51 protein-coding genes, 1 tRNA gene and 1 pseudogene are annotated in these 45,429 nt (G+C 69.8%); 23 read left to right on the forward strand and 30 right to left on the reverse strand.

Going from position 1 to position 45,429, the window contains the following annotated elements; translation table 11 throughout:
- Positions 1-88: 88 nt before the first annotated feature.
- A complete protein-coding gene (locus RB628_RS07350) occupies positions 89-397 on the reverse strand; it encodes an alpha/beta fold hydrolase (RefSeq protein WP_318319480.1) in 309 nt (102 codons plus the stop codon).
- A gap of 55 nt (positions 398-452) precedes the next feature.
- Here RB628_RS07350 and RB628_RS07355 point away from each other — a divergent pair, with 55 nt between their 5' ends.
- Together RB628_RS07355 and RB628_RS07360 are read left to right on the forward strand one after the other, a co-directional pair.
- The gene (locus RB628_RS07355) at positions 453-872 is read left to right on the forward strand and encodes a hypothetical protein (RefSeq protein ID WP_318319481.1); all 420 of its coding nucleotides are present in this window, start codon (positions 453-455) and stop codon (positions 870-872) included.
- A 40-nt stretch (positions 873-912) separates the two neighbouring features.
- A complete protein-coding gene (locus RB628_RS07360; RefSeq protein WP_318319482.1) occupies positions 913-1,224 on the forward strand; it encodes a hypothetical protein in 312 nt (103 codons plus the stop codon).
- Here RB628_RS07360 and RB628_RS07365 read toward each other — a convergent pair.
- Positions 1,221-1,457, reverse strand: a pseudogene (locus tag RB628_RS07365) (helix-turn-helix domain-containing protein); the annotation flags it as partial. The gene RB628_RS07360 and the pseudogene RB628_RS07365 sit on opposite strands and share 4 nt — an antisense overlap.
- 2 nt (positions 1,458-1,459) lie before the next feature.
- Between RB628_RS07365 and RB628_RS07370 the strand changes: the two are divergent.
- Positions 1,460-1,630: a hypothetical protein gene (locus RB628_RS07370; RefSeq protein ID WP_412180606.1), complete on the forward strand. Its 171-nt coding sequence runs from the start codon at positions 1,460-1,462 to the stop codon at positions 1,628-1,630.
- 63 nt (positions 1,631-1,693) lie between these two features.
- Here the strand turns inward: RB628_RS07370 and RB628_RS07375 are convergent, their stop codons facing one another.
- Together RB628_RS07375 and RB628_RS07380 are read right to left on the reverse strand one after the other, a co-directional pair.
- On the reverse strand, positions 1,694-2,200 hold the full coding sequence (locus RB628_RS07375) for a hypothetical protein (RefSeq protein WP_318319483.1): 507 nt from the start codon (positions 2,198-2,200) through the stop codon (positions 1,694-1,696).
- Positions 2,201-2,262: 62 nt separating this feature from the next.
- Complete coding sequence (locus RB628_RS07380) at positions 2,263-3,660, reverse strand: DUF445 domain-containing protein (protein ID WP_318319484.1); 1,398 nt, start codon at positions 3,658-3,660, stop codon at positions 2,263-2,265.
- Between the two features lie 194 nt (positions 3,661-3,854).
- Here RB628_RS07380 and RB628_RS07385 point away from each other — a divergent pair, with 194 nt between their 5' ends.
- The gene (locus tag RB628_RS07385; protein ID WP_318319485.1) at positions 3,855-5,201 is read left to right on the forward strand and encodes an SGNH/GDSL hydrolase family protein; all 1,347 of its coding nucleotides are present in this window, start codon (positions 3,855-3,857) and stop codon (positions 5,199-5,201) included.
- Between the two features lie 246 nt (positions 5,202-5,447).
- Here RB628_RS07385 and RB628_RS07390 read toward each other — a convergent pair whose 3' ends face one another.
- The 4 genes from RB628_RS07390 to RB628_RS07405 are packed head-to-tail and all read right to left on the reverse strand — an operon-like array spanning position 5,448 to position 9,001.
- Positions 5,448-6,212: a DUF1707 domain-containing protein gene (locus RB628_RS07390; protein WP_318319486.1), complete on the reverse strand. Its 765-nt coding sequence runs from the start codon at positions 6,210-6,212 to the stop codon at positions 5,448-5,450.
- A gap of 51 nt (positions 6,213-6,263) precedes the next feature.
- Positions 6,264-7,271, reverse strand: coding sequence for an ATP-binding cassette domain-containing protein (locus tag RB628_RS07395; protein WP_318319571.1), 1,008 nt, complete (start codon positions 7,269-7,271; stop codon positions 6,264-6,266).
- Between the two features lie 28 nt (positions 7,272-7,299).
- Complete coding sequence (locus RB628_RS07400) at positions 7,300-8,208, reverse strand: ABC transporter permease (RefSeq protein WP_318319487.1); 909 nt, start codon at positions 8,206-8,208, stop codon at positions 7,300-7,302.
- Entirely contained in the window at positions 8,201-9,001 is an 801-nt protein-coding gene (locus RB628_RS07405) for an ABC transporter permease (RefSeq protein WP_318319488.1), read from the reverse strand. Before RB628_RS07405 ends, RB628_RS07400 begins: the two co-directional genes overlap by 8 nt.
- Before the next feature lie 225 nt (positions 9,002-9,226).
- Here RB628_RS07405 and RB628_RS07410 point away from each other — a divergent pair, with 225 nt between their 5' ends.
- A complete protein-coding gene (locus RB628_RS07410) occupies positions 9,227-11,674 on the forward strand; it encodes a transglycosylase domain-containing protein (protein ID WP_318319489.1) in 2,448 nt (815 codons plus the stop codon).
- Between the two features lie 70 nt (positions 11,675-11,744).
- On the opposite strand, the gene RB628_RS07415 is transcribed toward RB628_RS07410, so the two are convergent.
- On the reverse strand, positions 11,745-12,047 hold the full coding sequence (locus RB628_RS07415; RefSeq protein WP_412180611.1) for a GroES family chaperonin: 303 nt from the start codon (positions 12,045-12,047) through the stop codon (positions 11,745-11,747).
- 75 nt (positions 12,048-12,122) lie between these two features.
- Positions 12,123-12,455, reverse strand: a complete 333-nt coding sequence (locus RB628_RS07420; protein ID WP_318319491.1) for a DUF3618 domain-containing protein — start codon at positions 12,453-12,455, stop codon at positions 12,123-12,125.
- Between the two features lie 150 nt (positions 12,456-12,605).
- Here RB628_RS07420 and bcp point away from each other — a divergent pair, with 150 nt between their 5' ends.
- The 3 genes from bcp to RB628_RS07435 all read left to right on the forward strand — a co-directional run bounded on the left by bcp (position 12,606) and on the right by RB628_RS07435 (position 13,504).
- Complete coding sequence (gene bcp, locus RB628_RS07425; RefSeq protein ID WP_318319492.1) at positions 12,606-13,073, forward strand: thioredoxin-dependent thiol peroxidase; 468 nt, start codon at positions 12,606-12,608, stop codon at positions 13,071-13,073.
- 160 nt (positions 13,074-13,233) lie between these two features.
- Entirely contained in the window at positions 13,234-13,365 is a 132-nt protein-coding gene (locus RB628_RS07430) for an HNH endonuclease (protein ID WP_412180607.1), read from the forward strand.
- A 53-nt stretch (positions 13,366-13,418) separates the two neighbouring features.
- A tRNA-Leu gene (locus RB628_RS07435) sits at positions 13,419-13,504 on the forward strand.
- 50 nt (positions 13,505-13,554) lie between these two features.
- Here the strand turns inward: RB628_RS07435 and rdgB are convergent.
- From rdgB to RB628_RS07455, 4 genes are all read right to left on the reverse strand, one after another.
- Complete coding sequence (rdgB, locus tag RB628_RS07440) at positions 13,555-14,157, reverse strand: RdgB/HAM1 family non-canonical purine NTP pyrophosphatase (protein ID WP_318319493.1); 603 nt, start codon at positions 14,155-14,157, stop codon at positions 13,555-13,557.
- 88 nt (positions 14,158-14,245) lie between these two features.
- Positions 14,246-14,674, reverse strand: coding sequence for a hypothetical protein (locus RB628_RS07445; protein WP_318319494.1), 429 nt, complete (start codon positions 14,672-14,674; stop codon positions 14,246-14,248).
- A 161-nt stretch (positions 14,675-14,835) separates the two neighbouring features.
- Positions 14,836-15,573 (reverse strand): ribonuclease PH, encoded by a 738-nt coding sequence (gene rph / locus RB628_RS07450; protein ID WP_318319495.1) that lies wholly within the window; start codon positions 15,571-15,573, stop codon positions 14,836-14,838.
- 112 nt (positions 15,574-15,685) lie between these two features.
- Positions 15,686-15,919, reverse strand: coding sequence for a PTS glucose/sucrose transporter subunit IIB (locus RB628_RS07455; RefSeq protein ID WP_318319496.1), 234 nt, complete (start codon positions 15,917-15,919; stop codon positions 15,686-15,688).
- A gap of 197 nt (positions 15,920-16,116) precedes the next feature.
- Between RB628_RS07455 and RB628_RS07460 the strand changes: the two genes are divergently transcribed.
- Complete coding sequence (locus RB628_RS07460) at positions 16,117-17,415, forward strand: PTS transporter subunit EIIC (protein WP_318319497.1); 1,299 nt, start codon at positions 16,117-16,119, stop codon at positions 17,413-17,415.
- Between the two features lie 116 nt (positions 17,416-17,531).
- Entirely contained in the window at positions 17,532-18,779 is a 1,248-nt protein-coding gene (locus RB628_RS07465) for a PTS transporter subunit EIIC (protein ID WP_318319498.1), read from the forward strand.
- A gap of 81 nt (positions 18,780-18,860) precedes the next feature.
- Here RB628_RS07465 and RB628_RS07470 read toward each other — a convergent pair whose 3' ends face one another.
- Positions 18,861-19,613, reverse strand: a complete 753-nt coding sequence (locus RB628_RS07470; protein WP_318319499.1) for an MBL fold metallo-hydrolase — start codon at positions 19,611-19,613, stop codon at positions 18,861-18,863.
- A 205-nt stretch (positions 19,614-19,818) separates the two neighbouring features.
- Between RB628_RS07470 and RB628_RS07475 the strand changes: the two genes are divergently transcribed.
- Positions 19,819-20,286 (forward strand): type II toxin-antitoxin system PemK/MazF family toxin, encoded by a 468-nt coding sequence (locus RB628_RS07475; RefSeq protein ID WP_318319500.1) that lies wholly within the window; start codon positions 19,819-19,821, stop codon positions 20,284-20,286.
- Positions 20,287-20,385: 99 nt separating this feature from the next.
- Here RB628_RS07475 and RB628_RS07480 read toward each other — a convergent pair whose 3' ends face one another.
- The 7 genes from RB628_RS07480 to clpS all read right to left on the reverse strand — a co-directional run bounded on the left by RB628_RS07480 (position 20,386) and on the right by clpS (position 25,467).
- Positions 20,386-21,336 carry a cysteine synthase gene (locus tag RB628_RS07480; protein WP_318319501.1) on the reverse strand — a complete coding sequence of 317 codons (951 nt, stop codon included), beginning with the start codon at positions 21,334-21,336 and terminating at the stop codon, positions 20,386-20,388.
- 16 nt (positions 21,337-21,352) lie between these two features.
- Positions 21,353-21,631: a MoaD/ThiS family protein gene (locus tag RB628_RS07485; RefSeq protein WP_318319502.1), complete on the reverse strand. Its 279-nt coding sequence runs from the start codon at positions 21,629-21,631 to the stop codon at positions 21,353-21,355.
- A 155-nt stretch (positions 21,632-21,786) separates the two neighbouring features.
- Complete coding sequence (locus RB628_RS07490) at positions 21,787-21,885, reverse strand: putative leader peptide (protein WP_318319503.1); 99 nt, start codon at positions 21,883-21,885, stop codon at positions 21,787-21,789.
- A gap of 100 nt (positions 21,886-21,985) precedes the next feature.
- Entirely contained in the window at positions 21,986-22,408 is a 423-nt protein-coding gene (locus tag RB628_RS07495; RefSeq protein WP_318319504.1) for a M67 family metallopeptidase, read from the reverse strand.
- Between the two features lie 88 nt (positions 22,409-22,496).
- Positions 22,497-24,038 carry an alanine/glycine:cation symporter family protein gene (locus RB628_RS07500; RefSeq protein WP_318319505.1) on the reverse strand — a complete coding sequence of 514 codons (1,542 nt, stop codon included), beginning with the start codon at positions 24,036-24,038 and terminating at the stop codon, positions 22,497-22,499.
- 252 nt (positions 24,039-24,290) lie between these two features.
- Positions 24,291-24,896 (reverse strand): DUF2017 domain-containing protein, encoded by a 606-nt coding sequence (locus tag RB628_RS07505; protein ID WP_318319506.1) that lies wholly within the window; start codon positions 24,894-24,896, stop codon positions 24,291-24,293.
- A gap of 253 nt (positions 24,897-25,149) precedes the next feature.
- Positions 25,150-25,467 (reverse strand): ATP-dependent Clp protease adapter ClpS, encoded by a 318-nt coding sequence (clpS, locus tag RB628_RS07510; RefSeq protein WP_318319507.1) that lies wholly within the window; start codon positions 25,465-25,467, stop codon positions 25,150-25,152.
- A gap of 181 nt (positions 25,468-25,648) precedes the next feature.
- Between clpS and RB628_RS07515 the strand changes: the two genes are divergently transcribed.
- A complete protein-coding gene (locus RB628_RS07515) occupies positions 25,649-26,989 on the forward strand; it encodes a nicotinate phosphoribosyltransferase (protein ID WP_318319508.1) in 1,341 nt (446 codons plus the stop codon).
- A 131-nt stretch (positions 26,990-27,120) separates the two neighbouring features.
- A complete protein-coding gene (locus RB628_RS07520; RefSeq protein WP_318319509.1) occupies positions 27,121-27,705 on the forward strand; it encodes a nicotinamidase in 585 nt (194 codons plus the stop codon).
- A gap of 22 nt (positions 27,706-27,727) precedes the next feature.
- On the opposite strand, the gene RB628_RS07525 is transcribed toward RB628_RS07520, so the two are convergent.
- From RB628_RS07525 to RB628_RS07535, 3 genes are all read right to left on the reverse strand, one after another.
- Positions 27,728-28,207: a pyridoxamine 5'-phosphate oxidase family protein gene (locus tag RB628_RS07525; RefSeq protein WP_318319510.1), complete on the reverse strand. Its 480-nt coding sequence runs from the start codon at positions 28,205-28,207 to the stop codon at positions 27,728-27,730.
- Between the two features lie 79 nt (positions 28,208-28,286).
- Positions 28,287-28,640: a hypothetical protein gene (locus tag RB628_RS07530; RefSeq protein WP_318319511.1), complete on the reverse strand. Its 354-nt coding sequence runs from the start codon at positions 28,638-28,640 to the stop codon at positions 28,287-28,289.
- 122 nt (positions 28,641-28,762) lie between these two features.
- Positions 28,763-31,120: an immune inhibitor A domain-containing protein gene (locus tag RB628_RS07535; RefSeq protein WP_318319512.1), complete on the reverse strand. Its 2,358-nt coding sequence runs from the start codon at positions 31,118-31,120 to the stop codon at positions 28,763-28,765.
- Positions 31,121-31,476: 356 nt separating this feature from the next.
- On the opposite strand from RB628_RS07535, the gene RB628_RS07540 reads away from it, so the two are divergent.
- Positions 31,477-31,755 carry a hypothetical protein gene (locus RB628_RS07540; protein WP_318319513.1) on the forward strand — a complete coding sequence of 93 codons (279 nt, stop codon included), beginning with the start codon at positions 31,477-31,479 and terminating at the stop codon, positions 31,753-31,755.
- Between the two features lie 87 nt (positions 31,756-31,842).
- Here the strand turns inward: RB628_RS07540 and RB628_RS07545 are convergent, their stop codons facing one another.
- Positions 31,843-32,496 (reverse strand): RDD family protein, encoded by a 654-nt coding sequence (locus tag RB628_RS07545; RefSeq protein ID WP_318319514.1) that lies wholly within the window; start codon positions 32,494-32,496, stop codon positions 31,843-31,845.
- 144 nt (positions 32,497-32,640) lie between these two features.
- On the reverse strand, positions 32,641-34,113 hold the full coding sequence (locus RB628_RS07550) for an RDD family protein (RefSeq protein WP_318319515.1): 1,473 nt from the start codon (positions 34,111-34,113) through the stop codon (positions 32,641-32,643).
- Between the two features lie 324 nt (positions 34,114-34,437).
- Here RB628_RS07550 and RB628_RS07555 point away from each other — a divergent pair, with 324 nt between their 5' ends.
- Positions 34,438-34,926 (forward strand): SsgA family sporulation/cell division regulator, encoded by a 489-nt coding sequence (locus tag RB628_RS07555; protein ID WP_318319573.1) that lies wholly within the window; start codon positions 34,438-34,440, stop codon positions 34,924-34,926.
- A gap of 35 nt (positions 34,927-34,961) precedes the next feature.
- Here RB628_RS07555 and RB628_RS07560 read toward each other — a convergent pair whose 3' ends face one another.
- On the reverse strand, positions 34,962-36,368 hold the full coding sequence (locus tag RB628_RS07560; protein WP_318319516.1) for an FAD-binding oxidoreductase: 1,407 nt from the start codon (positions 36,366-36,368) through the stop codon (positions 34,962-34,964).
- A 92-nt stretch (positions 36,369-36,460) separates the two neighbouring features.
- On the opposite strand from RB628_RS07560, the gene RB628_RS07565 reads away from it, so the two are divergent.
- Positions 36,461-37,837, forward strand: coding sequence for a tetratricopeptide repeat protein (locus RB628_RS07565; RefSeq protein ID WP_318319517.1), 1,377 nt, complete (start codon positions 36,461-36,463; stop codon positions 37,835-37,837).
- Between the two features lie 38 nt (positions 37,838-37,875).
- On the opposite strand, the gene hppD is transcribed toward RB628_RS07565, so the two are convergent.
- Complete coding sequence (gene hppD / locus RB628_RS07570; protein ID WP_318319518.1) at positions 37,876-39,021, reverse strand: 4-hydroxyphenylpyruvate dioxygenase; 1,146 nt, start codon at positions 39,019-39,021, stop codon at positions 37,876-37,878.
- A gap of 136 nt (positions 39,022-39,157) precedes the next feature.
- On the opposite strand from hppD, the gene RB628_RS07575 reads away from it, so the two are divergent.
- The 7 genes from RB628_RS07575 to RB628_RS07605 all read left to right on the forward strand — a co-directional run bounded on the left by RB628_RS07575 (position 39,158) and on the right by RB628_RS07605 (position 44,318).
- On the forward strand, positions 39,158-39,634 hold the full coding sequence (locus RB628_RS07575) for an Lrp/AsnC family transcriptional regulator (RefSeq protein ID WP_318319519.1): 477 nt from the start codon (positions 39,158-39,160) through the stop codon (positions 39,632-39,634).
- 27 nt (positions 39,635-39,661) lie between these two features.
- On the forward strand, positions 39,662-40,309 hold the full coding sequence (locus tag RB628_RS07580; RefSeq protein WP_318319520.1) for an ABC transporter permease: 648 nt from the start codon (positions 39,662-39,664) through the stop codon (positions 40,307-40,309).
- The gene (locus tag RB628_RS07585; RefSeq protein WP_412180608.1) at positions 40,302-41,624 is read left to right on the forward strand and encodes an ABC transporter ATP-binding protein; all 1,323 of its coding nucleotides are present in this window, start codon (positions 40,302-40,304) and stop codon (positions 41,622-41,624) included. Before RB628_RS07580 ends, RB628_RS07585 begins: the two co-directional genes overlap by 8 nt.
- Positions 41,621-42,469, forward strand: coding sequence for an ABC transporter permease (locus tag RB628_RS07590; RefSeq protein ID WP_318319521.1), 849 nt, complete (start codon positions 41,621-41,623; stop codon positions 42,467-42,469). The genes RB628_RS07585 and RB628_RS07590 overlap by 4 nt, the downstream gene beginning before the upstream one ends.
- Positions 42,466-43,437, forward strand: coding sequence for a glycine betaine ABC transporter substrate-binding protein (locus tag RB628_RS07595; RefSeq protein WP_318319522.1), 972 nt, complete (start codon positions 42,466-42,468; stop codon positions 43,435-43,437). The genes RB628_RS07590 and RB628_RS07595 overlap by 4 nt, the downstream gene beginning before the upstream one ends.
- 91 nt (positions 43,438-43,528) lie before the next feature.
- Positions 43,529-44,116: a helix-turn-helix domain-containing protein gene (locus RB628_RS07600; protein ID WP_318319523.1), complete on the forward strand. Its 588-nt coding sequence runs from the start codon at positions 43,529-43,531 to the stop codon at positions 44,114-44,116.
- Positions 44,117-44,129: 13 nt separating this feature from the next.
- Positions 44,130-44,318, forward strand: coding sequence for a hypothetical protein (locus tag RB628_RS07605; RefSeq protein ID WP_318319524.1), 189 nt, complete (start codon positions 44,130-44,132; stop codon positions 44,316-44,318).
- A 201-nt stretch (positions 44,319-44,519) separates the two neighbouring features.
- Here RB628_RS07605 and RB628_RS07610 read toward each other — a convergent pair whose 3' ends face one another.
- Positions 44,520-45,311: a S16 family serine protease gene (locus tag RB628_RS07610; protein ID WP_318319525.1), complete on the reverse strand. Its 792-nt coding sequence runs from the start codon at positions 45,309-45,311 to the stop codon at positions 44,520-44,522.
- Positions 45,312-45,429: the final 118 nt, after the last annotated feature.

Consider the following 45,429-nt stretch of genomic DNA (forward strand, 5'->3'; position numbering starts at 1 on the left):
CACCAGCACCAGCACCAGCACCAGCACCAGCACCAGCACCAGCACCAGCACCAGCGACCGAACACCAGGTCCGGATGCGCCGACACGGTCAGCAGGGCGGCCAGCCGATCAGCGACTGGCCCACCAACGTGACCTGATTCAGGCCCAGTTCGCGGATCAACGCCACCACGTCCCGTACGTTTGCCGCCCGCATCATGTCCCGCGGGCCGCGCGTGCTCCCGCCGTGTCCCCGGGCGCCGTACGTGATCACTCGGTGGCCGTCCGGCAGCAACAGGGCCGGCAGGTCGGCCCATTCGGCCCGGTGACGCGCGGGGCCGTGCAGGAGGAGAAGCGGCGGGCCCCCACACGGCGTGGACGGGTTGTGGTACCCGTACGCCAAGGTTGTACCGTCAACCATCCTCAGCTTGGGCATAGTCGAGCAGCATAGTCAGAACGAACGGACGGGACCGGCCTTGTCTTCCCTGAACCCGGACCGCGGTGCCCTGCTCCGCGCACTCGCGATCCTCTCCGGTGCCCTCGCGGTCGCGCTGTACTGCTGGGGGCTGCTGCAGGTCCTCGGTGCCGCGCTGGAGGCGGAGGACGGCGGTACGGACTCGGCGCCGGTCCGGCCCTGTCGTACGGCGGGGCCGCAGGAGCGGGGCGGGGCCGAGGTCGTCGACTACAGCGTCGGCTACGTTCCGCTCCGGTTCGTGTGCGAGACGCGGGGCGGCGGGAGTTACGCCACCGACAGCGTGCCTGGGTACGTCAATCCGGGCGCGTTCGGGTTCGCGCTGGCCGGGGGGCTGCTCGCCGTCGGCGCAGGGTACGAGGCCGAACTGCGCGCCCGCCGGGCAGCCACCCCGCCCGGCGAGCAGACCGGGACCACGAGCTAGCCTCGCCCCGTACGACACGACTCAGCGGAGGCAGGCCACCATGGCGGAGACGACGAAGGTTCCCACGGCGCTCGTGGCCGCCGGCGGGCTCGTCGGCGGGTACGCCGTCGCCCGTTGGAGCAGGAACCGGCAGCTCGGCGGGACCGTGCTGGCCGTCGCGGGGACCGTCGCCGCCCAGCGGTGGCATGAGCAGGCGGGCAGTACGGCCGCCGGGGCGCTGACCGTCGCGTACGTCGCCGCCTTCGCCGGGTCGCACCCGCTCGCCAGGAAGGTGGGCGCCTGGCCGGCCGTGTTCGGGGTCGCCGGGGCCGTCGCCCTCGCCTCCTGGGCCGTCGCCGACCGGCACGCCTAACCTCCCGCGGGGACTGCCTGAAACGCCCTCCGATACGCGTACGGACTCGTCCCGACCACCCGCTTGAAACGGTCCCGGAACGCCGTCGGCGACCCGAACCCCGTCTGGGCGGCGATCAGTTCGACCGGGTACGTCGTCGTCTCCAGCAGGTACTGCGCCCGCCGCACCCGCGCCCGGTGCAGCCACCGCAGGGGCGTGGTGCCGGTCTGTTCGCGGAAGCGGCGGTTGTCGTGCTGTGCTGCCCCGCCAGGAGACGCTCCAGGAGACGGTCATCGGCCGTGCGGCGAGCGGTGCGGACCGGGCGGCGACCGTTCGACTCGCCATGTTCACCGGGATCTTCAACCTGCTGTGGGCCACGGTGACGGTACTGATGATCGTTCGTCCCGGCTCCACCACGGGAGCCTAGGTCCGGTGCGTCACCCACGGGGACGTCGTGGCTTGCCTCGCCCAGGCGGCGGAGCCGCACATGTCACAGCCCGCGCCCCTGAAGACACCCCGCCGACACCAGACCCTCCGTCGACTCCTCCTCCACCCGGAACGCCCGCCCCACCCCCGCCGCGACCAGCGCCCCCGCCGCGATCACCAGTGTGAAGAAGGCCCAGGTCAGGGGCCAGGCGTTGGCGAAGCCGTCCGGCGGGCCGGGGTGCGTGCGCAGGGAGACGTACATGAGCGCCGCCGGGGGGACCGCCACCAGGAGCAGCGGCCAGCCCCGGCTGTCGCGGTGGCCGAAGTAGGCGGCCAGGAGCAGCAGTACAACGCCCAGGGCGACGGCCCCGACGCCCGTCACCGGGGTCGTCTCGTCCGTCGAGCCCGCGCTCTCGACGCGGTTGCGCAGGTCCCAGGGGACGCAGACGACGTACGACGCCGAAGCGACGGCGACGCCGAGTGCGCGGGTCAGCCAGCGCTCGGCCCAAGGACGCTCCCGCAGCGGCCCGAGCAGCTTCCCGGTGGTGCCGTTCCCAGTCATCTCGGTCATACGTACGAGGGTCACCCGTCCGGGGACGGTCCGACAGAGTACGCGTACTCAGGTACGGGTACCTACGCCCCCAGCGCCCGCGACACCACGTAGATCAGCAGCCCCGCCAGCGAACCGACCACCGTGCCGTTGATCCGGATGAACTGCAGGTCACGGCCGATGTGCGCCTCGATCTTCCGCGTCGTGTGCTCGGCGTCCCAGCCCGCGACCGTGTCCGTGATCAGGGAGGTGATCTCGCCCTGGTAGGTCGTCACGACATACACCGCCGCGCCCTCGACCCAGCCGTCCACCTTGTTCTGCAGTCCGGTGTCGACCGCCATCCGGGACCCCAGCGACAGCAACGACGCCCGTACGCGCAGCCGCAGCTCGCTGCGTTCGTCCTCGGCGGCCGAAACGATCATCGAGCGTACGGCCGTCCAGGCGGACGCGATCAGGTCCTGGACCTCGCCGCGCCCCAGGACCTCGGTCTTCAGCCGCTCGACACGCGCGCGCGTGTCCGTGTCGGACTGGAGGTCGGAGGCGAAGTCGGTGAGGAAGCGGTCCAGGGCCCCGCGCGCCGGGTGGGCGGGGGCGTCGCGCATCTCGGTGACGAAGCGCAGCAGCTCCTTGTAGACGCGCTCGCCGACCTTCTTGTCGACGAACTTGGGCGTCCAGCCTGGCGCCCCGCCCTGCACGGCGCCCATGACCTCCTCCTCGTGCAGGACGAGCCAGTCGTGCGCGCGTACGCAGATCAGGTCGACAGCCCTCTTGTGGCCGCCGTCGGTGACGACCTTCTCCAGCATCTTGCCGATGCCGGGCGCGATCTCCTGGGCGTCGGCCCGCCGGGTGATGGCCTCGCCGACGACCGCCTGGACGTCGGCGTCACGCAGGACGGTGAGCGCCCCGCGCAGGGCCGCCGACAGCTCCGCCGTGACCCGGTCCGCATGCTCCGGCTCCGCGAGCCAGGTACCGAGGCGGCTGCCGATGCCCACGGCCCGCAGGCGCTGCCGTACGACGTCCTGGGAGAGGAAGTTCTCGCCGACGAACTCCCCCAGGGATACGCCTAGTTGATCCTTCTTGGTGGGGATGATCGCGGTGTGCGGGATGGGCAGGCCCATGGGATGGCGGAAGAGGGCGGTGACCGCGAACCAGTCGGCGAGCGCGCCGACCATGCCGGCCTCGGCCGCCGCGGCGACATACCCCGTCCAGGCACCGGCGCCCTGCTCACCGGCCCACTTGGCGAGGACGTACACGACGGCGACGAAGAGCAGCAGCCCGGTCGCGGTGAGCTTCATCCGGCGCACCCCGCGCTGACGCTCCTCGTCGGCGGGGCTGAAGGAGGTCATGGCGCGGCCGGGAACCGTCCCGGCGGGGGCGACAGGGGCGGCGCGGGACTGCTGCTGCCCATCGGCCCCGTCAGTCCCGCCGGCCCCGCCGGTCCCGTCGGCGCGGTCCTTTGATCCCGTTCTCGTCCGTTCCATTCGCTCCACCGTTCAGTGATCCCTCACACATTGTCCCTTCCTGACCGACTCCTGGAACGGAACAAGAGTTCCCCGCGTATATCCGGAGGGAGCCGATCCCGTGGATTCGGCCGGCTCTCACAGGCCCATCCCGCATCATGGGCTCAGCCCATCGGAACCCCACGTTCCCCGCCGTACGAGGAGTCACGCATCCCATGACCAGGCGCCACGGTTATGGCCTGCTCGCCGCGATGGTCACGCTCGTCGTGGCCGTGTCCGCCGCCATATACGTCGGGGCGACCCTCGACGACGGCAGCCGGCGCGCCAAGTCCGTCAGCCGGGCCCACGGCGACTCTGGCAACGCCGTCGCCCCCGCGTCCACCGGCGCCTGGGTCGGCACCTGGTCCGCGTCCCCGGTCGACGGCGAACCGGGCACCGAGGCGAAGGGCCTCGCCGGGCGCTCCCTGCGCAACGTCGTGCACACGGCGGCCGGCGGTACGAGTGCCCGCGTCACGCTGTCCAACCTCTACGGCAAGCAGCCCCTGGTCATCGCCCACGCCTCGATCGCCGTCGCCGCCGCCGAGAACAGCGCCGCCGCCGACGCCGCGACGATGCGCCGGCTCACCTTCGGCGGCAGCCCGTCGGTGACGATCCCGGCGGGGCGGCAGATCGTCACGGACGCGGTACGGGTCGCGGTCCCGCGTGACAGCGATGTCCTGGTGACGACGTACTCTGCGGTCCCGTCCGGCCCGGTCACCTACCATCCGCGTGCCCGGCAGATCTCGTACGCCGCCCTGGGCGACCGCACCGAGGACCCCCACGCCACGGCGTACACCGAACAGACCGAGGCATGGCGGTACGTCACCGCCCTGGACGTCCTCAGTAACCAGTCCGACGGGACGGTCGTCGTCCTCGGCGACTCGCTCACCGCCGGCAGCACGTCGAGCGTGGGCACCAACAGCCGGTGGCCCGACGTGCTCGCCGACCGCCTCCACGAGGCGGCGGAGGCCGGCGCGGACGTGCCCCGCTACAGCGTCGTCAACCAGGGAATAGGCGGCAACCGCGTCCTGCGGCACGGCGGCGTCGGCCTGCCGGCGCCCAACGCGAGCGGTCTGACGCGGTTCGGACGGGACGTCCTGGGCCGTACGAACGTCAAGGTCGTCGTGGTCGACCTGGGCGTCAACGACATCCTGCGCGCCCGCGACCCCAAGGCGCTGAGGGCGTCCTCGATCGTCGCCGGGCTGCGTGAGCTGGTGGACGAGGCGCATGGGCGGGGGCTGAAGGTGGTGGGGGCGACGCTGATGCCGTTCGGGGGGTTCCACGGGTACTCGGCGGCGACGGAGGCGTTGCGGCAGGCCGTGAACGCGGAGATTCGCTCCGGGCGGGTGTTCGACGCGTACGCGGACTTCGACGAGGCGTTGCGGGATCCGTACGACCCTCGGCGGTTCCGGGCGGAGTACGACTCGGGGGATCACTTGCATCCGAGTGACGCGGGGTATGCGCGTATGGGGGAAGTGTTCGACCTGGAGGATCTGAAGGGGTCTGTGCCGGCTGAGTTGTGAGTGCGGGTCGGGTGCGGGTGTGGGTGTGGGTCGGGTGCGGCCCCGGTGGGGGCTGGTCGCGCAGTTCCCCGCGCCCCCAAAAACTCCCACCCCGCCCAGTTCGCAGGCACCGAGCCACCAGGCCGCCCACCCGCCCGGCCGCGGCCCCGATGGGGACTGGTCACGCGGTTTCCCGCGCCCCTCAAAGCTCCCGCGGCACCCCGTACGGTGCCGGGGCTGCGCGTCGGTTCCAGCCGCTTTCCCGGCTCAGTCCTCGTCCCGCTTGTGCAGGTCGTGCATGCCGTGCCGGAACCCGGAGTGAGAGCCGAAACCGGAGGCGGAGCCACCAAGCTCCCCCCGCCCTTCCCGCCGCTCCAGCTTCTCCTGCCGACGTTCCTCCTTCAGCCGCTGCCGCTCCGCCTTCGGCAGTTTCCGGTCCACGCCCACCCCGCCCCAGAAAGCGAACCCCTGGATGATCACGCGCGGGGCGCCGGGGTCACCCAGCACCCCCTCCTGGCTGTGGTCGAAGCCCCCCATGACGCCGATGCCGCGCACCACGACCTCGACGCCGGGCGGCACGATGACGTTCACGCCACCCATGATCGCGACGCAGTTGACGACCACCTCATGGTCGGTGAAGTTCGCGTCGCGCAGGTCGATCTCCCCGCCGCCCCAGAACGCGAACGAGTTGAACTGCCGAGGCACCGTCCAGCGCCCCCTGCGCTGAAACCCGCCCATGATGGCGACACCCCACCGCGAAGACCCCTCACCCCCGACGATCCGGTCCGGCCAACTCCCGCTCCCCACAGGCTGCTTGACCATACTCATGGGCGGCGCGCCCACCCCGGCCCCGGGCAGGTCACGAGTGATCGGCGTCAACTCGCCGTATGTACGCGCCTGGTACGTCGCGTCGAGGCGTTCCTCGAACTCGGCCATGTCGAGCCGCCCCTCCGCAAGGGCGTCCCGCAGTACTTCGGCGACTCGTTCACGATCGGCGTCGGAAGCGCGCAGCTCCGGAAGGTCGTCCGTCATACCCGCAGCCTACGAGGTCCCCGCCCACGGCACTACGGCAAGGCCTGAGCCCTACGCCGACGCCCGGTCCGCGTACATTTTCGCGATCACCGCCTCGATGTCCGGCTCCCGCACCGACAGGTCCACCAGCGGATACTCCGCCGCGATCCGCGCGACCAGCGGAGCCGCCGAATCCGACGCCGGGAAGGCCAGCCACTGCCTCGGGCCGTCCACCCGTACGACCCGCGCCGACGGCACCTCGATCGGCGGCAGCTCCCGCTCCAGGTCGACGACGAGGGTCCGCTCGCTGTCGCCCACCTCGTGCAGGCCGGTCAGCGGCCCGTCGTACATGAGGCGGCCGTGGTCGATGACCATGACCCGTGAGCACAGTTGCTCGATGTCCTGGAGGTCGTGCGTGGTGAGCAGGACCGTCGTGCCTCGTTCCGCGTTCAGGTCGCGGAGGAACTCGCGGACCCGGGCCTTGGAGATCACGTCCAGGCCGATCGTCGGCTCGTCGAGGTACAGCACCTCGGGCTCGTGCAGCAGTGCCGCCGCGATGTCGCCCCGCATCCGCTGACCGAGGGACAGTTGGCGGACCGGTACGTCCAACAGGTCGACCAGTTCGAGGAGTTCGACGCACCGTTCGAGGTTCTCCCGGTAACGGGCGTCCGGGATGCGGTACATGCGGTACATCAGACGGTACGAGTCGATGAGCGGGAGGTCCCACCACAGCGTCGTACGCTGCCCGAAAACCACCCCGATGCGCCGCGCGAGACGGGCGCGCTCACGGGACGGGTCGATGCCGGCGACGCGCAGCCGGCCGCCGCTCGGGGTGAGAATCCCCGTCAGCATCTTGATGGTCGTGGACTTCCCGGCGCCGTTCGGGCCGATGTAGCCGACCATCTCCCCGCGCGCCACCCGGAAGGAGATCGAGTCGACCGCCCGCACCTCCCGCCGCTCACTCCTCATGAACCCGGTCCGCTTGCGCACGTCGAACACCTTCTCGACACCGTCCAGCTCGATGAAGGACCCGTTGAACGACTCGTCGAAGGAGCCGTCCGCCTGACCGTGGCTGTGAATGCGACTGCGACTGTGGCTGTCCACGTGCCTAACTCCCCGTGCTCCGGTACGAACGAAGTCCCGCCCGCCAGGCCAGCCCCGCGAGCGCGCAGCAGCCCGCCGCCACCAGCGGGGGCAGGAACGCCACCCACTCCGGCAGGTCGAGCGGGTAGGGGCGGCCCAGCACATACAGCGCGGGCAGCCAGTTGACGAAGGCCAGCGGGAAGACGAACGTCACCCCGCGCACCAGGTCCTGCGCGAAGAGGCCCGGCGGATACTGCAACAGCGTGGCGCCGCCGTACGTGAACGCGTTCTGCACCTCCGAGGCGTCCCGCGCCACGAACTGGAAAGCCGCTCCCCCGACGAACACCGCGCAGAAGATCGCCCCGCCACTGATCACCATCACCGGCACCATCAGCACCTTGAGCGTCGTCCAGTGGACGTCGTCGAGGGTCAGGAGGGCGTAGCCGAGCACCAGCAGACCCTGGGTGATCCGGCCGAGGCGGCGCAGCGCGAACCGGTCCGCGGCGACCTGCGCGAGCAACGGCGCCGGCCGGACGAGCAGCGTGTCCAGGGTGCCGTCACGGACCCGGCGCCCGAGCCGGTCCATCGACCCGACGACGAGGTCGGCGATCCCGAACGCGGTCGAGGACAGCCCGTACAGGAACGCGATCTCGGGGAGCGAGTAGCCGCCGAGGCTGTCGACCTGGGAGAACATCAGCACGATCGTCAGGAAGTCGAGGCCGGTCGCCGCGAAGTTGCCGAACGTCGTCATCGCGAAGGAGGCCCGGTAGGCCATCGTGGACCTGATCCACATCGCGGCGATCATGCGATAGGCCCGTACGCCGTCGAGCACCCGCCCGGTGCGGCTGAGGGGCCCGTCGTCCCAGCCGTCGCCGGCCCGCCACTCGCACCGGACACCGGTCTTCACCGCACCGGAGACACCCGCGTCACCCACCCTGAACCACCACCCGCCGAGTAGCGGCCGCCTGCAGCAGACGCCCCACCGCCAGCAGCGCCACCGCCCACCCGGCCTGGAAGGCGTACGTGCCCAGCCAGTCCGCCTCCCCCAGCAGGATGTCCGCCGGCGCCTGGATCAGCGCCGCCCACGGCAGGGACCGTACGATCTCGCCGAACAGACCCGGGAAGACGTTCAGCGGCAGCACCATGCCCGAACAGAACACACCCACGAGCCACGCCATCTGCATGATGCCCGCGCCGTCGAGGAGCCAGAACGCGGCCAGCGCGAGCAGGAACCGGAACGAGTAGCTGACCACCATCCCCAGCGCGACCGCGCCCGCGAACGCCAGCCAGGGGACCACGGACGCCGGCAGCGTCAGGTCGAAGGCCCACGCGCCGAACGCGACCGGGATCACACCCCGGCCCAGCAGATGGAACAGGGCCCGGCCCATGTCCTGGGCCAGCCACCACATCTGGAGATCGGCCGGCCGGTAGAGGTCGATCGCGATGTCACCCGTACGGATACGCTCGATCAGCTCCTCCTCGAAGCCCGCGCCCATCACGCACATCGTCATCAGCAGCGCCTGGCCCAGCCACACGTAGGTGAGGGCCTGGGACTGGTCGTACCCGCCCAGGTGCGGTCTCTCGTCCCACAGGGCGATGTACGTGGAGGCCAGGATCACGCCGAAGACGGTGTTGGTGAACACCCCCGCCAGCGTGGCCGCCCGATACGTCGCATAACGTCGGAATCCCCCGGCCGCGACGGCCGCGTACAACCGCCCAGAACCCACGGCACCAGCCTTCCCGAACGCTCCGGAACGCCTCCGGACCGAAGCGCAGGAGCCTAGTGCGCTCCCCGGCCCGCCCGCCACGCGTTTTTCGCGCAGGAAGCGTGCCGGGGTCAGGGAACTGATCGGCGGGTGCGACAGTCTTCAAGAGGGGGCGCAGGAAACGTTTGAAGTGGTGAATGAGGTCGTACGGGAACGTACGACGCGAAACAGGAGTCCGTGCACGACATGAGCGACCAGCCAGAGCCGCAGCAGCCGACGCAGGGCTGGACACCGACAGACCCCGAAGTACCCGAAGTGGCGGAGGGCGAGAAGGCCAAGAAGCCCAAGCGGCCACGGCGCACCGGATGGCGTCGGCTGATCCCGACCTGGCGGCTCGTGCTCGGCACGTTCGTGCTCGGGATCCTGCTGGTCATCGGCCTGTTCGCAGTCGGCTACTACACGGTGAACATCCCGGCGGCGAACGCGGCGGCCATCAAGCAGAGCAACGTCTACCTCTACGCCGACGGCAGCCAGCTCGCCCGTGACGGCGAGGTCAACCGGGAGAACGTGACGCTGGCGCAGATCTCCAAGGACGCGCAGCACGCCGTACTGGCCGCCGAGGACCGAGACTTCTACACCGAGTCGGCGGTCGACCCGAAGGCGATGCTCCGCGCCGGCTGGAACACGGTGACCGGCAAGGGCAAGCAGTCCGGCTCGACGATCACCCAGCAGTACGTGAAGAACTACTACCTCGCACAGGAGCAGACCGTCACCCGAAAGGTGAAGGAGTTCTTCATCTCCATCAAGCTGGACCGGGTGAAGTCCAAGGCCGAGATCCTCGAGGGCTACCTCAACACCAGCTACGCCGGCCGCAACTCCTATGGCATGCAGGCCGCCGCCCAGGCCTACTACGGCGTCGACGCCGTGGACCTGACCGCCGGCCAGGGCGCCTACCTCGCCGCACTGCTTAACGCGCCGAGCGAGTACGACGTGATCGCCCACCCCGAGAACAGGCCGGCCGCGCTCGCCCGCTGGAACTACGTCCTCGACGGCATGGTCAAGAAGGACTGGCTGACCGAGTCCGAGCGGAAGGCCATCACCTTCCCAGAGCCGAAGCAGTCGATCGTCTCGACGGGCTTGTCCGGCCAGCGCGGCTACCTGGTCAAGGCGGTCAACGACTACCTCTTCGACAACAAGATCCTCACCGAGGACGAACTCCAGGCCGGCGGCTACCGCATCACCACCACCCTGCAGAAGCCCAAGCAGGACGCCTTCGTGAAGGCCGTCAACGACCAGGTGATGAAGAAGCTCGACAAGAAGAACAACAAGGTCGACAACTACGTCCGCGCGGGCGGCGTCGCCATCGACCCGGCCTCCGGCAAGGTCCTCGCGATGTACGGCGGCATCGACTACACCAAGCAGTACGTCAACAACGCCACGCGCCGCGACTACCAGGACGGCTCCACCTTCAAGCCGTTCGTGTTCACCTCCGCCGTCCAGAACGGCTCGGTGACCCAGGACGGCCGGACGATCACCCCGAACGCGTACTACGACGGCACCAACAAGCGCCCCGTCCAGGGCTGGAGCGGCGGGGAGTACGCCCCCGAGAACGAGGACCAGGTCTCGTACGGCAACGTCACCGTCCGCACGGCGACGAACAAGTCCGTGAACTCGGTGTACGCGCAGATGGCGGTGGACGTGGGCCCCGCGAAGATCAAGCAGACGGCGATCGACCTCGGCCTCCCGTCCGACACCCCCGACCTCAACCCGTACCCCTCCATCGCGCTGGGCACGTCGACGGCCAGCGTCCTCGACATGACGGAGGCGTACGCCACGCTCGCCAACCACGGCAGGCACGGCACGTACACGATCATCGGGAAGATCACGAAGGACGGTGAGGAGGGCTCGGTGACCCTCCCGAAGCAGAAGACGAAGCAGGTGGTGTCGCGGGAGGCCGCCGACACGACCACGGCGGTCCTGCAGAGCGTGGTCTCGGAGGGCACGGCGACCGCGGCCCTCGCCGCCGGCCGCCCGGTGGCCGGCAAGACCGGCACGGCCGAGGAGGACACGGCGGCCTGGTTCGCGGGCTACACCCCCGACCTGGCAACAGTCGTTTCCGTGATGGGCCAGGACCCGGTCACCGGCAAGCACAAGTCGCTGTACGGCGCGCTGGGCCTCGCCCGCATCAACGGCGGCGGCGCCCCCGCCGAGATCTGGGCCCAGTTCACGAAGGACGCCCTGAAGGGCAAGGAGGCGAAGGAGTTCGACCTCCAGCTCATGGACGGCGCCGACGAACAGCAGCTCCCGCCCGCCGACCCGCAGACCGACCCCGGCACGGACGCCGGCCAGGACAACGGCGGCACCCCGGACGGCGGCCAGGAAACCCCGGGCGCGTCGGAGGGGACGACTGCCACGGAGGGCACGGCGACGACGGGCGGCGCGCCGACGGACGGGACCACCGCCACGGGCGGTACGACGACCACCGGGGGTACGACGGACACCGGCGGGACCACCACCACCGGCGGCACCACGGACACGGGCGGCACGGCGACGGACGGCGGAACCACCGACACCGGGGGCACGACCACCGACGGCGGAACCACCGACAGCGGCGGCACGACGGACTCGGGTGGCACCACGGGAGGGGCGACGCCGGGGACGACGGGCGTGCTGGGCATGTCGAGAAGGGACTGACGCCGCCACTGGCACCGACGGGAAAGGGGGCTGGTGACGATGGTCACCAGCCCCCTTTCCTGCCGCTGGCCTACAGGTACAGGCCGGTCGAGTCCTCGGACCCCTCGAAACGGTCCGCCGCCACGGCGTGCAGATCGCGCTCACGCATCAGCACGTAGGCGACCCCGCGCACCTCGACCTCGGCAAGATCCTCCGGGTCGTACAGCACCCGGTCACCCGGCCCCACCGTCCGTACGTTCTGCCCGACCGCGACGACCTCCGCCCAGGCCAGCCGGCGCCCGACGGCCGCGGTGGCGGGAATCAGGATGCCGCCACCGGAACGCCGCTCGCCCTCGCTCGTGTCCTGCCGCACGAGCACACGGTCGTGCAGCATCCGGATGGGCAGCTTGTCGTGATGGGTGCTCTGGTCATTGCTCTTGGCGCTCACACTCCGAACCTACCCGCCTCTTCAGCGCTTGCGCCGCCGGGTGCCGAGAGCGAGGAGCCCGACCAGCCCCACGGCGACAAGGGCAACGGGAACGATCCGCTCGATCCGGGGCGCCCCGTCCTCGTCCACGAACTGTCCCTTGACGTCGCCGACAACACGGTTGACGCCGACGTAGGCGCGCCCGAGCGTGTGATCGACGCTGGAGACGACCTTGGCCTTGGCATCGCCGACGATCGTCTTCGGGTGCACTCGCACCCCGATCTCGTCGAGCGTCTCGGCCAGCGTCTCGCGACGACGCCTGATGTCCGCCTCGATCTGCGCCGGGGTTCTGCTGCTGTCCGAGGTGTCCGCCACCGTACGCCCTCCGAAGTCCGCTGGATGCATTGCTCCGGACAGTCTGTCAGTTCCGCCTCGGACCGCACTGTCAGCACCCCCGGTTAGGCTCGACCCGCGCCCTTCAGGGACGCACGTGGACGCACAAGGACGTACGAGGAGACCAGACGGATGAGCGAGCGACTCCAGCCCGGTGACGTGGCCCCGGCCTTCACCCTGCCCGACGCCGACGGCAACGAGGTGTCGCTGGCCGACCACAAGGGCCGCAAGGTCATCGTCTACTTCTACCCGGCCGCCCTGACCCCCGGCTGCACCAAGCAGGCCTGCGACTTCACGGACAACCTCGACCTCCTGGCCGGCGCGGGCTACGACGTGATCGGCATCTCCCCCGACAAGCCGGAGAAGCTCGCGAAGTTCCGCGAGAAGGAGGACCTGAAGGTCACCCTGCTCGGCGACACGGAGAAGACGGTCCTGCAGGCGTACGGCGCCTTCGGCGAAAAGATGAACTACGGCAAGACGTACGTCGGCGTCATCCGCTCCACGGTGATCGTGGACGAGGAGGGCAAGGTGGAACGGGCCCTGTACAACGTACGGGCGACGGGCCACGTAGCGAAGATCATCAAGGACCTGGGCGTCTGAGGCCCCGTTCCCGCTGCTCGGGCGGCCCGTGCCGGTTCAGGTCCGGCACGGGCCGCTCTGCGTTTCGGGCGCGACTGTCCGACAAGCGGTTCGTCACTCCGTACGAGGCCACGAACGGGTGGCCGGGAACACCCGTGAATGACTGGGCCGCCCCATTGCCTTGCAGATCGACCACACCAACGGAGACCGGCGCGACAACCGCCGGGAGAATCTGCGACACCTCTGTCCCAACCGCCATGCACCGACCGAGACCTGGTGGCACAGAAAGGGGAGGGTGCCTCTCGCGGGGTGACGTGTTCGCCCCGTAAGCTGGGTGTTACCGGTCGAGCATAATGACCGTTTTGGGCGGCCGTGTCGTAATTTGGTAGCCGAGCTGGGTTTAGGTCCCAGTGGGTTAATCACCCGTGTGGGTTCGAGTCCCACCGGCCGCACACGCAAAGAGGGGGCCTCCCACCGGGCGGCCCCCTTTGCTTACCCCAGCTCAGCCCAGCAACTCCCGCACCACCGGCACCAACCCCCGAAACGCCTGCCCCCGATGGCTGATCGCGTTCTTCTCCGCGGCCGTCAGCTGTGCGCACGTTCGCGTGTCACCCTCCGGCTGGAGGATCGGGTCGTAGCCGAAGCCGCCCGTGCCCTCCGGGGCGTGCCGCAGTACGCCCCGCAGTTGCCCCTCGACCACCCGTTCCGTGCCGTCCGGAAGCGCCAGGGCCGCCGCGCACGCGAAGTGGGCGCCCCGGTGTTCGTCCGCGATGTCCGACAGCTGGGCCAGGAGCAGCTCCAGGTTGGCCCTGTCGTCTCCGTGCCGTCCCGCCCAGCGCGCCGAGAAGATGCCCGGGGCACCGTTGAGGACGTCCACGCACAGCCCCGAGTCGTCGGCCACCGCCGGGAGGCCCGTCGCCTGGGCGAGGGCGTGGGCCTTGAGCAGGGCGTTTTCCGCGAACGTGACGCCCGTTTCCCTGACGTCGGGGATGTCCGGGTAGGCATCCGCGCCGACCAGGTCCATGGGGAGGGCCGCGTCGGCGAGGATCCGCCTCAGTTCGGTGATCTTTCCGGCGTTGCGGGTGGCGAGGATCAGGCGTGTCATGGCGTCCAGTATCCCGGCCTCAGGCTCTTCAACTGTTGCGGCTTTCGCTCAAGCAGACTGAGTGATGACGCTCCACCACCCACGCCGTTCAGGACGTGCACACCTTCGTCAGTTCGCCCGCCGCGTCCGTGACACCGCTGATGTCCGGGGTCGCGTCGCCGTTGTCGATGGCCGTACGGACGTCGTCCACGGCCTGGTTGAGGCTGTCGACCGCCTTGTTGACGTCGGCGTTGTCCGTCTTGTCGCCGATGTCGGTGAGGTTCTTGTCGATCGACTCCAGGGCCTCGGACGCCTGGGTCGGGTCGTTCGCGGCGTTCTCCACGGCCTGCTGGAGATCGCCGACGCTGGTGGCGATGGCGTCGGCGGTCTGGACGCAGTCCAGGGCCTTGCTGACGGCGTCGCATCCGGTGGTGAGCCCGGCGGTCAGCGCGACGGCCGCCACGGTGGCGGCTATGGCCGTGGCGCGGCGCCCCTTTCCGAGTCCTCGTGCGTTTCGGATTCGGCGGCTGACGGGCATGGTTCGGGTTCCCTCCGTTGACCGGTCGGACGTACGGCGGTGTGGCGTACGCCCGTGTTCCTGCGGTTTCTTGCGAGTTCGTGCGAGTCCTGCGTATCCCTGGAGACGCGTTGGATCAGCTGTGCGGTTGCCCGCGACCGCCACCCTATTTGGTGCGCCCTTTACCCTTCCAGGGCGGTGTCCAGTGCCTTGCGCTGGAGTGCCGCCAGGTCGGTGCAGCCGGCGACCGCGAGGTCGAGGAGGGCGTTCAGCTCGTCGCGGGCGAACGGTTCGGCTTCCGCGGTGCCCTGCACCTCGACGAAGCGGCCGTCACCGGTGCAGACGACGTTCATGTCCGTCTCCGCGCGTACGTCCTCCTCGTAGCAGAGGTCGAGCAGCGGGATTCCGCCCACGATGCCCACGGACACCGCGCTCACCGTGCCCGTGAGGGGCTGGCGGCCGGCCCGGATCAGCTTCTTGCCCTGGGCCCAGGAGATGGCGTCGGCCAGGGCGACGTACGCGCCGGTGATGGCGGCGGTGCGGGTGCCGCCGTCGGCCTGGAGGACGTCGCAGTCGAGGACGATCGTGTTCTCGCCGAGCGCCTTGTAGTCGATGACCGCGCGCAGGGAGCGGCCGATGAGGCGGCTGATCTCGTGCGTACGGCCGCCGATCCTGCCGCGGACCGATTCGCGGTCGCCGCGGGTGTTGGTGGCGCGCGGGAGCATCGAGTATTCGGCGGTGACCCAGCCCTCGCCGCTGCCCTTGCGCCAGCGCGGGACGCCTTCGGTGACGGAGGCGGTGCAGAAGACCTTCGTGTCGCCGAAGGAGACGAGGACGGAGCCCTCGGCGTGCTTGCTCCACCCTCGTTCGATGGTGACGGGGCGGAGTTGTTCGGGGGTGCGGCCGTCGATACGTGACATGGCGACGAGCCTAGCCGTAACGGCGGAAGGGGCCCTTCCCGTGGCGGGAATGGGCCCCTCAGGGGTGAACGCCCGTGTTGGGTACGGGTGTTCAGAGCCACTGGTCCGGCGTTTACATCAGGTCCTCGATGTCCGCGGCGATCGGGTCGGCGTCCGTGCCGATGACGACCTGGATGGCGGTGCCCATCTTGACGACGCCGTGGGCGCCGGCGGCCTTCAGGGCGGCGTCGTCGACCAGCGAGGGGTCGCTGACCTCGCAGCGGAGGCGGGTGATGCAGCCCTCGACCTCTTCGATGTTGTCGATGCCACCGAGTCCGGCAACGATCTTCTCAGCCTTGCTGGCCATGTCGCTTCTCCCTGATCCGAACCGCTTTGTCGCAGTAACCCACAGTTGGCCGATCTTCGCGAGCGGTCATGGCGCGCCTCCCGAAGGATGGGTTTCACGACGGATTTCACGACAGTGTGACCGTTCGCCGACGACTGGTCTACACCAGTCGGCCGGAAGTATCCAAACCCAGCTGCCCAACCCCGGTGAGGACGCCCATGAGTGCCGACAGGCCGGCCGCCAGTTCGACAGCCCCCTCGCGCACCCACTGGAGCAGGCTGTTCCAGGGACTGCAGAAGATGGGACGCAGTCTTCAACTCCCCATCGCCGTGCTTCCCGCGGCCGGCATCCTCAACCGCCTCGGCCAGCCCGATGTGTTCGGGGACGACGGGCTCGGCTGGGACAGCGTGTCGAAGGTGATGGGCGGCGCGGGCGGCGCCCTGCTCGACGGGTCGCTCGGGCTGCCGCTGCTGTTCTGTGTGGGCGTGGCGATCGGTATGGCGAAGAAGGCCGACGGTTCGACGGCACTCGCGGCCGTCGCCGGGTTCCTCGTCTACTTCAACGTGCTGCGCCAGTTCCCGAAGGACTGCGCGGACGGGGCAGTGGAGGTCGCCACCGGATGCCAGGCGGCCGACGGGACCGTGGCGGCGTTCACGTACCAGAATCCGGGTGTTTTCGGCGGCATCGTGATGGGGCTGCTGACCGCGTTCTTCTGGGCGCGTTATCACCGTACGAAGCTGGTGGACTGGCTCGGGTTCTTCAACGGCCGGCGTCTCGTCCCGATCATCATGGCGTTCGTCGCGATCGCGTTCGCCGCGCTGTGTCTGTGGATCTGGCCGCCGATCGGTGACGCGCTGGAGAACTTCAGCGACTGGCTGGTCGGTCTGGGCGCGTGGGGCGCGGGTGTGTTCGGTATCGCCAACCGGGCGCTGCTGGTGATCGGGCTGCACCAGTTCCTGAACGTGCCCATCTGGTTCCAGTTCGGCAGTTACACGAAGCCGGACGGGACGGTCGTGCACGGTGACATCAACATGTTCCTGGCGGGCGATCCGAACGCGGGTCAGTTCACGTCGGGCTTCTTCCCGATCATGATGTTCGCGCTGCCGGCCGCCGCGCTGGCCATCACGCACTGCGCGAAGCCGCATCGCCGCAAGGAGGTGGGCGGCCTGATGCTGTCGGTGGCGCTGACGTCGTTCGTGACCGGCATCACCGAGCCGATCGAGTACTCGTTCCTCTTCATCGCACCGCTGCTGTACGTGGTGCACGCGCTGCTGACGGGTGTGTCGATGGCGGTGACGTGGGGGCTCGGGGTGCACGACGGGTTCAGTTTCTCGGCGGGGCTGATCGACTACGTCATCAACTGGAATCTGGCGACCAGACCGTGGGCGATCATCCCGATCGGGCTGTGCTTCGCCGTCGTCTACTACGTGATCTTCCGGTTCGCGATCCTGCGGTTCGATCTGAAGACGCCGGGCCGGGAGCCGGAGGAGGAGGTCGAGGACGTCACCAAGGTCTGAGGACCGAAGATCACCGATCTCCCGTGTATATCGCGGGTTCCTTATGCGGCCTTCACCGTGCTACAACATGGTCTACACCACTGAGTGGTGTAGACCATGTACCCGTTGGAGGAAGTATGAGCACCGCCACCGCAGCGGCGGTCCCCTCGAAAAAGAGGGGATCCGGCCTGTTCCAGGGCCTGCAGAAGGTCGGCCGCAGCCTGCAGCTCCCGATCGCCGTACTTCCGGCGGCGGGCATCCTGCTCCGGCTCGGCCAGCAGGACGTGCACGACAAGTTGAACCTGCCGGACAAGGTGACGGCGGTGTTCGCCACCGCCGGTGGCGCCATCTTCGACAACCTGCCGATGCTGTTCTGCATCGGTGTGGCGATCGGTTTCGCCAAGAAGGCGGACGGCTCGACCGCACTCGCCGCCCTCGTCGGTTTCCTGGTCTACAGCAACGTCCTCAAGGCGTTCCCGGTCAGTGAAGCCAAGGTCCAGGCGGGCGCCGACATAGCCGCGACCTACAACAACCCCGGTGTTCTCGGCGGCATCGTGATGGGTCTGCTGTCCGCCGTACTGTGGCAGCGCTACCACCGCAAGAAGCTCGTCGACTGGCTGGGCTTCTTCAACGGCCGTCGGCTCGTGCCGATCATCATGGCCTTCGTCGGCACCGCGATGGGCGTCTTCTTCGGCCTCGTCTGGGAGCCGATCGGTGAGGGCATCTCCAGCTTCGGCGAGTGGATCACGGGTCTCGGCGCCTTCGGCGCGGGTCTGTTCGGCCTGATCAACCGGGCGCTGATCCCGGTCGGCATGCACCAGTTCGTGAACACCGTCTCCTGGTTCCAGATCGGTGACTTCACCGATGCCACCGGCACTGTCGTCCACGGCGACCTCAACCGGTTCTTCGCCGGCGACCCGACCGCCGGTCAGTTCATGTCGGGCTTCTTCCCGATCATGATGTTCGGCCTCCCGGCCGCCGCCATCGCCATCGCGCACTGCGCCCGCCCCGAGCGCCGCAAGGCCGTGATGGGCATGATGATCTCGCTCGCGCTGACGTCCTTCGTGACCGGTGTGACGGAGCCGATCGAGTTTTCGTTCATGTTCATCGCCCCACTGCTGTACGTGATCCACGCGGTCCTGACCGCCGTGTCCATGGCGATCACCTGGGCCCTCGGCGTCCACGCGGGCTTCACCTTCTCCGCCGGCTTCATCGACTACGCCCTGAACTGGAACCTGGCCACCAAGCCCTGGCTGATCATCCCGATCGGACTCGTCTTCGGAGCGATCTACTACTTCCTCTTCCGCTTCGCCATCACCAAGTTCGACCTCCCCACCCCTGGCCGCGAACCCGTCGAGGAGGTCGAGGACCTCACCAAGGCGTGAGAACACGGCCGTAGAGCATGACGAGGGCCCCGGAACCGACTCGCCGACTCGGTTCCGGGGCCCTCGTGCACGTACGAAGCGTCAGATCTCGTACGACACCCTCGGCGTCGCCAGTTCCACCGGCCCCCTGAACACCTCGCGTGCGTCGGCGAGGTTGACCTGCGGGTCGGTCCACGGGGGAATGTGGGTCAGTACGAGCTTGCGCGCGCCCGCGCGTTTCGCCGTCTCGCCCGCCTCGCGGCCGTTGAGATGCAGGTCCGGGATGTTCTCCTTGCCGTGCGTGAACGCGGCCTCGCAGAGGAACAGGTCGGTGTTCCGGGCGAGTTGGTCCAGCGCGTAGCTGACGCCGGTGTCCCCGGAGTACGTCAGTGACTTCCCACCGTGCTCAATGCGGATGCCGTACGCCTCCACCGGGTGTCGCACCCGCTCGGTGTGGACGGTGAACGGGCCGATGTCGAAGGTGCTCGGCTTGACCGTGTGGAAGTCGAAGACCTCGCTCATGGAGGAGGCGGTCGGGGTGTCGGCGTAGGCGGTGGTGAGGCGGTGTTCGGTGCCCTCGGGGCCGTAGACCGGGATCGGGTCGCAGCGACCGCCCTCGTGGCGGTAGTACCGTGCGACGAAGTACGCGCACATGTCGATGCAGTGGTCGGCGTGCAGATGGCTGAGAAAGATCGCGTCGAGGTCGTAGAGACCGCAGTGGCGCTGCAACTCGCCAAGGGCACCGTTGCCCATGTCGAGGAGCAGCCGGAAGCCGTCGGCCTCTACGAGGTAGCTCGAACAGGCCGATTCCGCGGACGGGAACGACCCCGAGCAGCCGACGACGGTGAGCTTCATAAAGCAGAAACCTCCGCGGGCGGGGAGCGTCAAAACAAACGTGACGGGGTTCTTGCGGTGCGTCGAGCGTAAGGCGCAAAACCTCCCGTCGCTCCTCCGCCAAGGGCTGTTGTGGGCGAACTCACCTGTGCTGTCACCGGTTCGGCTGGACGGGAAGCGCCGGTAGTTCGGGCGGTGCGGGGAGTGCGCCGGTACCGTCTTCCGTATGGACACGTCATGGTGGCTCGCTCTGGCGGCCGTCGTGCTGCTCGCGCTGGTCGCGGCGCTGGTGGACGGCTGGGGGCGGGGGCATCGGCCCCGCGGGCGCGCGGGCCGGCCGCCGGGCCGTGCCGAGGGGCCGCGGGGACAGCGGGGGCGGTCGGTACGGCCCCGGCCCGCGGAGATCTGGTGGGCGAACGTGCCCTTCGAGGACGGCCCGGGGGGCAAGGACCGGCCGTGCCTGGTGCTCTCGGTGCGGGGGCGGCGCGCGACCGTCGCGAAGATCACCAGCAAGTACCACGACGAGCGGCCCGGGGTGATCCCGATGCCGCCGGGTGCGGTGGGCGACGCGCGGGGGCGGCCGAGCTTCCTGGAGACGGACGAGCTGCGTGACCTGCCCGTGGGGGAGTTCCGGCGGCGGGTGGGGGTGGTGGACCCGGCCCTGTGGGACCAGGTCCGACACCTCGCCAGGTAGGCCGTGTGAGTCACGTGGGTCACTTGGGTACGGGATCCGGGACGCCCGCACTGGTGCGTCCCGGAGTGCCGCAAGTCGGCAAGTCGGCCTATTACGGTCTTACGCCCAGAGCTGGCCCTGCAGCGTCTCGATGGCCTCCTCCGTCGTGGCCGCCGTGTAGACGCCTGTCGAGAGGTATTTCCAGCCACCGTCGGCGACCACGAAGGCGATGTCCGCGCTCTCGCCCGCCTTGACGGCCTTGTTGCCGATGCCGATCGCGGCGTGCAGCGCGGCGCCGGTGGAGACGCCCGCGAAGATGCCCTCCTGCTGGAGGAGCTCCCGGGTGCGGGTGACCGCGTCCGCCGAGCCGACGGAGAAGCGGGTGGTGAGGACGGAGGCGTCGTACAGCTCGGGTACGAAGCCCTCGTCAAGATTGCGCAGACCGTACACCAGGTCGTCGTAGCGCGGCTCGGCAGCGACGATCTTCACGTCGGGCTTGTGCTCGCGGAGGTAGCGGCCGACGCCCATCAGCGTCCCCGTCGTGCCGAGGCCCGCCACGAAGTGGGTGATGGAGGGGAGGTCGGTGAGGATCTCCGGGCCGGTTGTGGCGTAGTGGGCGCCCGCGTTGTCCGGGTTGCCGTACTGGTAGAGCATCACCCAGTCGGGGTGCTCGGCGGCGAGCTCCTTGGCGACCCGTACGGCCGTGTTGGAGCCGCCGGCGGCGGGGCTGGGGATGATCTCGGCGCCCCACATGGCGAGCAGGTCGCGGCGTTCCTGCGAGGTGTTCTCGGGCATCACGCAGACCATGCGGTAGCCCTTGAGCTTGGCGGCCATGGCGAGCGAGATGCCGGTGTTGCCGGAGGTGGGCTCCAGGATGGTGCAGCCGGGGGTGAGGCGGCCGTCCTTCTCGGCCTGCTCGACCATGTACAGGGCGGGGCGGTCCTTGACCGAGCCGGTGGGGTTGCGGTCCTCCAGCTTCGCCCAGATCCGTACGTCGGCGGACGGCGACAGACGCGGCAGGCGCACCAGGGGGGTGTTGCCTACCGCGGCCAGCGGCGAGTCGTAGCGCATGGGTGCCAGAGGCCTGTCAGGCCATGCCGCCGGCCACGGCCGGCAGGATCGTCACGGTGTCGCCGTCGGCGAGCTTGGTGTTGATGCCGTCGAGGAAGCGGACGTCCTCGTCGTTGAGGTAGACGTTGACGAAGCGGCGCAGCTTGCCCTCGTCCACGATGCGGGCCTGGACTCCCGCGTGCCGGGTCTCGAGGTCGGCGAAGAGCTCGGCGAGGGTCTCCCCCGCACCGGGGACGGCCTTCTCGCCGTCGGTGTAGGTGCGGAGGATGGTCGGGATGCGGACCTCGATGGCCATGGCTCGGGGCTCCTGTCGGGAGTGGTGGTCGATGGGCGCGCGGCGGCGCGAAAAGCGGGTTGGTGCAGGTCATGCATGTGAGGCTCCCCCGCGCTCGGCTGCGCTCACGCGGGAGGTACCCCCGGCTCACGGCCGTACGGCGGCAGGGGGCCGCGTCAACAGATGGCGCTGGCCAGCCTGCACAGGTCGACGTGCAGCCGCGCCACGAGCAGCAGGGCGCCCGGCGTCTTCTCGCTCACGTCGTAGGAAACCATGGGCTCATCGTATCGATTCCCGGTCAGGATTCCCGAGGCCTGTCCCGCATTCTGGACATATCCGGGCCGCCTGGTGAGATCAGCAGGTCGCGGCGGAGTTTCAGTACGTCGCCACGACGCTGACCTCTTCCTCCGTGACCTCGCCCTCGACGATCCGGAACGAGCGGAACTGGAACTCCCCGAGGCCGTCCGTGTCGGCCGTGGACACGAGGACGTAGTGGGCGCCGGGCTCGTTGGCGTAGGAGATGTCGGTGCGGGAGGGGTGGGCCTCGGTCGCCGTGTGGGAGTGGTAGATGACCACCGGCTCCTCGTCGCGGTCGTCCATCTCGCGGTACAGCTTCAGCAGGTCCCCGGAGTCGAACTCGTAGAACGTGGGTGACATGGCCGCGTTCAGCATCGGGATGAAGCGCTCGGGGCGGTCGGAGCCCGCCGGGCCGGCTACGACGCCGCATGCCTCGTCGGGGTGGTCCTTGCGCGCGTGCGCGACGATCTGGTCGACGAGGGCCTGGGTGATGGTCAGCATGTTCGCCAGGATAAGCAACCCGGACAAACGCAGAGGCCGTCCCGTACCGAGGGGTGGTACGGGACGGCCCACATGGTGAGCTGCGAGGTCAGACGACCTTGACGGACTCCTGCTCGTCCTCGGGGTCCGCGCTGCCCACGGCGGCGCGCGCCTTCCGGGCCCGGACGAAGTCCAGGAAGGAGTCGAGCTCCTTCTTGACGAGGGGAGCCAGCAGGTAGAGGCCGACGATGTTGAACACCGACAGCAGGAAGAGTGCCGAGTCGCTCAGGCTGATCAGCGAGTCGAGAGAGAGCAGGGACCCCAGGACGACGAACGCACTCCAGATGGCCTTGAAGACGGTCTCGCTGGTCCTGCTCTTGCCGAAGAGGTACGTCCACGCCTTGAGGCCGTAGTAGCCCCAGGTCAGGATCGTGGAGAAGGCGAACAGCAGCACCGCGACGGTCAGCAGGTTCGGGAACCAGGGCAGCACGGTCTCGAAGGCGTCGGAGGTGATGGTGACACCGCCGACACCCTCGCCCGCGCGGGCCTCGGCCCAGCTGGCCGGATTGGCGATGACGATGGTCAGCGCGGTCATGGTGCAGATGACGACCGTGTCGATGAACGGCTCCAGCAGGGCGACCAGGCCCTCGCTCGCGGGGTGCTTGGTCTTGACCGCGGAGTGGGCGATCGGGGCGGAGCCCAGACCGGCCTCGTTGGAGAAGGCGGCACGCTGGAAGCCGACGATCAGGGCGCCGATCACACCGCCCGCGACGCCTTCGGCCTCGAAGGCGCCCTCGAAGATGGTCTGGATCGCGTCGGGCACCGCGGTGACGTTCGTCAGGATGACGACCAGACAGGCCACGATGTACAAGCCGGCCATCGCCGGGACCAGCCGGCTGGTGACCTTGGCGATGGAGCGGATGCCGCCGAGCAGCACGAGGCCGACCAGCGCGGCGATCACCAGGCCGAAGAGGACGGCACCGGCGGAGGAGGCCAGGAAGCCGTCCTCGCCACCGAAGGTCGAGGAGATCTGCGCGTAGCTCTGGTTGGTCTGGAACAGGTTGCCGCCGAACAGACCGAAGAAGAGGATCATGATGGAGGCGGCGACGGCGAGCACCTTGCCGAGCTTGGCGCCGCCGCTGCCGAAGCGCTCGGCGAGCCCCTTGGGCAGGTAGTACATCGGACCGCCGGAGACGGTGCCGTCCTCGTGCTCCTCGCGGTACTTCACACCGAGGGTGACCTCGACGAACTTGGTCGCCATACCGAGCAGACCGCAGAGGATCATCCAGAAGGTGGCTCCGGGGCCGCCGATGGAGACGGCGACGGCGACACCGGCGATGTTGCCGAGGCCGACGGTGCCGGAGACGGCGGCGGTCAGTGCCTGGAAGTGGTTGACCTCACCGGTCGCCCCCTCCTCGTCGTACTTACCGCGCACCACGTCGAAGGCGAGCTTGAACTTGCGCACCTGGATGAGGCCGAACCAGCCGGAGAAGACCAGGCCCGCGACCACCAGCCACGCGACGATGAGCGGAAGATCGGTGTCGCCGACGGGCACGGTGTAGAAGACGACCTCGCCGACTTCCTTGGCGACAGGTTCGAAGAAGTCGCTGACGGCATCGTCAACGGATTGCGTGAAGGAGTCGAATGACATGATCACCTCAGGGCGCGGGGACGTGCGGCATGGTGCGGCGATGCGGGAAGCGGTGTCGTGCATCCCGGCGACTGCCGGCTCTGTACACGGCGGAGGGGCAATGCCGTGATGGATTTCGGGAAGTCCTACCACGGCCTTTACCGATACCTGAGTGATGCAAATCACACAAAGACGCCCCCGGGGTACAAAACCCCAGAGGCGGTGATGCGATCGTTATCCGCATTTGAGTATCCGCTGAGCGAACGGGGCCCGTCACGGCAGCAATGTCTCGACCAACGTCTCCTGCAGCCCACCCAGCCACAGGTACGCCATCACCATCGGCTTGCGCGGGTCCTCGTCCGGCAGCCGGTAGAGGAGGTCGGTGTCCTCCTCGTCGACGATGTCCAGCCGGGAGCCGATCGCCAGGCGCAGGTCGTTGAGCGTGCCAAGCCACCGCTGGGACTCCTCGTGCGACAGCTTGAGCACCGCGCCCCCGTCACCGGCCGGCGTCAGCGCGTCCAGCGAGCGGATCACCGCGAGGGCGCTCTCCCGCTTGCCGGTCCGCAGGTCGTTCTCGGTGAACCGGCGGAACTCGGCGGCGTGCTCCCGCTCCTCCTCGGCCTGCCCGGGTGAGGTGGGTACGTCCTCGGGGTCGCCGTAGGCGTCCGGGAACAGGCGCCTGAGCACCGGGTCGGAGGGCGGCTCGGTCGGGCCCTCGGCGAACAGCTCGGCGAGCGGGTCGGCGGAGGCGTCCTCGGCCGGGCCGGGTCCGATCAGCTCCAGGAGCTGCACGGCCAGCGACCGGATGATGGAGATCTCGACGTCGTCGAGGGCGACGGCCGCGCCGCCGCCGGGGAGCGGTTCGAATTGTCCTGGCACTAGGGGGTGTCCTCTGGGTCAGGTCGGCAGTGGCGCCGAGTGCGTTGGTGGCCGACCCGAGCGGGGTCTGGTGCGTGGCAGCCGCAAGGCGGAGAAGGGAGTCGACGCGGAGCGACGGGGGTCCCCCGGTCGAGCGGAGTCGGGAGTGGGGGGAGAGTGACGACAACGCCGCCGGGGTTCCCCCTCTGGGGGAGTGCGTGCCGGACCCCGCGACGCCGAGCCGACCCGGAGGACACCCCCTGAGGTGAGTTCGCTACTTCCGGTCCTGCTGGAGAGTGGCCCACAGACCGTAGCCGTGCATCGCCTGCACGTCGCGTTCCATCTCCTCGCGACTGCCGCTGGAGACGACCGCCCGGCCCTTGTGGTGGACGTCCATCATGAGCTTGGTGGCCTTGTCCTTCGGGTAGCCGAAGTACGTCTGGAAGACGTACGTCACATAGCTCATGAGGTTGACCGGGTCGTTGTGGACGATGGTGACCCACGGGACGTCGGGCTCGGGTACGGCGAAGGTCTCCTCCGCCGACTCGGTGCGTTCGATCTCTACGGGAGCGGGTGACGTCACACTGCCCATGCTGCCACCAGAAGGGGGTCACGGGCCAAACGGGCTCCGCGGCGGGCTCACTCGCGACCAGTATTCGTCAAAGTGACGAAATGGGGGTAGCATCCCGTCACACGCAGCACTTCCCGGGGGACAGCCCCCGGACCCCCGGCCTGCACCGGGGAGACCCGAAAGTCACGGCTAGGAGGCTTCAGTGGACGTAGCGGACCTTGGGCTGCCGGTGGACGTTCCCTCGACGGCGCTCTTCACGGATCACTACGAGCTGACGATGCTCCAGGCCGCCCTGAAGGCGGGCACCGCCGACCGGCGGTCGGTCTTCGAGGTCTTCACCCGGCGGCTGCCGGAGGGCCGGCGCTACGGCGTCGTCGCGGGAACCGGGCGCGTGCTCGACGCGGTGGAGAACTTCCGGTTCGACGCGGACGTCCTCGGCTTCCTGCGCGAGCGCCGGATCGTCAACGAGGAGACCCTGGAGTGGCTTGCCTCGTACCGGTTCGCCGGGGACGTCTGGGGCTATCCCGAGGGCGAGGTCTACTTCCCGGGCTCACCGGTCCTCCGCGTCGAGGGCTCCTTCGCGGAGTGCGTGCTGCTGGAGACGGTGATCCTGTCCATCCTCAACCACGACTCCGCGATCGCGGCGGCGGCGTCCCGGATGGCCTCGGCCGCCGGTGACCGCCCGCTGATCGAGATGGGCGCCCGGCGCACCCACGAGCTGGCCGCGGTGGCCGCCTCCCGGGCCGCGTACGTCGGCGGTTTCGCGACCACCTCCGATCTGGCCGCAGGTTTCCGCTACGGCATCCCGACCGTCGGGACCAGCGCCCACGCGTTCACCCTGCTCCACGACCGCGAGCGGGACGCCTTCCAGGCCCAGGTGGACTCGCTGGGCCGCAACACGACGCTGCTGGTGGACACCTACGACGTCGCCGAGGCGGTCCAGGCGGCGGTGGAGGTCGCCGGGCCGGAGCTGGGCGCGGTGCGCATCGACTCCGGGGACCTGCTGCTGGTCGCGCACCGGGTGCGGCAGCAGCTGGACGCGCTGGGGGCCGAGCGGACGCGGATCATCGTGACCTCGGACCTCGACGAGTACGCCATCGCGTCGCTGGCGGCGGCGCCCGTGGACGCGTACGGCGTCGGCACCCAGCTGGTGACGGGTTCCGGCCACCCGACATGCTCGATGGTCTACAAGTTGGTGGCCCGCGCCGAGTCCGCGGACCCGAAGGCTCCGCTCCTCCCGGTGGCGAAGAAGTCGAGTGGCGGCAAGACGTCGGTCGGGGGCCGGAAGTGGGCGGCCCGGCGGCTCGACCGGGACGGGATCGCGGAGGCCGAGGTGATCGGTACGGGACCGGTGCCCGCCGAGCTGGCGGACCGGCAACTGCTGGTCGAGCTGCTGAAGGGCGGCCAGGTCGTCGCCCGCGAGGCGCTGGACGTCGTACGGGACCGGCACGCCGCCGCGCGCGCCAACCTGCCGCTGTCGGCGACCCAGCTGTCGCGCGGGGAGGCCGTCATTCCTACGGAGTACCTGCCCGTGCGCGCCTGACACCCCGGGGAACAGGGGCAACGGGCGTCCGAGCCCGCCGTTGCCCCGATTACCCCCTCCCGAAGCGGTGCCGAAGTCTCTAGGCTCGGAAGTTCACCTGTTCACACACCGGCAGTCGAAGGACACCGACCATGCGCCGCGCCTTGATCGTCGTAGACGTGCAGAACGACTTCTGCGAGGGAGGCAGTCTCGCGGTGGCCGGGGGTGCCGACGTGGCCGCCGCGATCACCGAGCTGATCGGGCAGGCCCCCGCCGGATACCGCCACGTCGTGGCGACCCGCGACCATCACATCGCCCCCGGCGGACACTTCGCCGACAACCCCGACTTCCGCCACTCCTGGCCCGCGCACTGCGTGGCCGGCACGGAAGGCGTCGGCTTCCACCCGAACTTCGCCCCGGCGGTCGCCTCCGGCGCGATCGACGCCGTCTTCGACAAGGGCGCGTACGCGGCGGCCTACAGCGGCTTCGAGGGCGCCGACGAGAACGGGGTCACGCTGGCCGACTGGCTGCGGGCCCGCGAGATCGACGAGGTGGACGTGGTCGGCATCGCGACCGACCACTGCGTCAGGGCCACCGCCCTGGACGCGGCCCGCGAGGGCTTCCGTACGCAGGTGCTGCTGGACCTGACCGCCGGAGTGGCCGAGGAGACGACGGAACGGGCACTGGAGGAGCTGCGGGCGGCGGGCGTGGAGCTGTCAGGCAAGCCGGTGGTGTAACCCGTGCGCCCGCAGCCTGGCGTCAGTCGCCCCGGACCAGCCACTTCCCGTCGCGCATCAGGTCCCGGCCGGTCATCTCGGGCACCGTTCCCCACGCCTGGATCACCTCCGGGGTGACCTGGAACCAGACGTACGAGGGGCCGCTCTCCCGGGGGTCCCAGCCGTCCTTCGCGGTGAACGCGTCGCCGACGCCGGCCGGCAGTTCCCCGCCGGTCAGCATGCGCGCGGTGCCGTGGACCAGGACCACGTCCCGGGTGTGGCCGAAGCAGAGCCGTACCCGGCCCGAGGTCCGCAGGTTGCGGCCGGTCGGGTTGGTGTCGCGGGTGGACAGCCACACCGTCTCGCCGTCCCACCAGAAGGTCAGCGGGACGAGGGTGGGCTCGCCGGTGGCATCGGCCGTGGCGACCCATACGTCGATGTCCTTCGCGAGCCGTTCCAGCGCCTCGCGCGTGCGCTGTTCGATGCTGCGGGGTCCGCCGGTGGGAGAGTCAGCTGCAGTCATGCGGCGAGGTTATGGCGTACGCCGCCCGGTCACATCGTGCGAGGGGACTACGTCGGAGGGCGGAGGCCCCCGGAAGGCGTCAGACCCGTGCCGTGGGCCTCCTCAGCAGCGACCTGATCGGATGCCAGAGCTCCGTGCGCTCCAGTGCCGGCGGGACGCTGTTGTCCGGGGCCGTACGCCATATCAGGCCGTCGGGATGGTGCAGGACCGCCGTGATCTCGTCCGGGGTGGGCGGGGCCGCGTTGCCCCGGAGGTAGACCGCGCGCAGGCCGAGGTTGCGCAGCCGGGTCAGGGCCCGGGCGCGGTTCTGGGCCAGCACCAGGACGCGTACTCCGTCCAGTCCCGCCGCCGTGGTCGGGGCGGTGGGCCTGGGCAGGTTCAGTGCCACCACCACGCTGCCACTGGGCAGCTTGCAGAAACCTCCTACGGCCATGCGGTCACATCCCCCGTGGGACTCGGTGTCAATAAGAAAGTCACAGGAGGCACCTAAACACGATCGGCCGCGACCCGCCAGGGGGTCACGGCCGATCACGCTCTGAGCTGCGAATACGTGGATTACTTCACTGCGGGGCCGACCTGGACCGAGATCGTGGAGCCGTTGCGGGCCTCCCTGACGATCTTGATCTTGGTGTTGGTGTCAGTGATGTTCACGCCCGCCAGCGGGTTCGCCGCGTCGTAGTACGTGGAGGTGTGGTCGTTGAAGGTCGACACGCCCTTCTGCGAGGCGACCTTCGTGAGCACGTCCGCCTTGTGGAGACGGAGCGCGTCCGTGCGGTACAGGCTGAACGGGGAGTCGTAGGACTGGATACGGCTGCGCATCAGCGTGCCGTCCGCCCACTTCAGCGGGGTCGGGTGCGCGTCCACCGGGAGGAGCAGGCCGGCACCCGGGTGCGAGGTAACGTTGTTGTCCTTCTGGGAGGTGTCCCACTTCCAGATCAACAGGCCGTTCTGGTACGGGAAGTGCTCCACCCAGGACGGACGGGTCGTCGAGAAGCCGAAGTTGTACGGGCCGACCTTGAGGGTCTTGTCGTACGACACGTACTGGCGGTTCTCGGCGATGTAGTACTGCGGGTAGTCGTCCGTGATGGCCGCGCCGATGCGCGAGAAGCCCTTCGTCGTCCAGGCCGCGTCCGCGCTCTCCGCGTTGTCGGCGAAGACCGTGGCGCCGTCGGCGGTGACGGTGATCTCGTCGGCCGTGAAGCCCATCTGGGAGACGCCGCCGTCGGACGTGTAGCGGAAGCGCAGGTCGAACTTCTGGCCCGCGTAGGCGTCCAGGGAGTACGCCAGCTTCTTGTACGCGTCCACCGTGCCGGTGAGGGCCGGCTTGCCGCTGCCGTCGCGCGTGATGGCCTCGCCGTCGACCGTACCGTCGAGGGGCGTGTAGGTGGCGCCGCCGTCGGTGGAGACCTCGGTGTAGAGGTAGTCGTAGTCGGCCTCGATGTCGTACCAGCCGTCCAGGGTCAGGGTGGCCGAGGACTTGCCGGTGAGGTCGACCGAACGGGTCAGCGTGTTGGAGAGGTTGTTGTCGCTGCCGCTCCACCACTGGGTCTCACCCTGCGCCGGGGCGACGATTTCGGTGGTGACCGTCTTCTCGGGCAGCTCGACGACGAGCGCCTGCGCGTTCCTGGTGTTGTACTCGGCGACGCCCAGCGTGTGCTGCGACTTCGTCGCGGCCTTCGCCGTGTCGTAGTCGAGCCAGCCCAGCTGGAGCTTGTCCCAGGCGGTCATGTCACCGGGCAGGTCACCGATGTTGTCGCCACCGGTGCCGAGCCAGGAACCGGACGACATCAGGGTCCAGAACCCGGTCGAGTTCTCACCGGTGTTGGTGGTGTCGTAGTGGTCCGGCAGACCGAGGTCATGGCCGAACTCGTGGGCGAAGACGCCGAGTCCGCCGTTCTCGGGCTGGATGGTGTAGTCGCCGACCCAGATGCCGGAGTCGCCGATCTGCGCGCCGCCGAGCTGGTTGCCGGCGGGGCCGGTCGAGCCGGCGTCGGTGCCGAACGCGTACCAGCGGTGGGCCCAGATGGCGTCCTCGCCCTGGGCGCCGCCGCCCGCGGACTCGTCCTCACCGGCGTGCACGATCTGGAAGTGGTCGATGTAGCCGTCGGACTCGTTGAAGTCGCCGTCGCCGTCGAAGTCGTAGCGGTCCCACTGGTCGTACTCGGCCAGCTGCGCCTTGATCTCCGCGTCGGTCGCGCCTGCTGCCTCCTGCGCCGCGACCCAGGCGGTGACACCGTCCCGGACCGCGTACCAGGCACCGTCGTTCGCCAGGTTGGATCCGTAACGGGCCTCGTTGTAGGGGACCTTGACCCAGTCCGAGACGGTCCCCTCGATCGAGTAGCGGCCCGAGGACTGCTTCTCGTAGTACTTCTTCATCGACTCGACACCTTTGCCGGTGCCGAAGTAGAGGTCCTGGAAATGCTCGGTGTCGTAGTCCGCCTGCCAGGCCGTGCTGTTGTCCTGGGTGCGGTCCGGCTCGGCTATCTCGTTGTGGAGCGGGCCGACCGTGCCGCCGTAGCGGCTGTCTATCTGGTCGCCGAACTCGACCAGGATCGTGAAGATCTTGTCGGTCTTCTCCCGGCCCAGTTCGACGTACTTGCCCTTGCCCTTGCCGCTCTGCAGCTGCACCACCTGCGAGCCGTTGCGGTTCTTGGCCGTGGCTTCGCCGGAGATGACCTGGTTGAGGGCTTCCTCGCGCTGGGCCTCCTGGGTCTTGCTGAGGGGGCCGTCGAGGTCGTGCTCGGCGTGCTGGTGCTCCGCCGGGTCGTGCCGGTCCGCGGCCGGCACGGCCGCGGCGCCCGCACCGGAGCCCGCGTCGGCCTCGGCGACCGCCAAGGTGGAAAGGGTGGCGGCGGCTGTGGCGAGTGCCACGCCGACGGCCGCCGTTCTGAACGTCCAGGGTCTGCTGGTCACTTGAGGTCCTCCCCCGCGTCCGTCCGCGCGGATGGGGGGTTCCTGGTTCGGAAGCTGTCCGCGGGCGGTATACGCGTGTAGTCAAGTGACGCAATTTGACTAGAGGTTCGGAGAAAAAGACAGATCTTGACTTGGACAGGTCAAGTACGTTACCGGCGCGCGGGCGCGTCCACTTGGTGGACGTCATGACTCCGTGCGCCCCCTGTGCTCCGGAGCCGTGTGTTAGGTCACGCTTACTGCACGTTCCAGTCGGGCATGGACGCGATTAGAGTCGGTCGGCGGATCGCCGGATGTCCGGTGGAAAGCCAGGCCGACACGCTCCCCTCACCCCCGAATCCAACGAGGACTCGATTGCCATGCCTCGTCAGACCGCGCCTCGTCCGACCGTCGCACAGCTCGCCTACGGTTCGTGCACCGTGATTCTCTCGACGCTCGCCATGCTGCTGCTGTCTCAGACGAGTTCGGGCCCGGGGGTCGCGCTGATCGCCCTCGCGGGGCTCGTCCTGGGGCTGCTCGTCGCCCTGACCGTGCCCCGGCCCAAGCCGTCCCGCGGAACCTCACAGGTCGTCGCCTCGTCGGTCGCCACGGCGCCGCGCGAACGCGTCCCGGTGCGGGCCTCCGTACAGCAGGACTGAACCACCCCCCTTGCTCCGCAACGGCGGTTGGGCGGGGCCTGCATCACGCAGGCCCCGCCCAACCGCCGTTGTCGTCCCGGGAGTCGGTCAACCCGTGCTGACCACCACCGTCTTGGCCGCCTTGTCGTGCAGCCCCTGCTTGTACGGCTTGTCGAAGAAGCTCCAGCCGCCGGCGATCGCCGTCCAGATGCAGGCGCAGCAGAACGCGAACGGGATCCACAGCACGAGCGACCTGATGAGCGTGGTCTGCACGGAGGGCGTGGCACCGTTGTCGAGGTTGGCCACCCGTAGCCCGAGCCACTTCTTGCCGAGCGTCTGCCCGGTCCGGGACATCATGATCGTGTCGTACGCGATGTAGAGCACGGCGGCGATGAACGCCTGGCCGAGCGAGCGGCCGTACTCGATCTCGTCGCTGTCGACCCCGTACTCGTTGACGTTGAAGCCCCAGGTGAGCAGCCAGACGACGATACCGACGAGGATCATGTCGATGAGCCGCGCGAGCACGCGCCGGCCGCCGTCGGCGAGCGGGGGCATGCCCGCGAGGGGGTCGGCGGCACCGCCGTACGGATCACCGCCGCCGCCTCCGTACGGCGGCGGGCCACCCCCTCCGTACGGCGAGCCGCCGGAGGGGCCTGAGCCGCCGTACGGATCGCCCGAGCCGTACGGCGGAGGCGGTGGCTTCCTGAACGGGTCGTCGTCCGGTGGCTGCTGACCGGAGCCGGGGGGCGGTTGGCTGCTCATGGCCCGAGTGGACCGCGAACCGTCCGGCTCCGCATCCGGCGAGGGGCCGTCCGGGGTACCGAATCAGGTGATCCGTGCGTCGTATCCGGGCGACCCGCGTCGAACGTACAGCCGTCGGTCAGCCGTACGTTCGACCGTGTGGCCTCAGCCCGCCACGAAGGTGTGCGCCGCCTTGTCGTGCCAGCACTGGCGCCACGGGCGGTCGAACAGGCACCACAGGACACCCACGACGCCGATGCCGAGCAGCCCCGGGACGCTGTAGACGAGCCAGCGGCGCAGGGCCCCGCCGAACGACGGCGGCTCGTGGCCCTCGATGTCCCGGACCTCCAGGCCGACCAGCTTCTTGCCGAGGGTGCGGCCCCACCTGGCCGTGGGCCAGGCCTCGGAGAGGATGCCGGCCAGCAGCAGCACGGCCAGCACGATGCCCAGGTACAGCCCGGTCGTGCCGTCCAGCAGCCAGACGGTCACGGTCTCGCCGGAGAGCTTGGCCGCGTCGATCTTCCCGGTGATGTGGTCGACGGCCATGGTGCCCAGCGGCACGGCGGCCGTGGCGGTGAGGGCGCCGAGGACGACGGTGTCCACGAGCCGTGCGGCCAGCCGCCTGCCGAGGCCCGCCGGACGGGCCGACGCCTGCCTTCGGGCGGCGGCCTGGAACACGTCCTCGACGGGTGGCTTCCAGGGCGCGACGCGCTGCTCTCCGCCGTCGTCGGGCCCGGCCAGGCGGTGCACCTGCTGGGCCCAGGAGGGCTGGCCACCGCCGACTCCGGGGGCCATGGGCGCACCGGCGGCGGGTGCGTTCTGCTGGGGGACGGCCGGGGTCGGGGGCAGCAGGGCGGGGTTCGCGCCCTGGGCCGCCGCCGCGCGGGCCGCCGCGGCCTTGCCGGCGCCGAAACCGGCGCCGCCGCCGGGTGCGGACGCGGGTGCCGTGACCGGGCCCTGCACGCCCTCCGGCGAGCCCGTGCTCCCCGGCTGCGCGCCGCCCGCCCCGCCTTCGCGCCCCGTGCGCGGGGAGAGCGCACGGAAGGTCATGGTGCCCTCGGAGGGGACGGGGCCGTGGGTGCCGGGAACGCCTCCCTCCGCGCCGACGGCGGCCGGTCCCGGGGTGGGCCGGCGGAACACGAACGTGCCCGACTCGGGCACGTCACCGGCGTCGGGCTCCGTCGGCGGGATCGTCGCCGTGCCGTCCGTCCGGGCCGACCGGCCGTCCGGCCGCACCGGGGGCTCGTTCGCCGTCCTGGGGTCGGCCGCCCTCGATTCGGCCGCCTGGGCCGGTGAGCCCCAGGAGACATGGCGGTCCCGGTCACCGCCGAAGCCGGACTGATGGGAGCGGTCGGCGCCCCAGGCGGACGCCGGTTCGGGCCGGCTGCCGTGCTGGGCCTGAGCCGGGGTCGCGCGGCGCGGCTCGGCGGCCCCCGACCGCGGGTCCTCGTCGAAGAAGTGCGGCCCGGTCTCCTCGACCCGCGCCGCGCCCGGCGCGCCGTCGGACGGCGCCGGGCGGCTGGTGCCCGGCACCCAGGCGGTGCCGTTCCAGAACCGGACATATCCAGGAATGGACGGGTCCGGGTAAAACCCTTCGCGGGGCCTGTCGTCACCGGGGGCCGGGGATGGGGCGCTCATGTCCGTCGTCCCGTATCTGCTCGGGGGTCATTTGGGGTGCCCCACATCTATCAGACCGGCGCCCGCCGCTGGGCCGGTGCGGTCATACAGCCCCCGTTCGGGCACGGTCCGGCTTGCCATCTGCTACACGACGCGGCCGTTCCGCCGGCGGACAGGGGCCATCCGTCGCGACCGCTCCGACACCGTCCGTAGAAAACTTCTCCGAAAACTTCTCAGAACCCGCGTAATGCTGACGCCTCCCCGCCCTCTCTCCTCGTACGGGCCCGATGCGGGCCCCGCACGACGCGTTCGACGAGAGAGGAAGTACCCGCCATGAGCCACGCGATGAACACCGTGGTGGAACGGGAACTGGAGCTGCAACTCATCCTGTCGCCGGAGCGGAGCATCCCGGTGCCCGCCCGCCTCACCTACCGCACCAACGATCCGTTCGCCGTCCACATCGCCTTCCACATCAGCTCCGAGAACCCCGTGCACTGGACGTTCGCCCGCGAACTCCTCGTCGAGGGGGTGTTCAGGCCGTGCGGTCACGGTGACGTCCGGGTGTGGCCGACGAAGGTCGCCGGGCGCAGCGTCGTCCTGATGGCACTGAGTTCACCCGCCGGAGACGCCCTGCTGGAGGCACCCTCCGCCCAGGTGTCGGCGTGGCTGGAGCGCACGCTGCGGGCGGTCCCCCCGGGCTCTGAGGCCGCGCAGCTCGGCATCGACGACGGCCTCGCCGAGCTGCTCGCGCCCACGACGGGCTGTCACGACGAACTGTGGCTGCGCGACCCGTGGCCGTCGGACGAGTCGCAGGACGGGGAGGGATACGTATGACCGGTACGGCACCTGTGACGCGTACCGCGCGTCGCTCAGAACAGCTTGCCCGGGTTCAGGATGCCCAGCGGGTCGAAGGCCGCCTTGACCGCCCGCTGCATCTCCACGCCCACCGGGCCCAGCTCGCGCGCCAGCCACTCCTTCTTGAGGATGCCGACGCCGTGCTCCCCGGTGATCGTGCCGCCGAGTTCCAGGCCGAGGGCCATGATCTCGTCGAAGGACTCGCGGGCCCGCCGGGACTCGTCGGCGTCCTGGGCGTCGAAGCAGACCGTGGGGTGGGTGTTGCCGTCGCCGGCGTGGGCGCAGACCCCGATGGTCAGCCGGTACTTCTCGGCGATGGCCTCGACCCCCTCCAGCAGCTCACCGAGCCGCGACCGGGGTACGCACACGTCGTCGATCATCGTCGTGCCCTTGACCGCTTCAAGCGCGACGAGGCACAACCGCCTTGCCTGGAGAAGGAGTTCGGACTCGGCGGCATCGTCGGCGGGGACCACCTGGGTCGCTCCGGCCGCCTCGCAGAGGGCGCCTACGGCGGCCAGGTCGGCGGCGGGGTCGTGGGTGTCGAAGGCGCAGAGCAGCAGGGCCTCGGTGGTCTCCGGCAGTCCCATGTTCGCCAGGTCGTTCACGGCCTTGACGGTCGTACGGTCCATCAGTTCGAGGAGGGACGGCACGTGACCGTCCTCCATGATCCGGCACACGGCGTCGCACGCGGCGGCGGCCGAGGCGAACTCGGCGGCCAGCACCAGCTGCCGGGGCGGCTGCGGCTTCAGCGCGAGCACCGCCCGTACGACGATGCCGAGCGAGCCCTCCGAGCCCACGAACAGTCGGGTGAGGTCGTATCCGGCGACACCTTTCGCGGTCCGCCGCCCGGTGGACATGAGCCGTCCGTCGGCGAGGACGACGTCCAGCCCCAGGACGTACTCGGCCGTGACGCCGTACTTCACGCAGCACAGCCCGCCCGACGCGGTGCCGATGTTGCCGCCGATCGTGCACATCTCCCAGCTGGAGGGGTCCGGCGGGTAGCACAGGCCGTGTTCGTTGACCGCGCGGGAGAGTGTGGCGTTGATGACGCCGGGCTCGACGACGGCGATGCGGTCGACCGGGTTGATCTCCAGGATCCGGTCCATCCTCACCAGCGACAGCACGATGCAGCCCTCGGAGGCGTTGGCCGCGCCCGACAGTCCGGTGCGGGCGCCCTGCGGGACGACCGGGACGCGCAGTTCCGTGGCGACGCGCATGACGTGCTGGACCTGTCCGACCGTACGCGGCAGGACGACGACGGCCGGGGTTCCGGCCTCGCAGAAGCTCGCCATGTCGTTCGCGTAGGCGGCCGTGACGTCCGGATCGGTGAGCACCGCCTCGGCCGGCAGCTCCGTGAGCAGCCGGTCCGTGAGGTTGCCCTGCGCTCCGTCGGGTGCGGCTTGGATACGGCTCATGATCACAGCGTCGCACCCGGGGCCATCGGTGTGAACCCCGTCCGCGAAGAGCTTTCGGTACGGGAATCCGGTCGTCGTACTGACGCACAGTGAGCGCCATGGAGATGGAGAGAGTCCCTGTTCGTGTCCTCCCGCGCCCGTTGACCGCCGCACTCGCGGGGTGTGCGGTACTCGGCGGCGCGCTGATGCTGTTTCCCCCGGACCACCCTGCCCCGGCACCGTCGCCGGGTCCGGGGGCCCGGGCGGAACTGGCGGTGACCGCCGGGGCGCCCGCCGCACTGCCCGACCTGGCGGTGTTCATCGGCGACCGTGAGGCGTTCGTACGCACCCATCCGCGTGACGGGCAGGCGTGGGCGCAGCTCGGCTCGGCCTATGTGGAGCGCGGGCGGCGGACGGCGGACGCGGCGGACTTTCCGAAGGCGGAACGGGCGCTGCGTACGTCGGTGAAGGTGCGGCCGGCGCACAACGCGGAGGGGCTCGGCGGGCTGGCCGCGCTGGCGAACGCGCGCCGTGACTTCCCGGCCGCCCGGAAGTGGGGGGAGGCGGCGCTGCGCCAGGCGCCGAATCGCTGGACGTCGTACCCGCCGCTGCTCGACGCGTACACGGGCCTCGGTGACTACAAGGCGGTGCGGCGGACACTGGAGCGGCTGCAGGGGCTGCGTTCCGGTGCGGCGGTGCCGGCGGTGATGGCGCGGGCGGCGGGCGTGTACCGGGACCAGGGGCGGCGTGAGGACGCGCAGGCGGCGCTCACGGACGCTGCGGCACGGGCCACGACTCCGGCTGAGGAAGCCGAATGGCTGCACCAGGCGGGTGAGTTGGCCTGGGAGCGCGGCGAACCGGCCGACGCGCTCAGGCACTTCGGGGCGGCCCTGCGTCTCGACCCGGGACTGGGGGCCGCGCGGGCGGGCGAGGGACGGGCGTTGGCGGCGCTGGGGCGGACGCGGGAGGCGGTGGACGCGTACCGGGCGGCCCTCGCCGGACAGCCGTCCCCTCAGTACGCCCTGGAGCTGGGTGAGTTGTACGAGTCCCTGGGGCGGTCCGCGGACGCGCGTGCGCAGTACGCCGTGCTGCGGGCCCGGGTCGCGAAGGAGCGGGCCGGTGGCGTGGACGGCGAGTTGCTGCTCGGGCGGTTCGAGGCGGACCACGGGGACGCGGGGTCAGCCGTACGGCGGCTGCGGGCCGAGTGGGCGCGGCAGCCGGGGCTCGATGTCGCGGACGCGCTGGGCTGGGCGTTGCACCGGGCGGGCAGGGGGGAGGAGGGGCTCGGCTGGGCGAAGCGGGCGACCGACAAGGAGCACGGCGGCGAGGTGCGCAGCGCGCCGTACGTGTACCACCGGGGCATGATCGAAAGGGAGTTGGGGCTGACGGGGCCCGCGCGCCGGCATCTGGAGGAGGCGCTGCGGATCAACCCGTACTTCTCGCCGGTGGGGGCGCCGGCGGCGAAGGAGGCGGTGCGGGAACTGGGGACGTTGTAGGCCTCGGCGCCCCCGCCCGTACGCCTGTCAGCTGGTGATCACAGGTTGCCGCGCCTGTCCTGCTCCCGTTCGATCGCCTCGAAGAGGGCCTTGAAGTTGCCCTTGCCGAACCCCATCGAGCCATGCCGTTCGATGATCTCGAAGAAGACGGTCGGACGGTCCTGGACCGGCTTGGTGAAGATCTGGAGCAGGTAGCCGTCCTCGTCACGGTCGGCGAGGATCTTCAGCTCACGGAGGGTCTCGACGGGGACGCGGGTGTCGCCGACCCACTCCCCCAGGGTGTCGTAGTACGAGTCGGGCGTGTCGAGGAACTGGACCCCGGCCGCCCGCATGGTCCGTACGGTCTCGACGATGTCGCTGGAGTTGAGGGCGATGTGCTGGACGCCCGCGCTGCCGTAGAACTCCAGGTACTCGTCGATCTGGGACTTCTTCCTGGCGAGGGCGGGCTCGTTGATCGGGAACTTGACCTTGAGGGTGCCGTCGGCGACGACCTTCGACATCAGCGCGCTGTACTCGGTGGCGATGTCGTCGCCCACGAACTCCTTCATGTTCGTGAAGCCCATGACCTTGTTGTAGAAGCCGACCCACTCGTTCATGTGGCCGAGTTCGACGTTGCCCACGCAGTGGTCGATCGCCTGGAAGGTGCGCCGGGCGGGCGGTTCGACGAGCGGGGCCGCGGCGGCGAACCCCGGGAGGTACGGGCCGTCGTATCCCGTGCGCTCGACGAGGGTGTGGCGGGTCTGGCCGTACGTGGCGATCACGGCGAGGACGACCGTGCCGTGCTCGTCCTTCAGCTCGTACGGCTCGGCCAGTGGGCGGGCCCCGTGCTCGACGGCGTACGTGTACGCGGCGCGGGCGTCCGGGACCTCGATGGCGAGGTCGATCACGCCGTCGCCGTGTTCGGCGACATGGCCGGCGAGGAAGTGGCCCCAGGTGGTGGCGGGCCTGACGACCGAGGTGAACACGAACCGGGCGGAGCCGTTCTCCAGTACGTACGACGCCGTCTCGCGGCTGCCCGTCTCCGGTCCGGAGTAGGCGACGAGCCGCATGCCGAAGGCCGTGGAGTAGTAGTGCGCGGCCTGTTTGGCGTTGCCCACGGCGAAGACGACCGCGTCCATTCCCTTGACCGGGAAGGGGTCTGCCTGCCGGACGGTGTCGGGAGTGTGGTGTGTGGTCTGCGTCATAGCCGCAGCCTGGTCCTGCCACGGCAAGATGCGCAACAGTTTGCGCTGAGGCTGGACATTCTGCTCAGCTGAGTGCCCGTACGTGCGGGCTTTCCGTACAGGATGACCACCTGGTCGAAAGGCTTCGGAGGCTGCTGTGGCGATCGACGAGCTGGACGGGCGGATCATCGTGCTGCTCGCGCGGGAGCCGCGGATCGGCGTACTGGAGATGTCCCGGCGGCTCGGGGTGGCGCGGGGGACGGCGCAGGCGCGTCTCGACCGGCTTCAGTCGAATGGCGTCATCCGGGGGTTCGGGCCGCAGGTGGACCCGGCGGCCCTCGGCTACCCGGTCACCGCATTCGCGACGCTCCAGATCCGGCAGGGTCAAGGGCCGGACGTACGGGCCCACTTGGCGTCCGTACCGGAGGTGCTGGAGCTGCTCACGACCACCGGCAGCGGGGACATGCTGTGCCGGCTCGTGGCCCGCTCGAACGCCGATCTCCAGCGGGTGATCGACCGGGTCGTCGGTTTTGATGGCATCGTCCGGGCCGCCACGGCGATCGTCATGGAGAACCCCGTTCCGCTGCGGATCATCCCGCTCGTGGAACAGGCGGCCTCGGAACACGGCGACTGAACCGAGAACGGCTGGAGGGCGATGGCGGTGAGCTTCTGGGAGTACCTCGGAAACCGCCATCAGCAGCTGCTCACGGACGCGTTCCAGCACGCCAGTGCCGTCTTCCAGTGCATGGTCGTGGCGACGGTCCTCGGCGTGGCGCTCGGTGTCGTCACCTACCGGAGCGAGTGGGCCGGCAACCTGGCGACCACGGCCACGTCGACGATCCTGACGATCCCCTCGCTCGCGATGATCGGCCTGCTGATCCCGGTCCTGGGCCTGGGAGTGGCCCCGACGGTCGTCGCCCTCACCCTCTACGGCCTCCTCCCGATCGTGCGCAACGCGATCGTGGGCCTGCGAGGGGTCGACCCCTCGCTGGTGGACGCGGCGAAGGGCATCGGGATGTCCCGGGCGGCGCGGCTGGCCCGGGTGGAGCTGCCGCTGGCCTGGCCGCCGATCCTGACCGGAATCCGGGTCTCGACGCAGATGCTGATGGGCATCGCGGCCATCGCCGCCTATGCCTCCGGACCGGGTCTCGGCAACGAGATCTTCCGTGGCATCGCCTCGCTGGGCAGCAGGAACGCCCTGAACCAGGTTCTCGCGGGCACGCTGGGGATCATCGTGCTCGCGCTGCTGTTCGACGCGGTGTACGCGCTCGTCGGGCGGCTGACGATTCCGAGGGGGATACGTGTCTGAGACCACCTTGACCACCGGGACTACCGGGACCACCGGGACCACCGGGACGGGTACCCACGGTGCCACGATCGAGCTGGAGAACCTCTCCAAGAGGTACCCCGGAAGCCCTGGGCCGTCCGTCGACAACGTCTCGATGGAGATCAGGGCGGGCGAGACCGTCGTCTTCGTGGGCCCGTCGGGCTGCGGGAAGTCGACGACGCTGAAGATGATCAACCGGCTGATCGAGCCGACGGGCGGCCGTATCCGCATCGGCGGCGAGGACGTCACCGACATGGACCCGGTGAAGTTGCGTCGCAGGATCGGGTACGCGATCCAGTCGTCCGGTCTCTTCCCGCACATGACGGTCGCCCAGAACATCGCGCTCGTACCGAGGATGACGGGCTGGCCGGCGGGCCGGATCAAGGCGCGGGTGGAGGAGATGCTCGACCTGGTCGGCCTCGACCCCGGCGAGTTCCACGACCGCCATCCGCGACAGCTGTCCGGCGGCCAGCAGCAACGGGTGGGCGTGGCAAGGGCGTTGGCGGCCGATCCGCCGGTCCTGCTGATGGACGAACCGTTCGGCGCGGTGGACCCGATCACCCGGGACCACCTTCAGGACGAGCTGATCCGGCTCCAGCACGAGCTGCACAAGACGATCGTCTTCGTCACCCATGACTTCGACGAGGCGATCAAGCTGGGCGACCGGATCGCGGTCCTGCGCGAGCGCTCCCACATCGCCCAGTTCGACACCCCCGAGGCGATTCTGACCAACCCCGCCGACGACTTCGTGTCCGGGTTCGTGGGCGCGGGGGCGGCACTGAAGCGGCTGAACCTGACCCGCGTACGGGATGTGGAGATCACCGACTGTCCGACGGTGATCGTCGACGACCCCCTCCAGGAGATCTCCAACAAGCTCCGGTCCTGGGGATCCCTCCCAGGCCGTTCAGGCACCGGGGCAGGTGCGAACGAGATCCTGCTGCTCGACAAGCGGCGCCGGCCGTACAAGTGGCTGCGGCGGGGCGACCTGATGCGGGCCAGGGGTTCGCTGGCGCGGGCCGGGACGCCGGTGTCCGCCACGGTGACCCGGGACGCGACCCTGCGGGACGCGCTGGAGGCGGTGCTGACGGACAGCGCGGGGCGGGTCGCGGTGACCGGGCGGCGGGGTGAGTACGAGGGCGTCGTCGACATGGAGACCCTGATGAACTCCGTGCACGAACTCCTGGAGGCCGACCGGCTGAAGGCGGTTGAGGCGCAGCACGGGCTGGAGGCGGCGCGGACGGACCGGACACATGCCGAGCAGGAGGGGGACGAAGAGGGAGAGGGGGTGCGGGCGTGACCAGTACGACGGTGGACACGGACACGGACGAGGAAGATACGGACGCGGATACGGAGGCCGGGACCGAGACCGGCAGGACTCCGACGCCTGCTGCCAAGCCCCGTACCGCCAGGCTGGGTTGGCAGCAGCTGACCCTCCTGCCCGGGCTCCTTCTCGCCGTGCTGCTCGCCACCTGGCTGTGGTTCCGGCAGGCCGAACTGGACGCGATCTCCGAGAACGCGCTGTCGAACGGACAGGTACCGAAGGCCCTTCGGCAGCACGTTGAACTGACGGCGATCTCGACGTTCTTCGTGCTCGTCATCGCGATCCCGCTGGGCATTCTGCTCACGCGCAGGGCGTTCCGGCGGGCGACGCCGGTGGTGATGGCCGTCGCCAACGCGGGTCAGGCGACCCCGGCGATCGGTCTGCTGGCGCTGCTGGTGATCTGGCTGGGCATCGGCCGGAAGGCGGCGCTCATCGGCATCGTGGCGTACGCGGTCCTGCCTGTCCTGTCGAACACCGTCGCCGGCCTGAAGGCCAACGACCCGACGCTCCTGGAGGCCGCGCGGGGCATCGGCATGTCGTCGCCCGGGTTGCTGGCCCGGGTCGAACTCCCGCTGGCGGTACCGCTGATCCTCGCCGGCGTGCGCACGGCGCTCGTGCTGAACGTGGGCACGGCGACGCTGGCCACGTTCGGCGGGGGCGGCGGACTGGGCGTACTGATCACGACCGGGATCACCAACCAGCGGATGCCGGTGCTGGTGCTGGGCTCGATCCTGACCGTCGTACTGGCGCTGCTGGTCGACTGGCTGGCCTCACTGGCCGAACTGCTGTTGCGGCCACGGGGGCTGGAGGCGGGGGAATGAGACGACGGCGCTCTGTTCTCGCCGGGGCCGGGTGCCTGCTGCTCGTGGCGCTGGCGCCCGCCTGCGGTCTGACCAGCGGTTCCCCGATGGTCGACGACGTCGAGCCGGGCTCGATCGGCAGGGGCAAGCCCCTGAAGGGCGCCGAACTGACGGTGACGTCGAAGTCGTTCACCGAGAACCTGATCCTCGGCGCGATGATGGGCATCGCCTTCGAGGCGGCCGGCGCGGAGGTCCTCGACCGTACGGGCATCCAGGGTTCGTTCGGCGCGCGCGAGGCGGTGAAGAAGGGCGACGCGGACGGCATGTACGAGTACACCGGCACCGCGTGGATCACGTACCAGGGCAACTCCGAACCGATCGCCGACCCGCGCGCACAGTGGCGGGCGGTACGGGACGCGGACCTGAGAAACGGACTGACGTGGCTGTCCTCGTCGGCCCTGAACAACACCTACGCCCTGGCGACGAACCAGGCGAACTTCAGGAAGTACGGCACGAAGACGCTGTCCGCGGTGGCCGAGCTGGCGGTGGCCCGGCCGAAGGCGGTGACGCTGTGCGTGGAGGGCGAGTTCGCCAACCGCGCGGACGGCCTGCCGGGCATGCAGAAGGCGTACGGCATGGGTCTGCCCGCCGGGAACATCACGCAGATGGACACCGGGATCATCTACACGCAGGCGGCGAAGGGGAGTTGCACATACGGGGAGGTCTTCACGACGGACGGCCGGATCAAGTCGATGAACCTCGCGGTGATGGCGGACGACCGGAAGTTCTTCCCCAACTACAACGCGGCCCCGGAGATCAACTCGAAGACCCTGAAGAAGTGGCCGGCGATCGCGGAGGTCCTCGACCCGGTGACGGCGAAGCTGACGAACGCGGTGGCGCGGGAGCTGAACGCAAAGGTGGACGTGGAGGGGGAGGATCCGCATCAGGTGGCGCTGAACTGGATGCGGGCGGAGGGGTTCGTGAAGTAGCCGAGCCGCCACACTCGGAGATTCGACTTGCAAAGATAGCGTTGCAAAGAACTCCTTGCAACGATTTCTTTGCAACGCTACCTTTGTACGCATGCCGGAGCAGCCCGAAGAACTGACGCCCCATGTACTCGACGCCCGCTCACTTCGCGGTCTCGCCCACCCCCTGCGGATGCAGCTCCTGACCGCGTTGCGGCGCAGCGGGCCCGCCACCGCCTCCCAACTGGCCGCGAAACTCGGCGAGTCGAGCGGCGCGACCAGCTATCACCTGCGGCAGCTCGCCGTGCACGGCTTCGTCGAGGACGCGCCTGGGCACGGCAAAGGGCGGGAGCGCTGGTGGAAGGCCGCCCACGAAGGCGTGCAGTTCGACGACGCACTGCTCAGGGACCCCGACCCGGTTGTCCGCGGCGCCGCCGACCTGTTCCTCCACGAGGTCGCGAACAGCCACACCCGGGAGATCTCGACCTGGCTCGGCAATCCGCACGACTGGGCCGACGCGTGGAAGCGCTCCTCGGACCTCAGTGACATGACGCTACGGCTGACACCCGAGCAGGCCCTCGAACTGATCCACCGGATGCACGAACTCGTCGACAGCTACCGCGCCCAGGCCCCGGCCGAGGGCACCCCGGAAGCCGAGACGGTACGCGTCCACACCCACGTCTTCCCGACCCACACGACCTGAGAGGCCGCCGCCGATGCACCCCGAGCCCTACCTCACCCCCCACCACCTCCGCGCCGCCGGCCTCCGCGCCGAGGCCGACGCACACCGACTCGCCCTCGCCGCCAGACGCCCCGCGAAGGACCTGCGCACCCGCGTCGGCTGGACCCTCGTGGAACTCGGCCTGCGCCTGGCCTCCGCGCCGCCGAAGCCCGCAGTCGCCTAGTGCCGCGGCAGGCAACAGCCCGGCACCGGTCGCCCAGCCCCGATGCCGGGTGACTCAGTCGTCCCGGACCAGATGGGGCGACGCTCCGCGTCGCCACCCTCAGATTCGCTCCGCCACCGGGCTGAAGCCGATGCACCGCGAATGGACCTGGGTGAGGTGAAGCCAGGTGGGGCGGGCCGGGAGGTCGGACTGTGTACCGAGCTAACAACCAGGCACCTTCCCCCGCCCCGTCTCCAACGCCGCCAACGCCTCGATCGCACCCTTGAGCGTCGTCACCGGAATCAACCGCAACCCCTTCGGAAGATCCGACTCCGCATCCGAGCACTCCGCCTTGGGCACCAGGAAGACGGTCGCGCCGTCCCGCCGCGCGGCCTGCGTCTTCAGCGCCACGCCCCCCACCGCACCGACCGTGCCACCGGCGTCGATCGTCCCCGTACCGGCGATGGTGCGACCGCCGGTCAGGTCACCGCCCTCGCCGTCACCGTCGAGCTTGGCGACGATGCCGAGGGAGAAGAGGAGCCCGGCGCTGGGGCCGCCGACGTCGGAGAGCTTCAGGCTGACCCTGATCCTGCCGGAGTCCTCGTCCAGGTACTTCAGGGCCGCCTCGGCCGCCGCGTCCTGCGACTCCTTCATCTCGGCCGCGTTGTGCTCCTCGATCTCCCTGGTGCTGTCGCCGCTCGGGTAGACGGAGTCGCGCGGCATCACGGCCTGGTCGGTACGGAACCAGCCGTCGAGTACGTCCGCGAGGCTCACGCGAGTGTCCGGGCCGGTCGCCTCGATCGTCGTCATCCGCAGCTCGCCGCTCGTCTCACGGGTCGTCGCGCCGGTGATGGTGATGACCGGGTCGCCGTCGTTCTCACCGAGAACGTTCACCGTCATACCGGGCTGCGCCAGGGCGAACGGCAGCGGCGCGAACACCGCCGTGGCCAGCAGGGCCACGACGGGCAGGGCACAGACGGCGACGGCCCGGGGGCGCGTGAGGCGAGAGAGCACGAGGTCAATCTAACGTGGGGGCCGCTTCCGGCCAGGGGCGGCCGCCCTCCCCCTCGTCCACGACAGGCCCGGCAGTCGCCTGCCGCTCAGCGCAGCGCCTCGGACACTTCCCGCGTGG

Source organism: Streptomyces sp. ADMS, assembly GCF_033441795.1.
Lineage (GTDB): Bacteria > Actinomycetota > Actinomycetes > Streptomycetales > Streptomycetaceae > Streptomyces.

What these genes read in the sequence shown, in the direction of transcription:
- RB628_RS07545 (WP_318319514.1), bottom strand. Translation starts at nt 32,496, where the DNA reads ATGAGCAGCCAACCGCCCCCCGGCTCCGGTCAGCAGCCACCGGACGAC.
- RB628_RS07555 (WP_318319573.1), top strand. Translation starts at nt 34,438, where the DNA reads ATGAACACCGTGGTGGAACGGGAACTGGAGCTGCAACTCATCCTGTCG.
- RB628_RS07485 (WP_318319502.1), bottom strand. Translation starts at nt 21,631, where the DNA reads ATGGCCATCGAGGTCCGCATCCCGACCATCCTCCGCACCTACACCGAC.
- clpS (WP_318319507.1), bottom strand. Translation starts at nt 25,467, where the DNA reads ATGGGCAGTGTGACGTCACCCGCTCCCGTAGAGATCGAACGCACCGAG.
- RB628_RS07490 (WP_318319503.1), bottom strand. Translation starts at nt 21,885, where the DNA reads ATGGTTTCCTACGACGTGAGCGAGAAGACGCCGGGCGCCCTGCTGCTC.
- RB628_RS07455 (WP_318319496.1), bottom strand. Translation starts at nt 15,919, where the DNA reads ATGGCCAGCAAGGCTGAGAAGATCGTTGCCGGACTCGGTGGCATCGAC.
- bcp (WP_318319492.1), top strand. Translation starts at nt 12,606, where the DNA reads ATGAGCGAGCGACTCCAGCCCGGTGACGTGGCCCCGGCCTTCACCCTG.
- RB628_RS07385 (WP_318319485.1), top strand. Translation starts at nt 3,855, where the DNA reads ATGACCAGGCGCCACGGTTATGGCCTGCTCGCCGCGATGGTCACGCTC.
- RB628_RS07530 (WP_318319511.1), bottom strand. Translation starts at nt 28,640, where the DNA reads ATGGCCGTAGGAGGTTTCTGCAAGCTGCCCAGTGGCAGCGTGGTGGTG.
- RB628_RS07605 (WP_318319524.1), top strand. Translation starts at nt 44,130, where the DNA reads ATGCACCCCGAGCCCTACCTCACCCCCCACCACCTCCGCGCCGCCGGC.
- RB628_RS07375 (WP_318319483.1), bottom strand. Translation starts at nt 2,200, where the DNA reads ATGACCGAGATGACTGGGAACGGCACCACCGGGAAGCTGCTCGGGCCG.
- RB628_RS07350 (WP_318319480.1), bottom strand. Translation starts at nt 397, where the DNA reads ATGGTTGACGGTACAACCTTGGCGTACGGGTACCACAACCCGTCCACG.
- RB628_RS07600 (WP_318319523.1), top strand. Translation starts at nt 43,529, where the DNA reads ATGCCGGAGCAGCCCGAAGAACTGACGCCCCATGTACTCGACGCCCGC.
- RB628_RS07415 (WP_412180611.1), bottom strand. Translation starts at nt 12,047, where the DNA reads ATGCTGCACGACCGTGTGCTCGTGCGGCAGGACACGAGCGAGGGCGAG.
- RB628_RS07465 (WP_318319498.1), top strand. Translation starts at nt 17,532, where the DNA reads ATGAGCACCGCCACCGCAGCGGCGGTCCCCTCGAAAAAGAGGGGATCC.
- RB628_RS07595 (WP_318319522.1), top strand. Translation starts at nt 42,466, where the DNA reads ATGAGACGACGGCGCTCTGTTCTCGCCGGGGCCGGGTGCCTGCTGCTC.
- RB628_RS07495 (WP_318319504.1), bottom strand. Translation starts at nt 22,408, where the DNA reads ATGCTGACCATCACCCAGGCCCTCGTCGACCAGATCGTCGCGCACGCG.
- RB628_RS07410 (WP_318319489.1), top strand. Translation starts at nt 9,227, where the DNA reads ATGAGCGACCAGCCAGAGCCGCAGCAGCCGACGCAGGGCTGGACACCG.
- RB628_RS07445 (WP_318319494.1), bottom strand. Translation starts at nt 14,674, where the DNA reads ATGCCCGTCAGCCGCCGAATCCGAAACGCACGAGGACTCGGAAAGGGG.
- rdgB (WP_318319493.1), bottom strand. Translation starts at nt 14,157, where the DNA reads ATGACACGCCTGATCCTCGCCACCCGCAACGCCGGAAAGATCACCGAA.
- RB628_RS07390 (WP_318319486.1), bottom strand. Translation starts at nt 6,212, where the DNA reads ATGACGGACGACCTTCCGGAGCTGCGCGCTTCCGACGCCGATCGTGAA.
- RB628_RS07475 (WP_318319500.1), top strand. Translation starts at nt 19,819, where the DNA reads ATGGACACGTCATGGTGGCTCGCTCTGGCGGCCGTCGTGCTGCTCGCG.
- RB628_RS07550 (WP_318319515.1), bottom strand. Translation starts at nt 34,113, where the DNA reads ATGAGCGCCCCATCCCCGGCCCCCGGTGACGACAGGCCCCGCGAAGGG.
- RB628_RS07380 (WP_318319484.1), bottom strand. Translation starts at nt 3,660, where the DNA reads ATGGAACGGACGAGAACGGGATCAAAGGACCGCGCCGACGGGACCGGC.
- RB628_RS07500 (WP_318319505.1), bottom strand. Translation starts at nt 24,038, where the DNA reads ATGTCATTCGACTCCTTCACGCAATCCGTTGACGATGCCGTCAGCGAC.
- RB628_RS07525 (WP_318319510.1), bottom strand. Translation starts at nt 28,207, where the DNA reads ATGACTGCAGCTGACTCTCCCACCGGCGGACCCCGCAGCATCGAACAG.
- RB628_RS07540 (WP_318319513.1), top strand. Translation starts at nt 31,477, where the DNA reads ATGCCTCGTCAGACCGCGCCTCGTCCGACCGTCGCACAGCTCGCCTAC.
- RB628_RS07520 (WP_318319509.1), top strand. Translation starts at nt 27,121, where the DNA reads ATGCGCCGCGCCTTGATCGTCGTAGACGTGCAGAACGACTTCTGCGAG.
- RB628_RS07470 (WP_318319499.1), bottom strand. Translation starts at nt 19,613, where the DNA reads ATGAAGCTCACCGTCGTCGGCTGCTCGGGGTCGTTCCCGTCCGCGGAA.
- RB628_RS07360 (WP_318319482.1), top strand. Translation starts at nt 913, where the DNA reads ATGGCGGAGACGACGAAGGTTCCCACGGCGCTCGTGGCCGCCGGCGGG.
- RB628_RS07565 (WP_318319517.1), top strand. Translation starts at nt 36,461, where the DNA reads ATGGAGATGGAGAGAGTCCCTGTTCGTGTCCTCCCGCGCCCGTTGACC.
- rph (WP_318319495.1), bottom strand. Translation starts at nt 15,573, where the DNA reads ATGTCACGTATCGACGGCCGCACCCCCGAACAACTCCGCCCCGTCACC.
- RB628_RS07480 (WP_318319501.1), bottom strand. Translation starts at nt 21,336, where the DNA reads ATGCGCTACGACTCGCCGCTGGCCGCGGTAGGCAACACCCCCCTGGTG.
- RB628_RS07460 (WP_318319497.1), top strand. Translation starts at nt 16,117, where the DNA reads ATGAGTGCCGACAGGCCGGCCGCCAGTTCGACAGCCCCCTCGCGCACC.
- hppD (WP_318319518.1), bottom strand. Translation starts at nt 39,021, where the DNA reads ATGACGCAGACCACACACCACACTCCCGACACCGTCCGGCAGGCAGAC.